57 protein-coding genes and 1 pseudogene (2 of these 58 running past the window's edge) are annotated in these 56,066 nt (G+C 74.8%); 13 read left to right on the forward strand and 45 right to left on the reverse strand.

Annotation, left to right across the window (positions count from 1 at the left end; genetic code table 11):
• Positions 1–1,315: the 5' portion of a glutamate synthase large subunit gene (gene gltB, locus OG989_RS29245; RefSeq protein WP_327029098.1), read on the reverse strand. 3,407 nt of this gene lie to the left of the window's left edge; the window shows 1,315 of its 4,722 coding nt (coding positions 1–1,315); the start codon lies at positions 1,313–1,315; its stop codon lies beyond the left edge, outside the window.
• Positions 1,316–1,461: 146 nt separating this feature from the next.
• On the opposite strand from gltB, the gene OG989_RS29250 reads away from it, so the two are divergent.
• Entirely contained in the window at positions 1,462–2,307 is an 846-nt protein-coding gene (locus tag OG989_RS29250; protein WP_327029099.1) for a GNAT family N-acetyltransferase, read from the forward strand.
• A 33-nt stretch (positions 2,308–2,340) separates the two neighbouring features.
• Here OG989_RS29250 and OG989_RS29255 read toward each other — a convergent pair whose 3' ends face one another.
• Together OG989_RS29255 and lgt are read right to left on the reverse strand one after the other, a co-directional pair.
• Complete coding sequence (locus tag OG989_RS29255; protein ID WP_151456314.1) at positions 2,341–3,528, reverse strand: FAD-dependent oxidoreductase; 1,188 nt, start codon at positions 3,526–3,528, stop codon at positions 2,341–2,343.
• Between the two features lie 13 nt (positions 3,529–3,541).
• Positions 3,542–4,729 (reverse strand): prolipoprotein diacylglyceryl transferase, encoded by a 1,188-nt coding sequence (gene lgt, locus OG989_RS29260; RefSeq protein WP_327029100.1) that lies wholly within the window; start codon positions 4,727–4,729, stop codon positions 3,542–3,544.
• 101 nt (positions 4,730–4,830) lie between these two features.
• Here lgt and OG989_RS29265 point away from each other — a divergent pair, with 101 nt between their 5' ends.
• Positions 4,831–5,370, forward strand: coding sequence for an NUDIX hydrolase (locus OG989_RS29265; protein ID WP_327029101.1), 540 nt, complete (start codon positions 4,831–4,833; stop codon positions 5,368–5,370).
• Between the two features lie 152 nt (positions 5,371–5,522).
• Here OG989_RS29265 and trpA read toward each other — a convergent pair whose 3' ends face one another.
• The 3 genes from trpA to trpC form a co-directional block, all read right to left on the reverse strand.
• Complete coding sequence (trpA, locus tag OG989_RS29270) at positions 5,523–6,326, reverse strand: tryptophan synthase subunit alpha (protein WP_327029102.1); 804 nt, start codon at positions 6,324–6,326, stop codon at positions 5,523–5,525.
• 4 nt (positions 6,327–6,330) lie between these two features.
• Positions 6,331–7,569 (reverse strand): tryptophan synthase subunit beta, encoded by a 1,239-nt coding sequence (gene trpB, locus OG989_RS29275; protein WP_151454262.1) that lies wholly within the window; start codon positions 7,567–7,569, stop codon positions 6,331–6,333.
• Between the two features lie 188 nt (positions 7,570–7,757).
• Entirely contained in the window at positions 7,758–8,561 is an 804-nt protein-coding gene (trpC, locus tag OG989_RS29280) for an indole-3-glycerol phosphate synthase TrpC (protein WP_192581374.1), read from the reverse strand.
• Positions 8,562–9,051: 490 nt separating this feature from the next.
• Between trpC and OG989_RS29285 the strand changes: the two genes are divergently transcribed.
• Positions 9,052–9,309, forward strand: a complete 258-nt coding sequence (locus OG989_RS29285; RefSeq protein ID WP_151454286.1) for a hypothetical protein — start codon at positions 9,052–9,054, stop codon at positions 9,307–9,309.
• Here the strand turns inward: OG989_RS29285 and OG989_RS29290 are convergent.
• From OG989_RS29290 to OG989_RS29305, 4 genes and pseudogenes are all read right to left on the reverse strand, one after another.
• Positions 9,302–9,916: a Trp biosynthesis-associated membrane protein gene (locus OG989_RS29290; RefSeq protein ID WP_327029103.1), complete on the reverse strand. Its 615-nt coding sequence runs from the start codon at positions 9,914–9,916 to the stop codon at positions 9,302–9,304. The two genes, OG989_RS29285 and OG989_RS29290, sit on opposite strands and share 8 nt — an antisense overlap.
• Positions 9,913–11,499 carry an anthranilate synthase component I gene (locus OG989_RS29295; protein ID WP_327029104.1) on the reverse strand — a complete coding sequence of 529 codons (1,587 nt, stop codon included), beginning with the start codon at positions 11,497–11,499 and terminating at the stop codon, positions 9,913–9,915. The genes OG989_RS29290 and OG989_RS29295 overlap by 4 nt, the downstream gene beginning before the upstream one ends.
• Complete coding sequence (gene hisI / locus OG989_RS29300; RefSeq protein WP_311411668.1) at positions 11,496–11,933, reverse strand: phosphoribosyl-AMP cyclohydrolase; 438 nt, start codon at positions 11,931–11,933, stop codon at positions 11,496–11,498. Before hisI ends, OG989_RS29295 begins: the two co-directional genes overlap by 4 nt.
• A 180-nt stretch (positions 11,934–12,113) precedes the next feature.
• A pseudogene (locus OG989_RS29305) lies at positions 12,114–12,710 on the reverse strand (phosphoribosyl-AMP cyclohydrolase); the annotation flags it as partial.
• Positions 12,711–13,019: 309 nt separating this feature from the next.
• On the opposite strand from OG989_RS29305, the gene OG989_RS29310 reads away from it, so the two are divergent.
• The 3 genes from OG989_RS29310 (at position 13,020) to OG989_RS29320 (ending at position 15,176) form a co-directional block, all read left to right on the forward strand.
• Positions 13,020–13,748, forward strand: a complete 729-nt coding sequence (locus tag OG989_RS29310) for an ABC transporter ATP-binding protein (RefSeq protein ID WP_151454265.1) — start codon at positions 13,020–13,022, stop codon at positions 13,746–13,748.
• Complete coding sequence (locus OG989_RS29315) at positions 13,745–14,500, forward strand: ABC transporter permease (protein ID WP_327029105.1); 756 nt, start codon at positions 13,745–13,747, stop codon at positions 14,498–14,500. Before OG989_RS29310 ends, OG989_RS29315 begins: the two co-directional genes overlap by 4 nt.
• A 67-nt stretch (positions 14,501–14,567) precedes the next feature.
• A complete protein-coding gene (locus OG989_RS29320) occupies positions 14,568–15,176 on the forward strand; it encodes a TetR/AcrR family transcriptional regulator (protein WP_151454267.1) in 609 nt (202 codons plus the stop codon).
• Between the two features lie 26 nt (positions 15,177–15,202).
• Here the strand turns inward: OG989_RS29320 and OG989_RS29325 are convergent, their stop codons facing one another.
• The gene (locus tag OG989_RS29325) at positions 15,203–15,961 is read right to left on the reverse strand and encodes a DUF2470 domain-containing protein (protein ID WP_327029106.1); all 759 of its coding nucleotides are present in this window, start codon (positions 15,959–15,961) and stop codon (positions 15,203–15,205) included.
• Between the two features lie 68 nt (positions 15,962–16,029).
• Between OG989_RS29325 and rpsD the strand changes: the two genes are divergently transcribed.
• Complete coding sequence (gene rpsD, locus OG989_RS29330) at positions 16,030–16,641, forward strand: 30S ribosomal protein S4 (protein ID WP_151454269.1); 612 nt, start codon at positions 16,030–16,032, stop codon at positions 16,639–16,641.
• A gap of 80 nt (positions 16,642–16,721) precedes the next feature.
• Here the strand turns inward: rpsD and OG989_RS29335 are convergent, their stop codons facing one another.
• Both OG989_RS29335 and OG989_RS29340 read right to left on the reverse strand, forming a co-directional pair.
• A complete protein-coding gene (locus OG989_RS29335; RefSeq protein ID WP_151454289.1) occupies positions 16,722–18,449 on the reverse strand; it encodes an ABC transporter ATP-binding protein in 1,728 nt (575 codons plus the stop codon).
• Between the two features lie 136 nt (positions 18,450–18,585).
• On the reverse strand, positions 18,586–20,466 hold the full coding sequence (locus OG989_RS29340) for an ABC transporter ATP-binding protein (RefSeq protein ID WP_327031256.1): 1,881 nt from the start codon (positions 20,464–20,466) through the stop codon (positions 18,586–18,588).
• 145 nt (positions 20,467–20,611) lie between these two features.
• Between OG989_RS29340 and OG989_RS29345 the strand changes: the two genes are divergently transcribed.
• From OG989_RS29345 to OG989_RS29355, 3 genes are all read left to right on the forward strand, one after another.
• On the forward strand, positions 20,612–21,241 hold the full coding sequence (locus OG989_RS29345; protein WP_327029107.1) for a TIGR03085 family metal-binding protein: 630 nt from the start codon (positions 20,612–20,614) through the stop codon (positions 21,239–21,241).
• Positions 21,242–21,365: 124 nt separating this feature from the next.
• Positions 21,366–22,331: a terpene synthase family protein gene (locus OG989_RS29350; protein WP_327029108.1), complete on the forward strand. Its 966-nt coding sequence runs from the start codon at positions 21,366–21,368 to the stop codon at positions 22,329–22,331.
• Between the two features lie 138 nt (positions 22,332–22,469).
• Positions 22,470–24,296, forward strand: coding sequence for an AMP-dependent synthetase/ligase (locus OG989_RS29355; RefSeq protein ID WP_327029109.1), 1,827 nt, complete (start codon positions 22,470–22,472; stop codon positions 24,294–24,296).
• 66 nt (positions 24,297–24,362) lie between these two features.
• Here OG989_RS29355 and OG989_RS29360 read toward each other — a convergent pair whose 3' ends face one another.
• Both OG989_RS29360 and yczR read right to left on the reverse strand, forming a co-directional pair.
• A complete protein-coding gene (locus OG989_RS29360) occupies positions 24,363–25,676 on the reverse strand; it encodes a low temperature requirement protein A (protein ID WP_225852150.1) in 1,314 nt (437 codons plus the stop codon).
• 86 nt (positions 25,677–25,762) lie between these two features.
• Complete coding sequence (gene yczR / locus OG989_RS29365; RefSeq protein ID WP_327029110.1) at positions 25,763–27,220, reverse strand: MocR-like transcription factor YczR; 1,458 nt, start codon at positions 27,218–27,220, stop codon at positions 25,763–25,765.
• Between the two features lie 58 nt (positions 27,221–27,278).
• Here yczR and yczE point away from each other — a divergent pair, with 58 nt between their 5' ends.
• Positions 27,279–27,932 (forward strand): membrane protein YczE, encoded by a 654-nt coding sequence (gene yczE / locus OG989_RS29370; RefSeq protein ID WP_132236350.1) that lies wholly within the window; start codon positions 27,279–27,281, stop codon positions 27,930–27,932.
• A gap of 55 nt (positions 27,933–27,987) precedes the next feature.
• Positions 27,988–28,449, forward strand: a complete 462-nt coding sequence (locus OG989_RS29375) for a hypothetical protein (RefSeq protein WP_327029111.1) — start codon at positions 27,988–27,990, stop codon at positions 28,447–28,449.
• 106 nt (positions 28,450–28,555) lie between these two features.
• Here the strand turns inward: OG989_RS29375 and hisF are convergent, their stop codons facing one another.
• From hisF to hisD, 12 genes are all read right to left on the reverse strand, one after another.
• Positions 28,556–29,323 carry an imidazole glycerol phosphate synthase subunit HisF gene (hisF, locus tag OG989_RS29380; protein WP_327029112.1) on the reverse strand — a complete coding sequence of 256 codons (768 nt, stop codon included), beginning with the start codon at positions 29,321–29,323 and terminating at the stop codon, positions 28,556–28,558.
• A 97-nt stretch (positions 29,324–29,420) separates the two neighbouring features.
• Positions 29,421–30,422, reverse strand: a complete 1,002-nt coding sequence (locus OG989_RS29385) for an NADP-dependent oxidoreductase (RefSeq protein WP_327029113.1) — start codon at positions 30,420–30,422, stop codon at positions 29,421–29,423.
• Positions 30,419–30,844 carry an organic hydroperoxide resistance protein gene (locus OG989_RS29390; RefSeq protein ID WP_311411665.1) on the reverse strand — a complete coding sequence of 142 codons (426 nt, stop codon included), beginning with the start codon at positions 30,842–30,844 and terminating at the stop codon, positions 30,419–30,421. The genes OG989_RS29385 and OG989_RS29390 overlap by 4 nt, the downstream gene beginning before the upstream one ends.
• 5 nt (positions 30,845–30,849) lie before the next feature.
• Positions 30,850–31,293, reverse strand: a complete 444-nt coding sequence (locus OG989_RS29395) for a MarR family winged helix-turn-helix transcriptional regulator (protein WP_151454278.1) — start codon at positions 31,291–31,293, stop codon at positions 30,850–30,852.
• 93 nt (positions 31,294–31,386) lie between these two features.
• On the reverse strand, positions 31,387–31,776 hold the full coding sequence (locus tag OG989_RS29400; protein WP_327029114.1) for a RidA family protein: 390 nt from the start codon (positions 31,774–31,776) through the stop codon (positions 31,387–31,389).
• On the reverse strand, positions 31,773–32,498 hold the full coding sequence (priA, locus tag OG989_RS29405; protein ID WP_151454280.1) for a bifunctional 1-(5-phosphoribosyl)-5-((5-phosphoribosylamino)methylideneamino)imidazole-4-carboxamide isomerase/phosphoribosylanthranilate isomerase PriA: 726 nt from the start codon (positions 32,496–32,498) through the stop codon (positions 31,773–31,775). Before priA ends, OG989_RS29400 begins: the two co-directional genes overlap by 4 nt.
• A 17-nt stretch (positions 32,499–32,515) precedes the next feature.
• Positions 32,516–32,839 (reverse strand): hypothetical protein, encoded by a 324-nt coding sequence (locus OG989_RS29410; RefSeq protein WP_327029115.1) that lies wholly within the window; start codon positions 32,837–32,839, stop codon positions 32,516–32,518.
• Positions 32,840–32,938: 99 nt separating this feature from the next.
• A complete protein-coding gene (hisH, locus tag OG989_RS29415) occupies positions 32,939–33,571 on the reverse strand; it encodes an imidazole glycerol phosphate synthase subunit HisH (RefSeq protein ID WP_327029116.1) in 633 nt (210 codons plus the stop codon).
• Positions 33,568–33,741, reverse strand: a complete 174-nt coding sequence (locus OG989_RS29420) for a hypothetical protein (protein ID WP_192581373.1) — start codon at positions 33,739–33,741, stop codon at positions 33,568–33,570. The genes hisH and OG989_RS29420 overlap by 4 nt, the downstream gene beginning before the upstream one ends.
• A complete protein-coding gene (gene hisB / locus OG989_RS29425) occupies positions 33,741–34,352 on the reverse strand; it encodes an imidazoleglycerol-phosphate dehydratase HisB (RefSeq protein WP_132236332.1) in 612 nt (203 codons plus the stop codon). The genes OG989_RS29420 and hisB overlap by 1 nt, the downstream gene beginning before the upstream one ends.
• A 38-nt stretch (positions 34,353–34,390) precedes the next feature.
• Positions 34,391–35,464, reverse strand: a complete 1,074-nt coding sequence (locus OG989_RS29430; RefSeq protein ID WP_327029117.1) for a histidinol-phosphate transaminase — start codon at positions 35,462–35,464, stop codon at positions 34,391–34,393.
• A gap of 58 nt (positions 35,465–35,522) precedes the next feature.
• Positions 35,523–36,845, reverse strand: coding sequence for a histidinol dehydrogenase (gene hisD, locus OG989_RS29435; RefSeq protein WP_327029118.1), 1,323 nt, complete (start codon positions 36,843–36,845; stop codon positions 35,523–35,525).
• A gap of 106 nt (positions 36,846–36,951) precedes the next feature.
• Between hisD and OG989_RS29440 the strand changes: the two genes are divergently transcribed.
• On the forward strand, positions 36,952–37,656 hold the full coding sequence (locus tag OG989_RS29440) for an LON peptidase substrate-binding domain-containing protein (protein WP_151454285.1): 705 nt from the start codon (positions 36,952–36,954) through the stop codon (positions 37,654–37,656).
• Here OG989_RS29440 and OG989_RS29445 read toward each other — a convergent pair.
• From OG989_RS29445 to mraY, 18 genes are all read right to left on the reverse strand, one after another.
• Positions 37,571–38,560, reverse strand: a complete 990-nt coding sequence (locus tag OG989_RS29445; RefSeq protein ID WP_442791892.1) for a DUF2567 domain-containing protein — start codon at positions 38,558–38,560, stop codon at positions 37,571–37,573. The genes OG989_RS29440 and OG989_RS29445 overlap by 86 nt on opposite strands.
• Before the next feature lie 56 nt (positions 38,561–38,616).
• Positions 38,617–40,425, reverse strand: a complete 1,809-nt coding sequence (locus OG989_RS29450) for an AAA family ATPase (protein ID WP_327029119.1) — start codon at positions 40,423–40,425, stop codon at positions 38,617–38,619.
• A gap of 310 nt (positions 40,426–40,735) precedes the next feature.
• Positions 40,736–41,680, reverse strand: a complete 945-nt coding sequence (locus OG989_RS29455; protein WP_151455897.1) for an RluA family pseudouridine synthase — start codon at positions 41,678–41,680, stop codon at positions 40,736–40,738.
• Positions 41,677–42,312 carry a signal peptidase II gene (gene lspA / locus OG989_RS29460; RefSeq protein WP_327029120.1) on the reverse strand — a complete coding sequence of 212 codons (636 nt, stop codon included), beginning with the start codon at positions 42,310–42,312 and terminating at the stop codon, positions 41,677–41,679. Before lspA ends, OG989_RS29455 begins: the two co-directional genes overlap by 4 nt.
• 66 nt (positions 42,313–42,378) lie before the next feature.
• Positions 42,379–42,798, reverse strand: coding sequence for a TraR/DksA family transcriptional regulator (locus tag OG989_RS29465; protein WP_121400566.1), 420 nt, complete (start codon positions 42,796–42,798; stop codon positions 42,379–42,381).
• A 222-nt stretch (positions 42,799–43,020) separates the two neighbouring features.
• Positions 43,021–44,520 (reverse strand): potassium/proton antiporter, encoded by a 1,500-nt coding sequence (locus OG989_RS29470; protein WP_151455899.1) that lies wholly within the window; start codon positions 44,518–44,520, stop codon positions 43,021–43,023.
• A gap of 22 nt (positions 44,521–44,542) precedes the next feature.
• On the reverse strand, positions 44,543–44,842 hold the full coding sequence (locus OG989_RS29475) for a DUF167 domain-containing protein (RefSeq protein ID WP_151455895.1): 300 nt from the start codon (positions 44,840–44,842) through the stop codon (positions 44,543–44,545).
• Between the two features lie 18 nt (positions 44,843–44,860).
• Entirely contained in the window at positions 44,861–45,484 is a 624-nt protein-coding gene (locus OG989_RS29480) for a hypothetical protein (RefSeq protein ID WP_327029121.1), read from the reverse strand.
• Positions 45,485–45,560: 76 nt separating this feature from the next.
• Positions 45,561–46,373 carry a DivIVA domain-containing protein gene (locus OG989_RS29485; protein ID WP_327029122.1) on the reverse strand — a complete coding sequence of 271 codons (813 nt, stop codon included), beginning with the start codon at positions 46,371–46,373 and terminating at the stop codon, positions 45,561–45,563.
• 44 nt (positions 46,374–46,417) lie between these two features.
• Complete coding sequence (locus OG989_RS29490; protein WP_088999245.1) at positions 46,418–46,723, reverse strand: YggT family protein; 306 nt, start codon at positions 46,721–46,723, stop codon at positions 46,418–46,420.
• A gap of 30 nt (positions 46,724–46,753) precedes the next feature.
• Positions 46,754–47,449, reverse strand: coding sequence for a cell division protein SepF (locus tag OG989_RS29495; RefSeq protein ID WP_151455892.1), 696 nt, complete (start codon positions 47,447–47,449; stop codon positions 46,754–46,756).
• Between the two features lie 191 nt (positions 47,450–47,640).
• Positions 47,641–48,387, reverse strand: a complete 747-nt coding sequence (locus OG989_RS29500) for a YggS family pyridoxal phosphate-dependent enzyme (protein WP_327029123.1) — start codon at positions 48,385–48,387, stop codon at positions 47,641–47,643.
• Positions 48,388–48,396: 9 nt separating this feature from the next.
• A complete protein-coding gene (gene ftsZ / locus OG989_RS29505) occupies positions 48,397–49,512 on the reverse strand; it encodes a cell division protein FtsZ (RefSeq protein ID WP_132236307.1) in 1,116 nt (371 codons plus the stop codon).
• A 246-nt stretch (positions 49,513–49,758) separates the two neighbouring features.
• Positions 49,759–50,574: a cell division protein FtsQ/DivIB gene (locus OG989_RS29510; RefSeq protein WP_327029124.1), complete on the reverse strand. Its 816-nt coding sequence runs from the start codon at positions 50,572–50,574 to the stop codon at positions 49,759–49,761.
• Entirely contained in the window at positions 50,571–52,124 is a 1,554-nt protein-coding gene (gene murC, locus OG989_RS29515; RefSeq protein WP_327029125.1) for a UDP-N-acetylmuramate--L-alanine ligase, read from the reverse strand. The genes OG989_RS29510 and murC overlap by 4 nt, the downstream gene beginning before the upstream one ends.
• Positions 52,125–52,266: 142 nt before the next feature.
• On the reverse strand, positions 52,267–53,373 hold the full coding sequence (gene murG / locus OG989_RS29520; RefSeq protein WP_327029126.1) for an undecaprenyldiphospho-muramoylpentapeptide beta-N-acetylglucosaminyltransferase: 1,107 nt from the start codon (positions 53,371–53,373) through the stop codon (positions 52,267–52,269).
• The gene (locus OG989_RS29525) at positions 53,373–54,785 is read right to left on the reverse strand and encodes an FtsW/RodA/SpoVE family cell cycle protein (protein WP_327031258.1); all 1,413 of its coding nucleotides are present in this window, start codon (positions 54,783–54,785) and stop codon (positions 53,373–53,375) included. Before OG989_RS29525 ends, murG begins: the two co-directional genes overlap by 1 nt.
• A gap of 307 nt (positions 54,786–55,092) precedes the next feature.
• A protein-coding gene (gene mraY / locus OG989_RS29530; protein WP_151457328.1) for a phospho-N-acetylmuramoyl-pentapeptide-transferase crosses the window boundary here: on the reverse strand, positions 55,093–56,066 show its 3' portion. It continues 154 nt past the right edge of the window; the window shows 974 of its 1,128 coding nt (coding positions 155–1,128); the start codon falls outside the window, past its right edge — the gene reads right to left on this strand; it ends in the stop codon at positions 55,093–55,095.

The raw sequence follows: 56,066 nt of genomic DNA on the forward strand, positions 1-56,066 counted from the left end.
CGGCGACGGTGTCGACCAGGAACATCTTGCCCGGCTGGAGGCGGCCCTTGGCGACCACCCGGGCCGGGTCGAGGTCGAGCACGCCCGCCTCGCTGCCGAGCACCACGAGCCCGTCGTCCGTACGCCACCAGCGCCCCGGGCGCAGCCCGTTGCGGTCCAGCACGGCGCCGACGACCTCGCCGTCGGTGAAGGCGACCGAGGCCGGCCCGTCCCACGGCTCCATCAGGCTCGCGTGGAAGCGGTAGAAGGCGCGCTTGTCGGCGGCCATGTCGGGGTCGTTCTCCCACGCCTCCGGGATCATCATCAGCACGGCGTGCGGCAGGCTCCGCCCGGCCAGGTGCAGCAGCTCGAGGACCTCGTCGAAGTTCGCCGAGTCGGAGGCGGCGGGGGTGCAGACCGGAAAGACCCGGCGGATGTTGCCGGGAAAGTTCGGGGTGCGCAGCAGTGCCTCGCGGGCCTGCATCCAGTTGCGGTTGCCCCGGATCGTGTTGATCTCGCCGTTGTGCGCGATGAGCCGGTACGGGTGCGCCAGCGGCCAGGACGGGAACGTGTTCGTGGAGAACCGGGAGTGCACCAGCGCGATCGCGCTCTCCACCCGCGCGTCGGACAGCTCCGGATAGAACGCCGGGAGCTGGTCGGGAGTGAGCATGCCCTTGAACACCATGGTCCGCCCGGACAGCGACGGGAAATAGGCCGGCACGCCCCGCTCGGCGCTCTCCCGCTCGGCCTGCTTGCGCACGCAGAACGCGACCCGCTCCAGCTCGACGCCGACCAGCGGCGACCCGGCCGGCCCGGCCGCCGAGCCCGTGAGCCGGCGCGCGGCGAGGAAGAGCTGCCGCACCCGGGGCATCGCCGCGAGGGCGGTCTCGCCGAGGCCGCTCGGGTCGACCGGCACGTCCCGCCAGCCGAGCACGTCGGCCCCCTCGACCAGCGCGTACTTCTCCACCACGCGGCGCGCGCGGGCCTCGGCGGCGTCGTCGTCGGGAAGGAAGACCAGGCCGGTGGCGTACTCGCCGGCGGGCGGCAGCGGGAAGTCCACCACCGCGCGCAGGAACGCGTCCGGAATCTGGATCATGATGCCCGCGCCGTCGCCGGTGTTGGGTTCCGCGCCTCGGGCTCCCCGGTGGTCCAGCCGGCAGAGCGCGTCGAGGCCGTTGACCACGACCGCGTGCGAGCGCCGCCCGTGCAGGTCCGCCACGAAGGCCACACCGCAGGCGTCGTGCTCCTGCGCGGGGTCGTAGAGCCCGGCCGCAGGCGCTCCCGGGCCGAGGTGCGGGGCCTGCTTCGGGCTGCTGTGAGGGTACGGAAAGGCCACCGGGCCTCCTGTCGTCGCTCAGGGTGGATCTCGATCGGGACGACGTCGGCCCTCAAGGGTCTATTGAGTCTACGTTAGGGTCCGGAGCGCAAGGCCAGTGCAGATTGATCACACCTTCCAGACTCTGGGACGTGTAGTCTCGCGCGGTGGATTTTCTTGACAGGGACCTGTTCGGCCGGTTGGAGCACTTCTACGACGCGGTGCCCCGGGACGCGGCGCGTACGGAGGAGTACGGCCCGCTCGTACTGTTCGTCAGGGAAGGCGCCGGCTGGCCGTTCTACGCCCGGCCCCGGCTCGACGCCACCGGTGCGCCGTCGCTGGCCGACATCACGGCCGTACGCGAGCGGCAGCGCGAACTCGGCCTGCCCGAGGCCCTCGAATGGGTGCACGAGACCACCCCCGACCTGCTGGCCGTGGCCCGCTCGGCGGGGCTGGCGGTGCTGGAGGCGCCGCTGATGGTGCTCGACCCGGCCGCCCTGCCCGACCCGGGCACCCTCACGGACGTACCGCTGCGGATGCTCGACGCGGCGGCGCCCGACTTCGCGGCGGACGTGGCGGCGCGGCGGGCGGTCGCCGCCGTCGGGTTCTCCGCGGCCGGCACCGAACCCGGCGACGCCGGCACCGCGCAGCGCGACGCCGCGATGGCCGAGCTGGACGAGGCCGCGCTCGACGAGGAGCGGACCCGCGTCGCGGACGGCCGGCGCCTGTCCGTGCTGGCGGAGACGCCCGCCGAGGGCGCGCTGGCCAGCGGAATGGCGATGCGCGTCGGCGACGTCGCCGAGATCGCCGGCGTGGCCACCCTGCCGGCCGCCCGCCGCCGTGGCCTGGGCGCGGCGGTCACCGCCACGCTCGCCCGCGAGCTGCTGGCCGCCGGCACCGACCTGGTCTTCCTCTCGGCGGGCAGCGAGGACATCGCCCGGGTCTACCTGCGCGTCGGCTTCCGCCGCATCGGCACCGCCTGCATCGCCGAACCCACCCCGGTCACCCCCTGACCAAGCCCTCGGGCGGCACATCGGCCCGGCGGGTCAGGTCGGGGGGCGCCACTGGGCGGCCGTGGTGGCGGCCGTGGAGAGGAGGCGAGGGCTCAGGGCGCCCAGGGCTACGTCGCGGGCGCGCAGCGCCAGCGGGCCCCGGGCCTTCAGCACCGCCGACATCCGGCGGGTCTGCCGGACCACCGTCGCCGCCCGGGGCCGGCGCACCCGGTCGTACGCGACCACCGCGTCGGGCAGGCGGGACTCGCGCAGCAGCGAGGCGAGGGTGGCGGCGTCCTCGAAGGCGAGGCAGGCGCCCTGACCGAGGTGCGGCGGCATGGCGTGGGCGGCGTCGCCGAGCAGCACCACCCCGCCCGGGCCGGTCGGGAAGCCGTACGACCTCGGCAGCGGCCGCAGCTCGCGGATCTCCTGCTGCACCAGGTCCGCCGGGTCGGTGGCGTCGAGCAGGTCGGCGATCGGCGCGGGCCAGCCCGCGTACCAGCGGCGGAGCAGGGCGAGCTGGGTCTCCGGCGGCTCCGGGCGGGGCGCGCCGACGGCGGTGGCGACCCAGTAGATGCCGCCCCGGCTGGAGCCGCCGGAGGAGCCGCGCTCGCCGAGCGAGGCCGACACGAAGCGGTAGCCGGCACCGAGCACCTCGCCGCCGACGGGCCGGTCGGCGGGCAGCTTCGGGGCCCGGTACCAGGGGATCACCGCCCGCCAGGCGGCGCAGCCGGAGCTGACCACGCCGGACTCGGGGGCGAGTTGCCGGCGCAGCGCGCTGTCGGTGCCGTCGGCGGCGACGACCAGGTCGGCCTCGATGGTGTGCCGGCCGTCGCCGACCGAGGGGCGCTCCCCGGAGACGGCGCGGACCGTCCGCACGGTCACCCCGGTGCGCAGCTCGACCTCGTCGCCCAGGCCGGCGATGAGCGCGTCGTGCAGGTCCTCCCGGTGCACCACCACCGGCATCCGGTCGGCCGGCGTGGGGCGGGGCTGCACCAGCCAGTGCCCGTCCGGGCGGCGCACCCCGCCGTCGGGCAGCCCCGTGGCGATCGCCTCCAGGCCGGCGCCGAGGCCGAGGGCGCGCAGCGCGCGTACGCCGTTGGGCCAGAGCGCCACGGCGGTCGGCTCGGGGCGGACGCGGTCGGCACGTTCCAGCAGGGTGACCCGCCAGCCGGAGCGGGCCAGCGCGCCGGCGACCGCGAGGCCGCCGATCCCGGCGCCGACCACGACCGCGCTACGCATCGGGTGCTCCTCCTCAGCTGTCGCGCTCGGCGGGCCGGGTGCCCGTGGCCCCGGCCCGGTCCTGCGGGATCTCCCCGGCGGGCGCGGCACCGTCACCGGCGGATCCCGGGGTGTCCTCCGCACCGGCCGTCCCGTCCGACGGCGCGTCCACCGAGCCGGGCGTGGCCGCCCCGTCCGGCTCGGCCGGCGTCTCGCCGGTCTCCTGCCAGTGCCGGTACTGCTCCTCGCTCACCACGCGGTAGCCCTCTGGGGCGGCCGGCCCCGCGCCGGCCTCCTGCGCGGACAGGTCGACCTGCGAGACGTCGGAGCCGACGGCCGGCTCCGCGGTCGCGGCAGCGCCGATGGGAATGACGTACTCCCGGGGGCCACGCACCCGCACGAAGTAGACCAGGGCGCCGAGGAAGACCAGGCCGGCGGTCCACACGTTCAGGCGTACGCCGAGGATGGTGTTCGCCTCGTCGGTGCGCATCAGCTCGATCCAGAACCGCCCGGCCGTGTAGCCCATGACGTAGAGCGCGAACGCCCGTCCCCGGCCGAGGCGCAGCTTGCGGTCGAGGACGAGGACGAGCGCGGCCACGCCGACGTTCCACAGCAGCTCGTAGGCGAACGTCGGGTGGTAGAGGCCCGGTTCGAGGATCGGCTTGCCGGCGTCGTCGCGCAGCGCGTGGCCCGGGTTGTCCGGGTCCATCCGGTGGATCTCCAGACCCCAGGGCAGGGTGGTCCGGCCGCCGTAGAGCTCGTTGTTGAACCAGTTGCCGAGCCGGCCGATCGCCTGGGCCAGCGGCAGGCCGGGGGCCAGCGCGTCGGCGACCACCCCGAACGGGATGCCGAGCTGCCGGGCCGCGAACCACGCGCCGACGGCCCCGCCGGCCACCGCGCCCCAGATGCCGAGACCGCCCTCCCAGATGGCGAACGCCTTCATCGGGTCGCCGCCGGTGCCGAAGTACTTCTCCGGAGAGGTGATCACGTGGTAGATGCGGGCGCCGACGATGCCGGCCGGCACCGCCCAGACCGCGATGTCGAGGACCGCACCGGGGGCGACGCCGCGCTGGCGCAACCGCCGCTCGGTGACCCAGCAGGCCACCACGATGCCGACGATGATGCACAGCGCGTACGCCCGGATCGGCACCGGTCCGAGCTGCCAGACGGCGGTGCTGGGGCTCGGCAGGGCCGCCTGGGGAGTCAGCGAGGCGAGAGTCACGGATGCACACGCTACCGCCGTGGCCCCCTCCGGTGGCACCCCGGTCCACCGTCCGCCGGTCCCGGTGACTTCTGGTTTGCGCCGCCGTAGGCTCTTTGTCCATGAGCGCGCTCACCTGGGCGGTCGCCGCGGTCGTCACCGACGACGCCGGCCGGGTGCTGCTGTGCCGGCAGGGCCGGGGTGAGCGCCACGGCCTGCCCGGTGGGCGGCTGCGCCCGGCCGAGAGCCCCGTGCACGCGGTCACGCGCGACATCCGGGCCGAGACCGGGTGGGAGGTCGAGGTCGTCGACCTCGTCGGCCTCTATCACCTCGCCGGGCGGTACGGGGCGGTGCTCGCCGGTCCGGCCCCGGCGGCCGGGCGTGCCGGGCCGCTGCCCGACGTCCTGGTGCACGTCTTCCGGGCGCGTACGCGGGGGTCTGGGCCGGCCGGCGACCCGGTGGGCGGCTGCCGGCCGTCCTGGCACCACCCCTCGGCGCTGCCCGAGGCGCTCACCCCGACCACCCGGGCGGCGCTCACCGACGCCCTGGCGGGCCGCTCCGGCGTGCTGCGTGACACCGCCCCGGGCGCCCCGGCGCCGACGGCGGGCCACCCACCGGGGCAGCGGAGCACCCCGCCGGCCGACCGGGCACCGCACCCCTGACCCGGGCGGGACAGGAGGCCGGGCACCGCACCCCTGACCCGGGCGGCACGGGAAGCCGGGCACCGCGCCACCGACCCGGGCGGGACAGGAGGCCGGGCACGCACGGCTGACCCGGGGCGAGCGGGCGGGAGGGCGGCTGGGGGCGGGTCGGGTCAGCGGGTCGGGTTGCGGACGCCCTCGGCGAGTTCCGCGCTCAGCGCGCGCAGGGCGGCCAGCCCGGACTTCTCGTCGGGCGCGTCGAGCAGGCACCGGATCAGCGCGCTGCCGACGATGACGCCGTCGGCGTAGCCGGCGACCGTGCCGGCCTGCGCGCCCGTGCCGACGCCCAGCCCGACGCCGATCGGCAGGTCGGTGACCTCCCGCGTGCGGGAGACCAGGATCGGGGCCGCGTCGGAGGTCTTCGCCCGGGCGCCGGTGACGCCCATGATCGCGGTGGCGTAGACGAAGCCCCGGCAGTGCTCGACGGTCATCGCCAGCCGCGCGTCGGTCGAGGACGGCGAGACCAGGAAGGTGCGGTCCAGCCCGTACGCGTCCGAGGCGGCGAGCCACTCGCCGGCCTCCTCCGGGATCAGGTCCGGGGTGACCAGCCCGGTGCCCCCGGCCGAGGCGAGGTCCCGGGCGAAGGCGTCGACGCCGTAGCGCTCGACCGGGTTCCAGTAGGTCATGGTGACCACGGGCGCCCCGGTGGCCGCGACGGCCTCGATGACGCGCAGCGTGTCGCGGGTGCGTACGCCGCCGGCGAGGGCGATGTCGCTGGCCTTCTGGATCACCGGGCCGTCCATCACCGGATCCGAGTACGGGATCTCCACCTCGATGACGTCGACGCCGGCCTCGACCATCGCGGTCATCGCGGCGATGCTGCCCTCGACGGTCGGGAAGCCGGCCGGCATGCAGCCGACCAGCACGGCCCGCCCGTCGGCGCGGGCCTTGTCGAAGGCCACCCCGATCCGGCTCACGTTCTCACTGCTCCTTGTCGAGGATGCCGAAGTAGTCGCCGGCGGTGTGCACGTCCTTGTCGCCCCGGCCGGAGAGGTTGACCACGATCGTCGGCTCCCGACCCAGCTCGGCGGTGAGCTTCGGCGCGATCTTGAGGGTGCCGGCGAGCGCGTGCGCGCTCTCGATCGCCGGGATGATGCCCTCGGTGCGGCAGAGCAACTCGAACGCCGCCATCGCCTCCTCGTCGGTGACCGGCAGGTACGTCGCCCGGCCGCTGTCGTGCAGCCAGGCGTGCTCCGGCCCGACGCCCGGGTAGTCCAGCCCGGCGGAGATCGAGTGCGACTCGCACGTCTGCCCGTCGGCGTCCTGGAGCACGTACGTCCGGGTGCCGTGCAGCACCCCGGCGGACCCGCCGGTGATGCTGGCCGCGTGCCGGCCGGTCTCCACCCCGTCGCCGCCGGCCTCGAAGCCGTAGAGCCGCACGTCGGGGTCGCCGACGAAGGCGTGGAAGATGCCCAGCGCGTTGGAGCCGCCGCCGACGCAGGCGGTGACGGCGTCCGGCAGCGCGCCAGTCAGGTCCAGGCACTGCTGGCGCGCCTCGTCGCCGATGCCCCGGACGAAGTCGCGGACCATCGCCGGGAAGGGGTGCGGCCCGGCGGCGGTGCCGATCAGGTAGTGGGTGTCGTCGACGTTGGCGACCCAGTCGCGCATCGCCTCGTTCATCGCGTCCTTGAGGGTGCGCGAGCCGTTGGTGACGGGGACGACGGTGGCACCGAGCATCCGCATCCGGGCCACGTTGAGCGCCTGCCGCTCGGTGTCGACCTCGCCCATGTAGACCACGCAGTCGAGATCGAACAGGGCGGCGGCGGTGGCGGTGGCGACGCCGTGCTGGCCGGCCCCGGTCTCCGCGATCACCCGGCGCTTGCCCATCCGCCTGGTCAGCAGGGCCTGGCCGAGCACGTTGCGCACCTTGTGCGCCCCCGTGTGGTTGAGGTCCTCCCGCTTGAGCAGCACCCGCGCGCCCAGCTTGGCGGAGAACCGCTCCGCCGCGTAGAGCAGCGAGGGAGTGCCGGCGTAGTCGCGCAGCAGGGCGCCGAACTCGGCCCGGAACGACTCGTCGGCCATCGCCGCGCGGTGCGCCGCGTCCAGCTCGTCGAGCGCCGCGACCAGTGCCTCCGGTACGAACCGGCCGCCGAACCGGCCGAAGTGACCGGCGGAGTCAGGCAGCGGACCGGCCGCGGCGGCCGTCACGTCGGCGCTCATGCCGGCACTCCGCTTCGCTCCGTGCCGCCATGAGGCAACTCCGCACTGAGCCTGATGACTCGCTCGCTCCGCTCGCTCATGCCGGCACTCCGCTTCGCTCCGTGCCGCCATGAGGCAACTCCGCACTGAGCCTGAAGATTCGCTCGCTCATGGGATCGTCCTCTCGGTGCTGACGAACCGGCGCGGGGTCAGCGCACCGGGCGGGGCGTGGCCGGGTGGTTGCCGGCGTTGACCAGCTCGGCCACCGCCTCGCGGGGGCTCTTCTGGGTGACCAGACCCTCGCCGACCAGGACCGCGTCGGCGCCGGCCGAGGCGTACCGGATGAGGTCGTGCGGGCCGCGCACCCCCGACTCGGCGATCTTGACGACGCTGCTGGGCAGGCCGGGCGCGATCCGCTCGAACACCGAGCGGTCGACCTCAAGGGTACGCAGGTTGCGGGCGTTGACCCCGATGACCTGGGCGCCGGCCTCCAGGGCGCGGTCGGCCTCCTCCTCGTCGTGGACCTCGACCAGCGCGGTCATGCCCAGCGACTCGATCCGCTCCAGCAGGCCGACGAGGGCGTTCTGCTCCAGCGCGGCGACGATCAGCAGCACCAGGTCGGCACCGTGCGCGCGGGCCTCGTGCACCTGGTAGCTGGAGACGACGAAGTCCTTGCGCAGCACCGGGATGCGGACGGCGGCGCGGACGGCGGCCAGGTCGTCGAGCGAGCCGCCGAACCAGCGGCCCTCGGTGAGCACGCTGATCGCCCGCGCCCCGCCGGCGGCGTAGTCGCCGGCCAGGTCGGCCGGGTCGGCGATCTCGGCCAGCCGCCCCTTGGACGGCGACGAGCGCTTCACCTCGGCGATCACCGCGACGCCCGGCTTGCGCAGGGCCGCGTACGCGTCGAGCGGCGGCGGCGCGGCGGCGGCCAGTTCGCGGATCCGCTCCAGCGGAACCTGCTCCTGGCGCCGGGCGACGTCCTCGCGCACGCCGGCCAGGATCTCGTCGAGCACGCCTACGGACGCTGCCGTACCGGCGTCGTCCCCCTCCGCGTGCGCATGCTCAGCAGTCACCAACGGACTCCCCTCTCCGGGTGTCATGGGCCGATGCTAGGGGGCGCCACCTGGCGACGGCCGCCGGGGGTATGGCGTGCCTCACGAGATGGGCTGGGGCATAATGGCCGACCTCCGGTGAACGGGATGTCACGCAGGGCGACCGCACCCAGCGACGAAAGACACCCGACCATTCCCGCCCCCACCCCCCGGGTCATCGACGTGATCCTATCTGAGGGCGCGGCCGGCCGCCCGGCCCGGCGACCGCCGCGGACGCCGGTCGATGGTGTGACCTACCTCAAGGTCGAACGGCCCTTTGCCTGGTGGCGGCCCTGCGAGCAGTGTTGACGTGTCGGTCACCACGGCGAAACGTGAACCAGCCAGCATCGTCCTCGGGCAGACTCGATGACGCGCCTGCCCCACCGTCACCAACGATCCTCGCGGGGTGATCATGAGCACTGTCGAGCCGCACCAGCCCATCGGACTGACGACCGTCTCGCGCACGGTCGCATCGCTCGCCGTCGGCGTGGTCCACACCCTCGAGCGCGCCGTGGTGGGCGAGGCCCGCATGCGGACCGCGCGGGGCAACGCCTGGGAGGCGGTCTGCGCCGACCGGGCCCGGGCCGAGCAGCGGGCCGAGCTGGACCGCCTGGTGGCGGAGCTGGCGGCGGCCCGGGCCGCCGCCCGCGAGCACCAGCCGGTCAGCTGACCGTCGGGTCCTCGCCCCGGTCCAGCGCGTCCCACGCCTCGGTGGTGTGCCGACCGGTGACCCGGTCGCCCTCGCCCCGGGCGGCGGGCACGGCGTCGCCCGCGGGCCGCCGCTCGTAGCGGGCGCCCATCGCCGGCCAGCGCCGCCCCCGCAGCGCCGTCAGCAGCCCGCCCGCCGTGGCGAGCACCCCGCCGAGCAGGCAGAGTGCCGGCCACTGGCGGGCGACCTCGCCGTCGAACGCCGCGACCAGGCCGTAGCCGCCGCCGGTCGCCACGGCCGCGCCGAGCACGCACAGCAGCCCGCCCAGCAGCCGCCGCGCCCGTCCCCGGGTGGCGAGCACGGCCCCGCCGCCGGCCAGCCCGACCAGGGCCAGCGCCGGCAGCCAGGGCAGCAGGCCGGCGCCCGTGCGGGCGTCGCGTACCGGCGGCAGCGGGGTGGGCCGGGTGGTCAGCTCGACCGCCCAGGTGCGGGTCGACGCCCACAGCGCCAGGCCCGCGCCGGCCACGCAGAGCAGCACGGCGTACGTCAGCTCGCGCCGCTGCGTGCCGGACCGCGCGCCCCCGCCCGCGTCGGCGGCCGGAGTCGTCCCCGGCTCGGCGGCCGTCATCGGGCGGGCCGGAGGGTCTCGGCGGCGGCGATGGCGGCGAGCACGGCGGCGGCCTTGTTCCGGGTCTCCTGGTCCTCGGCTGCCGGGTCGGAGTCGGCCACCACCCCCGCCCCGGCCTGCACGTACGCCCTGCCGTCGCGCATCAGCGCGGTGCGGATCGCGATCGCCATGTCCAGGTCACCGCCGAAGCCGAAGTAGCCCACGGTGCCGCCGTAGATGCCGCGCCGGACCGGTTCCAGCTCCTCGATGATCTCCATGGCCCGCACCTTGGGCGCGCCGGAGAGGGTGCCGGCGGGGAAGGTCGCGGCCAGCGCGTCGAAGGCCGTACGGTCCTCGCGCAGCGTGCCGACCACGGTCGAGACGATGTGCATGACGTGGCTGTAGCGCTCGATGGTGGCGAACTCCGGCACCTCCACCGTGCCCGGGCGGCAGACCCGGCCAAGGTCGTTGCGCCCCAGGTCGACCAGCATCACGTGCTCGGCGCGCTCCTTCGGGTCGGCGAGCAGCTCCGCGGCGAGGCGGGCGTCGGCCTCGGGGGTGCCGCCGCGCGGCCGGGTGCCGGCGATCGGGTGCAGCAGCGCCCGCTGCCGCCCCTCGGCGTCGCTGGTCACCTTCAGGTGCGCCTCCGGCGAGGAGCCGACGATGTCGAAGCCGTCGAAGCGCAGCAGGTACATGTACGGGCTGGGGTTCGTCGTGCGCAGCACGCGGTAGACGTCCAGCGGGTCGGCGTGCGTGTCCCGCTCGAACCGCTGGGCCAGCACGATCTGGAAGCACTCGCCGGCCCGGATCGCCTCCTTGGCCGCCTCGACGGCCTTCGGGTAGCCGCCCTCGGGCGTACGGCTGCGCACCTCGCCCGCCGGGGGCCGCCCGACGGTCGAGACCATCGGCGGGATCGGCCGGGACAGCGCGGTGGTCATCGCGTCGAGCCGCCCGACCGCGTGGTGGTAGGCCGCCGTGACCTGGGCGTCCCGGTCCGGCTCGGCCAGCGGCGGCAGGATCGCGTTGGCGACGAGGATCGCCGAGCCGTCGTAGTGGTCGAGGACCACCAGGTCGGTGGCGAGCATCATGCCCAGCTCGGGCACGCCCAGGTCGTCCTCGGTCAGCTCGGGCAGCCGCTCGAAGCGCCGGATCAGCTCGTAGCCCAGGTAGCCGACCATGCCGCCGGTCAGCGGAGGCATGCCGCTGGCCGCGTCGAACGCCGGGCCGGCGAGCGCCTCGACGGTCTCGCGCAGCACCCGGACCGGGTCGCCGGAGGTGGGCAGGCCGGCCGGTGGGTGGCCCGTCCACACCGCCGCGCCGTCCCGCTCGGTCAGCGTGGCGCTGCTGCGTACGCCGATGAACGAGTAGCGCGACCAGGCCAGGCCGGCCGAGCCGACGCCCTGCTCGGCCGACTCCAGCAGGAACGTCCCCGGGCCGCCGGCGAGCTTGCGGTAGACGCCGACGGGGGTCTCCGCGTCGGCGAGCAGCCGGCGGGTGACCGGCACGACCCGCCAGCGGGCGGCCAGCTCGGCGAAGGTGGCGAGGTCGGGGCTGACCGCGCCGTCGGTGCGGGAGCCGCCGGGCGTGATCCGCTGCGCGCTCACCGGGCACCCGCCCCGTCCCCGCCGACCGGCAGCTCGGTGAAGAAGCAGGTGCGGTGCCCCGTGTGGCAGGCCGCGCCGACCTGGTCGACGTCGACCAGCAGCGCGTCGCCGTCGCAGTCCAGCGCCACCGCGCGGACGTACTGGTGGTGCCCCGAGGTGGCGCCCTTGACCCAGTACTCCCGGCGGCTGCGCGACCAGTAGGTGGCCCGGCCGGTGGTCAGGGTGCGGTGCAGCGCCTCGTCGTCCATCCAGGCGACCATCAGCACCTCACCCGAGTCGTGCTGGCGCACCACGGCGGCCACCAGGCCGTCGGGGGTGCGGCGCAGCCGGGCGGCGATGGCCGGGTCGAGCCGGGACGGACGGACCGCGCCGTCGGCCGCGGGCTCCTGCGGACTGGGGTGGGCGCCGGTCACGGGCGCGTCAGGTACGGGCACAGTGACCCATTGTCCCGCACGCGGGGCGGGCACGGGTGACGGCTCCCGCCGGGGCCGCGGCGGCCGGTGGGCGGGCCGGGTCAGCTGGTCGACGTAGCGGTCCAGCCGGCCGTCGGTCAGGGCGTCGGCCAGGTCCCCGCCGGCGGCCCGCGCGACCTCGGCGGCGTACGGGCGGACCAGCGGCAGGACGCCGGTGACGAGGCGGGCCGCGGCGGCGCAGAGCTGGCCGACGGAGCCGGGCCGCAGGCCGAGGCAGAGCAGCAGGTCCTCCCGGTAGTGCGGGGGCGCCACCGGCAGGTCGAGGGCGGCGGCGAAGGCCGCCCGCCGGGACGTCACCCGGACCGTGGGGTTGGCCAGCCGCAGGACCGACGGGCAGAGCCGGGCCAGATCGGCGGCGGCCAGCCGGACGCCGAGGTGGTCGTCGGCGTCCCGCGCGCCGGCCACCTTACCGAGCGTCGCGATCAGCTCCTCCAGCTGCGGCTCGCCGGCGGGGTGGCAGAGCACCGGCAGGTCGATCCGGGGCCGCCAGTGCGGGTCCGCCCACAGCAGCCGGACCGGCGCCGTCACCGGCAGCCCGAACGCCCATTCGGCGGGCTCGCCGAGGCGGGTCAGCCAGGAGTTCACGTCGCGGGCGGCCACCGAGACGTGGGTCAGCCGACCCCCGTGCTCGGCCAGGAACGCCCGGCGGGCGGCGTACGGGGCGCCGTCGAGCAGCACGTCGACGTCGACGTCGCTGTGTGCGGTGGCGGCCCGCCGGGCGTGGCTGCCGCGCAGCATGATGCCCACCACGGGCTGCTCGGCACCGGCCCGCAACCGGGCCGCCCATTCGCCGAGGAACCTCTCGTCCGGTGACGCAGCGTGACCCACGGCGCCATCGTGCCGTACGTCCGATCAGGGCGCAATGCCCGATGGTACGCCTGATGCCCGTTGGCGGACCCGCTGTCCGGGTCCGAAGGCTAATGCCCGACCGATCTCCCCGCCGCGCCGGGGGTCCGTGCGGGTGGACCGGGGTCGACCGTTGCGGCCCGGCGGGCGTCTCCGTTAGCGTCGAGTTCAACGGATGATGAGTTTCCCCGGGAGGCGCCGGTGGACGAGGCGATCGCCGTACGCGACCTGGTCGTCGAGCGGGGCGGGCGGCGGGTGCTGCACGGCGTCAGCGCGGACGTGCCGCGCGGTTCGGTCACCGGGCTGCTCGGCCCGAGCGGCAGCGGCAAGACCACACTGCTGCGGGCGGTGGTCGGCGTGCAGGTGGTCGGCGCCGGCTCGGTGACCGTGCTGGGGCGCCCCGCCGGGTCGCCGGAGCTGCGCCGCCGCGTCGGCTACCTCACCCAGGCGCCCAGCGTCTACGCCGACCTGACGGTGCGCGAGAACGCGCGCTACTTCGCCGCCCTGCACGGCCGGGGGCGGGCCGAAGCCGACCGGGCGGTCGCCGAGGTCGGGCTCGCCTCGGCCGCCGGCCAACTGGTCGGCACCCTCTCCGGCGGGCAGCGCAGCCGGGCGTCGCTGGCCTGCGCCCTGGTCGGGGAGCCGGAACTGCTCGTCCTCGACGAACCGACCGTCGGCCAGGACCCGGTGCTGCGGGCCGACCTGTGGGCCCGGTTCCACGCCATGGCCGCCGCCGGCACCACCCTGCTGGTCTCCAGCCACGTCATGGACGAGGCGGCCCGCTGCGACCGGCTGCTGCTGATCCGCGAGGGGCGGCTGATCGCCGACGACACCCCCGACGCGGTCCGCGCCGCCGCCGGCACCGACGACCTGGACGAGGCGTTCCTGCGGTTGATCAGGGCAGGCGCCGCCGGACGGGAGGCGTCGTGAACCCCCGGATCCTGGCCGCCACCACCGGCCGCATCCTGCGCCAACTGCGGCACGACCGGCGCACCGTGGCGCTGCTGCTGGTGGTCCCGTCGGTGCTGCTCGCCCTGGTCCACTCCATGTACGTCGACCAGCCCGCCCCGCCGGGGCAGCCGTCGACCTTCGACCGGGTCGCCCTGGTGATGCTCGGCTTCTTCCCCTTCGTGATCATGTTCCTGGTGACCAGCATCGCGATGCTGCGCGAGCGCACCACGGGCACGCTGGAGCGGCTGCTCACCACCCCGCTGGGCAAGCTCGACCTGCTCTTCGGCTACGGCATCGCGTTCGGGCTGGCCGCGGTGGTCCAGGCGGTCGTCGCGTCCGTGGTCGCGTACGGCGTCTTCGGGCTGGAGACCGCCGGGCACAGCGGGCTGGTGGTGCTGGTCGCCGCGCTGAACGCCGTGCTCGCCGTCGCGCTCGGGCTGTTCTGCAGCGCCTTCGCCCGCACCGAGTTCCAGGCCGTACAGTTCATGCCGGTCGTGGTCGTGCCCCAGTTGCTGCTCTGCGGGCTCTTCGTGCCCCGGGGCGAGATGGCGGGCTGGTTGCAGGCGGTCAGCGACGTGCTGCCCCTGTCGTACGCCGTCGAGGCGCTCCAGGAGGTCGGCGCCCACGCGGAGCCGACCGGCACGATGTGGCGGGACGTGGCGGTGGTCGCCGGCGCGGCGGCGCTGGCGCTGGTGCTCGCCGCGGCCACCCTCCGGCGGCGCAGCGGCTGAGCCGCCGCCTCGACCGGCGGGCCGCGACGCGGCCGGCGGCGGGACGACGGTGGAGCGAAGGGCGACGATGGCGCGGCGGACCGGACGACGACCCGGCAACCCGGACACCCGGCAGGCCATCCTCGACGCGGCCCGCGCCGCCTTCGCCGAGCGGGGCTTCGACGGGGCCTCGATCCGGGCCGTCGCCGCCGCCGCGCAGGTGGACCCGGCGCTGGTGCACCACTACTTCGGCAGCAAGGACCGGCTCTTCCTGGCCGCGATGCACGCGCCGGTCGACCCGGCCGAGCTGCTGCCGAGGGTGCTCGCGGGCGACCGCGCGGGTCTCGGGGAGCGGCTGGTGCGCACCTTCCTCGGCGTCTGGGACTCCCCGGCCGGCACCGCCGGCGTGGCCCTGCTGCGCTCGGCGGTGAGCAACGAGTGGACCGCCCGGCTGCTGCGGGAGTTCCTGGTCACCCAGGTGCTGCGCAGGATCCTCGACCAGCTCGACGTCGACCCGGCCGAGCTGCCGCTGCGCGGCTCACTGGTGGCCAGCCAGCTGATCGGGCTGGCCGTGATGCGGCACGTGGTCCGGCTGGAACCGGTCGCCTCGGCCGCCCCGGAGACCCTCGTCGCGGCGGTCGGCCCCACCGTGCAGCGCTACCTGACGGGCGATCTCGCCGAGGTCTTCGCCGGCTGACCGGACGGCCGGGCGACGTCGCCCGGTCAGGCGTGGTCGGCGTGCCGGGACGGGGCGTGCCGGTAGACCAACGGATGCAGGAGCCGGGTCAGCTCCGCCTGGCAGTCCAGCGGACGCGGGAACGCCAGCCGGACGCGGCGGCGGGCGCCGGGCCGGCCGTGGACGACCAGCAGGCCGTACCGGTCGATCCGGACCACCCGGGGCGCGGTGTCGATGCCGCCGTCGGCGAGGCCGAGCTGGCGGCGCAGGTACCCGGCCACCTCGGCGGCGTGGTGGTCGGCGAGGTCGGCCAGCAGCTCGGCCTCGACGGCGTGCAGCGGGTCGGGCTCCGCCTCGGCGTACGCCTCGGGGTCGATGCGGCGGACGGTGTCGCCGCGTTCCCAGCGGGCCTCGACCACCTCGAAGCGGTGCAGCCGGAACCGGGTGCCGACATCGAGCAGGTCACCGGCCGGCTCCACGGCCGCGAAGTCCAGCGCGGCGCGGCGCTCCTCGTCGCCGTCCAGCCGGGCCGCCCAGCCGGAGACCCAGGCCCGGCCGAGGCTCGGCGCGCCGGCGGCGGGCGGCAGGTCCAGCACGTCCAGCACCAGCGCGACCTCGGAGTCGCCGTCGGCGGGGCGCAGCGCGGCGGCGAGGTCGCTGACGACCGGCACCAGCAGTAGCACCCGACCGTCCGGATCGGTCACGTGCCGGACCTGGTGCGGGCCGGGCCGGTGCGCGACGTGGGCGATGCCGGGCAGCCGGCCCGCGACGAGGGTGCGGACGATCTCCGCCGGGCTGGGCCGCATGAACGACTCCTTCGTAGGTTAGCCTTACCTAACTCGGAGACTAGAGCACCGGATCGGAGACGTCCAGCGTGAACCAACCCAGGCCCAAGGCCCGCCTCTCCCGCGCCCTCGGCATCCCCCTCACCCGCAAGTGCGTGCGGTACTTCGAGCGGCGCCCATTCCCGCCCGGAGTGCACGGCCGGCAGCGCCGCAAGACCTCGGACTACCAGGTGCGACTGCTGGAGAAGCAGCGCCTGCGCCACCAGTACAACGTCAGCGAGACCCAGCTACGGCGCGCCTTCGACGAGGCCGCCCGGAGCGCGGGCAAGACCGGCGAGAGCCTGGTCGCGCTCCTGGAGCGACGGCTCGACGCGGTGGTGCACCGGGCCGGCCTGACCCGCAGCATCTACCAGGCCCGGCAGCTCGTCGCGCACGGCCACTTCACCGTCGACGGGCGCAAGGTCGACCGGCCGTCGTACCGGCTGCGTCCGGGACAGGTGGTGGCCGTCCGCGAACGCAGCCGCACGACCCTGCCGTTCCAGCTCGCCGCCGCGGGCGCCAACGCCACCGAGGGACCCGGCCAGCCGTACCTGTCGGTGGAGCTGGCCGAGCTGCGGACCACGTTGCTGCGCGAGCCCGCCCGGCACGAGGTGCCGGTGATCTGCGACGAGCAGCTGGTGGTGGAGTTCTACTCCCGCTGACCACCGCGCGGCCCGGTACACCGCCGGGCCGCGCGCCGCACGGGACCGACGCCCGCGCCGGGTCTGCTCAGCGGGACGGCTCAGCGGGTCTGCTCCAGCCAGGAGGCGTAGAGCAGGCCGTAGACCGACTCCGGGTCGCGGACCAGCTCGTCGTGCGGACCGCGCTGCACGATCCGGCCCTTGTCCACCACGATCACCTCGTCGGCGGCCTGCGCCGTGGAGAGCCGGTGCGCGATCGCGAGGGTGGTGCGCCCCCGGGTCACCGCGTCCAGGGTGCGTTGCAGCCGCACCTCCGTGGCCGGGTCGACCGCGCTGGTCGCCTCATCCAGCACCAGCAGGTCCGGGTCGGCCACGTACGCGCGGGCCAGCGCCACCAGCTGGCGCTCCCCCACGCTCAGCGCCTCGCCGCGCTCCCCCACCGGCGTGTGCAGGCCCGACGGAAGCCCGTCCAGCCAGTCCGCCAGCCCCAGCTCGGTGAAGGCCGCCGAGAGCTGCGCGTCCGTCAGCTCCGGGCGGGCGAAGCGGACGTTCTCCGCCACCGTGGCGTCGAAGAGGAAGCCGTCCTGCGGCACCATCACCACCCGCGAGCGCAGCGAGCCGAACCGGACCCGCTCCAGCGGCACGCCGGAGAGCAGCACCTGGCCGGCGGTCGGGTCCATCAGGCGGGTGAGCAGCTTGGCGAAGGTGGTCTTGCCGCTGCCCGTCTCCCCCACCACCGCCACCCGGCTCTTCGCCGGGATCTCCAGGCTGACGTCGTGCAGCACGGGCGGACCCCCCGGGTACGCGAAGCGCACCCCCGCGAAGCGGATGTCCAGCGGGCCGGACGGCAGCTCGCGCCCCTGCTCGCCCGGGTCGGCGACGTCCGGCTCGACGTCCAGCACGTCCAGCACCCGGCGCCAGCCCGCGATGGCGTTCTGCGCCTCGTTGAGCACCTCGGTGGCGATCTGCACCGGCTGGATGAAGAGCGTGACCAGGAAGAGGAAGGCGGTCACCTCGCCGATGCTCAGGGTGCGGTCGGCGCCGAGGGTCACCCCGAGCACCACCACGCCGGCCAGCGCCAGGCCGGCCGCCAGCTCCCCGACCGAGCTGCCCATGATGCTGATCCTGATCGCCCGCTGCTGGGCCCGACGCTGGCCGTCGATCGCCTCGTCGAGCCGGCGGGCCGTCCGGCCGGCGATCCCGTAGGCCCGGATCACCGGCGCGCCGACCACGCTCTCCCCGATCGCGCCGAGCAGCGTGCCTGTCCGCTGCCGGACCACCCCGTACGCCCCGGCGAGGCGGCGCTGGAGCCGCCGGATCACGAACACCGCGGGCAGGAAGGCGGCGAAGACCACCAGGGTCAGCTGCCAGGAGTACGCGAACATGACAAGCGTGGTGACCGCCAGCTGACCGAGGTTGATCACCAGGATCACGCCGCCCCACTGGAGGAACTGGGTGATCTGGTCGACGTCGCTGGTCACCCGGGAGACAAGCGAACCGCGCCGCTCCGACTGCTGGTGCAGCATCGACAGGTCGTGCACGTGCCGGAACGCCCGGATCCGCACGTTGGCCAGCGCGGTCTCGCTGACCGTGAAGAGCCGGCGCATCATCAGGTAGCCGCAGATCGTGGTCACCACCAGCACCGCGACGGTGGCGGCGACCACCGTCCAGACCACGCCCAGGTCCAGGCCGCCGACGATGCCGTTGTCGATGCCCTGCTGCACCGCCACCGGGACGGCCGCCCGGCCGACCATGTAGACCAGGGCCAGGCCGAGCGTGCCGGCCAGGCCGACCCGCAGCTCCGGGGAGAGCGCCAGACCGCGGCGCAGCGTCTGCCACGTCGTCTCGGTCGTCTCCGGAACGTCGACGGCCTCGGCCTCGGCCTTCCGCGTGTCCGTGGCAGTGGTCACCGGGCTTGCCTTTCGTTCGCGACTGCGGGGCTCCGCTGCGCTGCACTCCTCGCGCTCACCGGTCCACCTCGATTTCCAGGCCCGACGTCAGCGGGGCGACCTCGTCGTACGTCTCGTCCTTCGCGTGGTCGACCTCGGCCTGCTCGTAGGCGGTGACCAGGTCGGCGTAGCCCGGCACCGTGGCCAGCAGCTCGGTGTGCGGGCCGCGGGCGAGCACCCGGCCCTGTTCCAGGTAGACCACCTCGTCGGCCAGCGCGATGGTGGCCCGCCGGTAGGCGACCACCAGGATCGACGCGGCCGGCGCCCCGGCCTGCCCCGCCGAGGAGCGCAGCCCGGCCAGGATGGCCGCCTCCACGCGGGGGTCGACGGCGCTGGTCGCGTCGTCGAGGACCAGCAGGCGCGGCCGGCCGGCGAGCGCGCGGGCCAGGGTGAGCCGCTGCCGCTGGCCGCCGGAGAGCGAGGTGCCCCGCTCGCCGACCCTCGTGTCGAGACCGTCGGGCAGGGCCGCGACGAAGCCGTCCGCCTCGGCCAGCCGCAGCGCGGCCCAGACGTCGTCGTCGCCGATGCCCGGCCGGTCCAGGGTCACGTTGGCCCGCACCGTGTCGTCGAAGACGAACGGCACCTGGGCGACCAGCGCGGCGGTGCCCGCCAGCGAGGCGGCGGTGAGCCGGCGGACGTCCACCCCGTCCACGCACACCGTGCCGGCCAGCGGGTCGACCAGCCGCACGGCCAGCGCGGCGATCGTCGACTTGCCGGAGCCGGTCGGCCCGACCAGGGCGACGGTCTTCCCGGCGGGCACGGTGAAGGAGACGTCGCCGAGCACCTCCGTGCCGGGCAGGTGCGCCTCGGCGGGCTCGTAGCCGAACCGGACGCCCGCGAACGCGAGGGTGGCCGGGCGGGGGTCCGTCACGTCGAGCGCCGTGTCGCCGTACGCCATCTCGCCGGTCGCGTCGAGCACCCGGCGGACCCGGTCCCAGCCGGCGACGCTGCGCGGCAGCTCGGCCAGCACCCAGCCGATGGCCCGGACGGGGAACGCCAGCACCGTGAAGAGGAAGGCGACGCTGATCAGCTCGGCGACGCTGATCGCGCCCTGTTGCAGCCGGATCGCGCCGACCACCAGCACGGCGAGGGTGCCGAGGCTCGGCAGGGCCTCCAGCAGCGGGTCGAAGACGCCGCGCAGCCGCCCGACCGCCACCAGCGAGTCGCGCAGCTCTCCCGCGCGGGCGGCGAACCGGTCGGTCTCCTGCGCCTCCCGGCCCATCGTCTTGACGACCAGGGCGCCGTCGAAGCTCTCGTGCGCGATGCCGCTGACCTCGGCGCGCAGCCGCTGGGCCCGGGCCTGGCGGGGGGCCATCCGGCGCGAGTAGGCGACGTTGAGCGCGAAGAGCGCCGGGAAGACCGCGACGCCGACCAGGGCCAGCGCCCAGTCGGTGGCGAAGAGCGACGCCACCGCGCCGACCAGCATCACCAGGGTGCCGACCGCGAACGGCAGCGGGGCGATCGGGTACCAGGCGGCCTCGACGTCGGAGTTGGCGTTGGACAGCAACGTGCCGGTGGCGTTGCGGTGGTGCCACGACAGCGGCAGCTCCAGGTAGCGGCGGGTGACCCGGCGCCGGTAGGCGGCCTGGAGGCGGTACTGCATGTAACCCGCGCCGAGCCGGCGGCCGAAGATGCCGGCCACCCGCAGCACGCTGATGCCGAACAGCGCGACGGCCGCCAGGGCCAGCCCGCCGACCCCGACCTCGCCACGCTCGATCGCCGGCACCACCACGTCGCCGACCACGGCACCCACCACGTAGGCGCTGGCCACCGTCATGGCGCCGAAGAGCACACTGCCGCTCACCGCGACCGCGAAGATGCGCGGCTGCTCCCGGATCGCCCGCCCGAGGACGGCCAGCCCCCGCACCAGCACGTCCCGACTTGTCCTGCTCGCCACGCTCTCCCCCGCCGTAAGCCGCACCTATCCTCCTCATCCTTACCGGTCCGAGCCAGCTCCGCCGCCCCGGACCGCTATGTCCACCGTCACGGCCGCCCGGCCCGCTCAGCGCGCCGAGTGGGCCGGGCGCGCCTACGATCGGGGCATGCCGCGGTACGCCCGAACGGAGCGCGAGGCGCTCGTCGACCTGATGCAGACGCTCGGACCGGACGCGCCGACGGTCAACGAGGGATGGACCACCCGCGACCTCGCCGCCCACCTGGTGCTGCGCGAACGCCGACCCGACGCCGCCGGCGGCATCCTGCTCCCGCCGCTGCGCGGCTACGCCGAGCGGGTGCGCCTGCGCGTCGCCGCGCGCCCCTGGCCACGCCTCCTCGAAGAGGTGCGCCGGCCGCCGGTGTGGAGCCCGGTCAGCAACCCGCTCACCGACGAGCTGGCCAACACGCTGGAGTTCTTCATCCACCACGAGGACGTGCGCCGGGCCCGGCCGGGCTGGCTCCCCCGCGACCTGGGGGCGGGGCTGAACGCGGCGCTCTGGAAGCGGTGCACCGGGCTGGCCCGGCTGGCGCTGCGCCGGTTCCCCGCGGACGTCTTCGTCCAGGCGCCCGGCTACGGGGAGCTTTCCGTCGGCCGGGGCGGCGAACCCGTTCGGGTGGTGGGGGCGCCGGGCGAGCTGGCCCTGTTCCTCAGCGGCCGGCAGCGGGTGTCCCGGGTGCAGATCGACGGGCCGGCGGCACCGGCCGAGCGGCTCCGGGGCGCCAACCTGGGCATGTGACGCACTGCGCGTTAACGGTCACAGCACAATCCGGAAAAGCGGTTACCCAACGATAGCGACCGATCCCTGCTCCCGTACGCTGTCCCGCGCCGTCCCGCCGTGGGGCGGCGCGACAGGGGGCACCATGCGGACCTTCGCGGTCTCGGCGCTACGGGAACCCCCCTTTCCCGCGCGCCAGCACGACGCCACCGCACGGGTGGCGCGGGAGAGCACCGAGTGGGCGCTCGGCCACGGGCTGATCGCTAACGGGCACCGGCTGCACCGGCTGCGCCGGGCCGACGCCGCCGGGCTGGCCGGGCGGGCCTGCCCGGAGGGCCCGGTGGAGGGGCTGCGGCTGCTGACCGACCTGGTCTCCTGGCTGTTCGTGATGGACGACGCCTGCGACGAGGACGGCCTCGGCGACTCCCCCACCCGGCTGGCGCCGACCGTCGCCGCCCTGCTGGACGTGCTGGACGGCCACGGGGGACGGGCCGACGCCCCGGCGACCGAGACGGAGACCGTGGCCGGGCCGCTCGGCGAGGCGCTGGGCGACCTGTGCCGGCGGGCCCACGCCGCTGGCGGGCCCGTGGCGCTGCTGCGCTTCGTCGGCGAGGTGCGGGAGTATCTGCTGGCCCTGCTCTGGGAGGCGGCGAACCGGGAGCACGGGCGGGCGCCGGGGCTGGCCGAGTACGTCCAGATGCGCCGGCACACCGGAGGGGTCCACCCCAGCTTCACCCTCACGGAGCTGGCCGCCGGGGCGCTGCCGGACGCGACCCACCGCGCCGAGCCGTCGCTGGTCGCGCTCGACCTGCTCGCCGCCGACCTGGTCTGCTGGTGCAACGACGTCTTCTCGTACGGCAAGGAGCACCTCGCGCAGCCGGACGTGCACAATCTGGTCGCGGTGATCGCCGCGGGGCGGGCGACCGGCGACGAGTCGTCGGCCCTGCGGGCGGCGGCCGACCGGTTCAACGAGGGCCTCTCGGCGTACCTGACGACGGAGGCGGCGCTGCTCGCCACCGGTGACGACGGCCTGCGGCCGGCCCTCACCGCGCGGCGCAACTGGATCCGGGCCACCTACGACTGGTCGCTGGAGGCGGCCCGGTACGCCTGAGCCGGGCGTCCATCCTCCGAGACGTGGCCCAGCCGTGATCCACAGGGCTAGCCGATGCCCGGGCGCAGGCAATACCCTTCGGTAACGAACGCCGACGTGACCGTGGTCACGTCTCCACCCCCGAAGGCGGCTACAGCGATGGCTCTCGATGTACCGTACCGTTCCATCCCCGACATGTTCCTCAAGCGCGTGGCGGCGTCCCCCGACCGCGACGCCTTCGCCCACCCGGCCCCCGACGACTCCGGGCCGGTGTGGCTGACCTGGGAGCAGATGGCCCGTCGCGCCAAGGCGGTCGCCGCCGGGCTGCACGGCCTCGGTGTCGGCCTGGAGGATCCGGTCGCGATCCTGGCGAACACCCGGCTCGACTGGGTGATCGCCGACCTCGGCATCATGTGCGCCGGCGGCGCGACCACCACCGTCTACCCCACCACGGAGCCCGACGACGCGACCTACATCATCGCCGACTCCGGCTCGCGGGTGCTGTTCGCCGAGAACCCGGCACAGGCCGCCAAGATCGCCGGTGCCGAGCTGCCGGCGCTGACCCACGTCGTGCTCTTCGACGGCGCCGCCGACCCGGCCGCCGCCGTCCCCCAGCTCACCCTCGCCGAGTTGGAGGAGCAGGGCACCCAGGCGCTGGCCGCCGAGCCCGACCTGATCGACATGCTGGTCGCCGGGATCGGTCCCGAGCACCTGGCCACGCTGATCTACACCTCCGGCACCACCGGGCGCCCGAAGGGCGTCGAGCTGCTGCACGGCGGCTGGTGCTGGGAGGGCGTGGCGCAGGTCGAGGTGGGGCTGCTCCGCGACGACGACCTGCAGTACCTCTGGCTCCCGCTGTCCCACTCGTTCGGCAAGACCCTGCTCTGCGGGGCGATCCACGTGGGCCTGCCGACGTACGTCGACGGCCGGGTCGACAAGCTGGTCGAGCTGCTCTCGGTGATCCGGCCGACGCTGATGTGCGGCGCGCCCCGGGTCTTCGAGAAGGTCTACAACAAGGCGGTGACCACCGCGCAGGCCGGCGGCGGCGCGAAGGCGAAGATCTTCGGCTGGGGCGTCCGGGTCGGCAAGGAGAAGGTCGCCCTGGAGCAGGCCGGCCGGCCGCTGCCGACGGGGCTGAAGCTGAAGTACACGGTGGCCGAGAAGCTGGTGTTCAGCAAGCTCCAGGCCCGCCTCGGCGGCCGGATCCGGGTGCTCGTCTCCGGCGCCGCCCCGCTCAGCCCGGAGATCGCCACCTTCTTCGCCGCGGCGAACCTGCCGATCTCCGAGGGCTACGGCCTCACCGAGACCAGCGCCGGCAACTTCGTCAACCCGCCGGACGGGCTGCGGATCGGCACCGTCGGCAAGGCGATGGGCGACCTGGAGTGCCGGATCGACACCGACGGCGAGATCCTGGTGCGCGGCCGGCCGGTGATGCGCGGCTACCACAACCTGCCCGAGGAGACCGCCGCCGCGTTCACCGAGGACGGTTTCTTCCGCACCGGTGACATCGGCACCCTGGACTCCGACGGCTACCTGAAGATCACCGACCGGAAGAAGGACCTGGTCAAGACCTCGGGCGGCAAGTACATCGCGCCCTCGCACATCGAGGGGATGTTCAAGGCGACCTGCCCGTACACCTCCCAGGCGGTGGTGATCGGCCAGGCCCGCAACTACTGCACGATGCTGGTCACGCTGGACCCGGAGGCGATCAAGGGCTGGGCCGCCGGCACTCCCCTGGAGGGCCGCGACTACACCGAGATCGTCACCTCGCCGGAGGCGAAGGCCATGGTCGAGGGGTACGTGGCCGAGCTCAACGCCAAGCTCAACCGCTGGGAGACGATCAAGAAGGTCGCCATCCTGCCGCGCGACCTGACCATCGAGGACGGCGAGATCACCCCGTCGCTCAAGATCAAGCGCCGCGGCGTGGAGAGCAACTTCGCCGGCGAGATCGAGAAGATGTACGCGGGCACGCTGGCCGAGCTCTGAGCCCGCGACGTCGGCGGCCCCACGTTCCGTACGGGGTCGCCGACGTCGGACGGGCGGGGCGCCGTCTCACAGGTGGTGGCCCCGCCACCGCGTCTGCTCGGCCTCGGAGGCGAGCTGTTCCTCCAGCGCCACCTGCCGCACGCGCCGCCGCCGCGGGGCGTCGACGACCGTCTGCACCGCGACCGTCAGCACGGCGGCCACCGCCAGCATGGCCAGGGCGACCAGTTCCGGCAGTTGCCCGGCCACCGGGGTCAGCGCGACGAGCAGCAGGACCCCGCAGATCGACGGCCAGCGCGCCGCGCCCAGCATCCGGCTGCCGAGCAGGATCAGCGTGAGCAGGTAGAGCGCGACCCCGCCGAAGAGGGCCAGCATGTCGAAGCCGGGCAGCGGCACCCCCCAGCTCGGGGTCGTCGGGTCGGCGCCCTCGTGGATCAGCCCCTTGAGGCCCAGGGCGAACAGGATCACGCCCGTGATCAACGGCAGGTGCAGGTAGGTGTACACGTCCCGGGCCAGCCCGGCGCGGGTACGCCGTTCCCGGGTGCGGTGCAGCACCTGCTCCATGGCCAGGGCGAGGGTGTCGAAGTACGCCCACCACAGTGCCGCGACCACCGCGATGCCGAGCAGCGCCGCGATGATCACCGGCCAGGTCAGCGGCAGGGCGGGGGTGGGGCCGGGCCCGATCCCCAACGCGATGATCGACTCGCCGAGCGCCACCATGATGATCAGCGCGTGCCGTTCGGCCCAGTGCCCCGCCGAGAGCACCGTCCAGCCCGCGCGGTGCTGGGCCAGGCCGGAGCCGTACTCGACGCCGAGCGCGGCGAGCCACAGCACCAGCCGCAGCATCATCTCGGCGCGGCCGTCGAGGAGGCGCTGCGGCACCAGCGCGGCGGTCAGGATGAGGCCCGTCGCCAGCAGGAACGGCAGGGCCAGCACGGGCATCCGCCGGCGCACCTCCCGGTCGGAGCGGACGGCCCAGAGGAAGACCGTCACCTGGGTCGCGCGGACCAGGAAGTAGCAGACGGCGAAGACCACCGGGCCGGGCAGCCCGCCGGGGCGGTCGACGAACGCCTTCGGCAGGCTCAGCGCGAGCACGAAGACGGCGGCGGAGACGACGAACCCGACCAGCGGCGCGAACCCCTGGTCGGTGCGGACCACGTTGCCCAGCGCGGCGAAGCCGCTCCAGCACCACCACAGCAGGGCGAGCACCACCAGGAGCTGGACCAGTCCGCGCGGGGTCGGGTTGTTGGCCGTCACCGTGGTGACGTTGAGGAAGGCGAAGACGAAGACGAGGTCGTAGAAGAGTTCGAGCCGGGTGGTGCGGGAGCCCGGTGCGCTCGGCAGGATCCCGCGCGGCCACCGCGCCCCCCGAACGTCCTCCACCTGCGCAGTCTCCCAGCCCCGCGGCGGGGCGCAGGCGCGATTGACCGACCCGGCGGCCCGTTCCGGCCGGCACGCCGGCCCGGCCCTCAGGCGATGACCGCCGGTTCCCGCCACTGCGTCCGGCCGCCCCGGTCCAGGTCGTACCGGACGGCGGCGATGCGGCCGACCGCCTCGACCAGGTCGGCGGCCGGCAGGGTGAACGGCAGCCGCAGGAAGCGCTCCAACGTGCCGTCCAGGCCGAACCGGGGACCGGGCGCCAGGCGTACGCCGACCTCCTCGGCGGCCCGGGCCAGCGCGCTGGAGATCGGCCCGTCGAGTTCGGCCCAGAGGGTCACCCCGCCGTGCGGGACGGTGACCCGCCACTCGGGCAGGCGCTGCGCGAGCGCGGCGAGCAGCGCGTCGCGCTGGACGGTGAGCTGGGCCTGCCGGGCGGCGACGATGCCCGGCGCGTCGGCGAGCAGGTGGACCGCGACCAGCTGGTCCAGGACCGGGCTGGCCATGTCGACGCCGACGCGGGCGGCGGCGAGCCGCTGCACCTGCGGGGCGGAGGCGCGGACCCAGCCGATCCGCAGGCCGCCCCAGAACGGCTTGCTCATGCCGCCGATGGTGATCACCCGGGAGTGCCGGTCGAAGCTGGCGGTGGGCGGGGGCAGCACCGTCCCGTCCAGCGGCAGGTCCACGAAGGACTCGTCGACGATCAGGTCGGTGCCGACGGCGTGCGCGGTGGCCACCACCCGCTCGCGCAGCGCGGCCGACATCAGGTGACCGGTCGGGTTCTGGAAGTCCGGGATCAGGTACGCCAGCTTGGGCCTTGCCTGCCGGAGGGCGCCGAGCAGCAGGTCGGCGTCCCACCCGGGCTCCTCGACGGCCAGGCCGTGGGTGGTGATCCGGGCCCGGCGCGCGGCCAGCGCGGCCAGCGCGTTCGGATAGCTGGGCGCCTCGACCAGCACGTTGCCGCCGGGGGCGAGGGCCAGCCGGAGCACCAGGTCGAGGGCGTGCTGGGTGCCGTTGGTGACCATGATCTGGTCAGGTGAGGTGGGCAGGCCCCGGTCGGTGTACGCGCGGGCCACCGCCTCGCGCAGCTCGATGATCCCGGTCGGGTGGTAGCCGGCGCCGCCCAGGTAGCGGGGCAGGTCCTCGGCCGCCGCGCGGGCGGCCGGCAGCAGCTCGGGCGGCGCGGCGAGCGCGGCGACCCCGAGGTCGATCATGTCGCGGTCGTCCAGCGGGGTCCAGAGCCCGGTGCTCGCCACCCGGTGGGTGCCCGGGAGCATCGTCCAGCTGCCCGCACCCCGCCGGCTGGCGAGGTGCCCGCTCTCCCGCAGCTCCCGGTACGCCGCCGTGACCGTGGTCCGGCTGATCTTCAGCGCCTCGGCCAGCTCCCGCTCGGCGGGCAGCCGCACGCCCAGCGGCAGCCGGCCGTCGGCGAGCAGGCCGCGTACGGCACCGGCGAGGGCGGCGTAGTCGGGGCTGCGCCGGCGGCCGGGAAGCGCATGCCACTGACCGAGGAGCCGGGCCAATTGGACACCCCGAACCTGACTCGTCATGGCCACTCCTCCCGGATTGGCTCTTACGCTGCGCCAATTGGCCTTTAGCGTGGCATGGGTGACACCGATTGGCAATCTCCGACATCGTCCCGCGCGGCGGCTGAGCCAGCTCTACGCGGGCCTCGTCCTCTACGGCGTCAGCATGGCTCTGATGATCAACTCGGAGCTGGGCCTGGACCCGTGGAACGTGTTCCACCAGGGCCTGTCCGAGCTGACCGGCCTCTCCATCGGCACCGTCACCATCGCGGTGGGCGTGCTGGTGCTGCTGCTCTGGATACCGCTGCGCCAGCGCCCCGGCCTCGGCACGGTCAGCAACGCGCTGGTGGTCGGGCTGGTGGTCGACGCGACACTCGCGCTGATGCCGGCCGGCGGGTCGCTGGGCGTACGGGCCGGGATGCTGGTCGCCGGCATCGTGGCCAACGGGGCGGCGACGGGGCTCTACCTCGGCGCCCGCCTCGGACCCGGCCCTCGGGACGGCCTGATGACCGGCTACGTCGCCCGCCGGCCCGGCCGCTCGATCCGGCTCGTCCGCACCGTCATCGAGGTCACGGTGCTGGCGCTGGGCTGGCTGCTCGGCGGGACGGTGGGCGTCGGCACGATCGCGTACGCGCTGGGCATCGGCCCGCTGACCCAGGTCTTCCTGCCGCTGTTCACGGTCCCCGGGCCGCAGGACCCCGCCCCGGGCCCGGTCGCGCCGCTCCCCGCCACCTGACGCGACCCGGATGCCGGGTGTTCCCTTCGGACGCCACGCCCGGCAGAATCCTCGCATGGGGGAGAACGGATGGCGCTGGACCGATGCCTGGATCTTCGTCTCGGTGGTGATCGCCAGCGGTGCGGGACGGCACCGCCGCGCGGCGGCCAGCCGCCGCCCCGAGGGCGTACGCCTCGCCGACGTGATCTCCACCGCCGACCATCTCAACCAGGCGATCCCCGAGCGGCACGAGGTGGAGGCTGCGGTCCGTCGCCTCGTCGGGGCCGGGCTGGTCAGCGTCACCGACGGCTGGTTCCGGATCACCACCGACGGTGAGCGCCTCTGGCGCACCAGGCCGAACGCCGGGCTGGCCACCACGGTGGACACCGTGCAGGGCGTCCTGGTCCGGCGGCACGCCCCCGTCAGCGCCGACTGGCACCTGGACGAGGCCGACCACGCCGCCGCCGTGCAGGAGTACGTGGTGCGTTCGATCCCGGCGCCCCGGCGCTCCCCCGAGAACCGGTCCCGCCGCGACTGAGCGGGCACCGACGGGCCGGGCAGGCCGGAGGGACCGGGCGGATCACGCGGCCGGAGGGACCGGCCGGATCACGCGGCCGGGCGGACCGGGCGGATTGCGCGGGCGGTCAGCGGACGGGGTGCCCGGCCCCGCGCAGCGCGTCCTTGACCTCGGCGACGGACAGCTCGCCGAAGTGGAAGACGCTGGCGGCGAGCACCGCGTCGGCGCCGGCGCCGATCGCCGGCGCGAAGTGCGCCACCTCGCCCGCGCCGCCGCTGGCCACCACCGGCACGTCCACCACCCGGCGCACCGCGCCGATGAGTTCGAGGTCGAAGCCGGTCTTGGTGCCGTCGGCGTCCATCGAGTTCAGCAGGATCTCGCCCGCGCCCAGCTCGGCGCCGCGCCGGGCCCACTCGACCGCGTCCAGCCCGGTGCCGCGCCGACCGCCGTGGGTGGTCACCTCGAAACCGCTGGGCGTGCCGCTGCCGGGCGCCCGCCGCACGTCGAGCGAGAGCACCAGCACCTGCCGGCCGAAGCGGTCGGCGATCTCGGCGATCAGCTCGGGGCGGGCGATGGCGGCGGTGTTCACCCCGACCTTGTCCGCGCCGGCGCGCAGCAGGGTGTCGACGTCGGCGACCTGCCGGACGCCACCGCCGACGGTCAGCGGGATGAAGACCGACTCCGCCGTGCGGCGGACCACGTCGAGCATCGTGCCCCGGTCGCTGGAGGAGGCGGTGACGTCGAGGAAGGTCAGCTCGTCCGCGCCGGCCCGGTCGTACGCCGCCGCCAGTTCCACCGGGTCGCCGGCGTCGCGCAGGTCGAGGAAGTTGACCCCCTTGACCACCCGACCGGCGTCCACGTCGAGACACGGGATGACCCGCACCGCCACCGTCATGCCGCGAGCCTATCCCTCCCGGCACCGGCGGTGACCGGCCGGTACGGCCGGTCACCGCGGTCGACGGGGGTCCCCCACGCCGGAGAAGTGGCCTCGCTCACACCCGGACGAGCATCTTGCCCAGGTTCTCGCCGCGCAGCAGGCCGAGGAACGCCTCCGGGGCGTTCTCGATGCCGTCGACGACCGTCTCGTCGTACGAGACCCTGCCGTCGCGCAGCCAGCCGGCCATCTCGCGCACGAACTCGTCGCGCAGGTGGCCGTGGTCGCCGACCAGGAACCCGCGCAGGGTGAGCCGCTTGCCGATGACCAGCGCCAGGTTGCGCGGCGCGGCCGGGGGCTCGGTGTCGTTGTACTGCGCGATCATGCCGCAGATCGCGGCCCGGCCGTGCACCTTCATCGCGGAGATCGCCGCCTCCAGGTGGTCGCCGCCGACGTTGTCGAAGTAGACGTCGACGCCGTCCGGGGCGGCGGCCTTCAGCGAGTCGCGCACCGGCCCGTCGTGGTAGTCGAACGCGGCGTCGAAGCCCAGCGCGCGCAGCCGCTCGACCTTGGCCGCCGAGCCCGCGCTGCCGATTACGCGCGCCGCGCCCCGCAGCTTGGCGATCTGGCCGACCAGGCTGCCCACCGCGCCGGCGGCGGCGGAGACGAAGACGGTCTCCCCCGCCTTCATCCCGGCGACGTCCAGCAGCCCGGCGTACGCGGTCAGGCCGGTCATGCCGAGCACGCTCAGGTAGGCGCTGACCGGGGCGAGGTCGGGGTCGACCTTCCGGGCGGCCCGCGCGTCGAGCAGCGCGTACTCGCGCCAGCCGAGGCCGTGCAGCACGGTGTCGCCGGGCTGGAGACCCTCGACCTCGCTGGCCACCACCTCGCCGACCGCCCCACCGTCCAGCGGGGCGTCGAGCGCGAACGGCGGCACGTACGACCTGACGTCGTTCATCCGCCCCCGCATGTACGGGTCGACCGACACGTACCGGTTGCGGACCACGACCTGACCCGGGCCGGGGGTGGGCACCTCGGTCTCGACGAGCCGGAAGTTGTCCGCGGTCGGCCAGCCCTGCGGGCGGGCGGCCAGGTGGATCTCCCGGTTGCGGGTGCTCACAGCGCCTCGCGCACGGTGAGGGTGACCTCGACGTTGCCGCGGGTGGCGTTCGAGTACGGGCAGACCTGGTGGGCCTGCTCGACGACCTGCTCGGCGGCGGCCCGCTCGACGGCCGGGAGGTCGACCAGAAGGGTGACGGCCAGCCCGAAGCCGCCGCTGCCGTTGGCGCCGATGCCGACCTCGGCCTCGACGACCGAGCCGGAGACGTCGACCTTCGCCTTGCGGGCGACCAGGCGCAGCGCCGAGTGGAAGCAGGCGGCGTAGCCGGCCGCGAAGAGCTGCTCGGGGTTGGCGGCGCCGCCGGCGCCACCCATCTCCTTCGGCACGGCCAGGTCGAGCTCGACGGTGCCGTCGGAGGTGCGGACGTGGCCGTCCCGACCGTCCCCGGTGGCCCGGGCGGACGCGGTGTAGAGCACCTGCATGGTGGTCACTGCTCCTTCTGTCGGTGGATCGTCTCGGTGACCCGGGTGAGGGTGTCGCGCAGGGCGACCAGCTCCGCCTCGGTGAGGCCCGTGGCACGGGCGACCCGCAGCGGCACCTCGTCCATCCGGTGCCGCAGGGCCCGCCCGTCGCCGGTCAGGCCCACCTCCACCCGCCGCTCGTCGCGCGCCGACCGGGTCCGGACGACCAGCCCCGCCCCCTCCAGCCGCTTGAGCAGCGGGGAGAGCGTGCCGGAGTCCAGTCGCAGGGCGGCGCCGAGCTCGGAGACCGTGGGGGCGTCGTCGCGCTCCCAGAGCACCAGCAGCACCAGGTACTGCGGGTAGGTCAGGCCGAACTCGTCGAGGACGGGCCGGTAGACGTCGGTGAGGGCGCGCGACGCGGCGTAGAGCGCGAAGCACACCTGCCGGCGCAGTACCAGATGGTCGGTCACCGGGGAACCGTAGCGCGCGATTAGATTGTGCGCAACCGATCAGGTCGCGACGCGGCGCGTCGGGCGGCACCGTCTCGGCGCGCTTCCCGGGGCTCAGCGGTCGCCGAGGTACGCCTCCAACTCCACCTCGACCAGATGGTCCGGGTCGAGCAGGCCGGCCACCACCACCATGGTGGCCGCCGGACGGACCGCGCCGAAGACCACGTTGTGCGCCCGGCCCACCTCGTCGGCGTACGTCCGGTCGGTGACGTACATCCGGGTCCGCACCACGTCCCCGGGCTCCGCGCCCACCTCGGCGAGCGCGTCCAGGCCGATCCGCAGGGCCTGCGCGGTCTGCGCCGCCGCGTCCCCGACGTGGGTGACCACGCCGTCCACCGTCGAGGTGCAGCCGGCCGTCCAGGCCAGGTCGCCGGCCCGGACGACCCGGCAGTAGCCGTACACCGACTCCCAGGGGCCGCCCGAGCCGAGCCGCGTGACGGTCACGCCGCCGCCAGGGTTTCCAGCGCCTGCGCCACGGTGAAGGCGCCCGCGTACAGGGCCTTGCCGGCGATCACGCCCTCCACCCCGATCGGCTCCAGGGTGGCCAGCGCCCGCAGGTCGTCCAGGGTGGAGACGCCGCCCGAGGCGATCACCGGGGCGTCGGTGCGGGCGCAGACCTCGCGCAGCAGGTCCAGGTTCGGCCCGCGCATGGTGCCGTCCTTGGTGATGTCGGTGACGACGTACCGCGCCGCGCCCGCCTTGTCGAGCCGCTCCAGCACCTCGAAGAGGTCGCCGCCGTCACGCGTCCAGCCCCGGGCGGAGAGGGTACGGCCCCGCACGTCGAGCCCGATCGCCACCCGGTCGCCGTACTCCCCGCACACCCGGTCGCACCAGACCGGATCCTCCAGGGCGGCGGTGCCGATGTTCACCCGGGCGGCGCCCGTGCCGAGCGCGGCGTGCAGCGACTCGTCGTCGCGGATGCCGCCGGACAGCTCCACCTTCACGTCGAGCTGCCGCACCACCTCGGCCAGCAGGTGCGCGTTGGAGCCCCGGCCGAACGCGGCGTCGAGATCGACCAGGTGGATCCACTCGGCGCCGTCCCGCTGCCACGCGAGGGCGGCCTCCAACGGGTCGCCGTACGTCGTCTCGCTGCCGGCGGCTCCCTGCACGAGTCGGACGGCCTGGCCGTCGGCGACGTCCACGGCGGGCAACAGGGTGAGGCTCACGGTATTTCTCCTCGAAGTCAGGTGCGACGGTCCAGGGCGATCACCACGATCGCCGGCAGTACGAGCAGCAACAGCACGACCAGCGCGATGCGCAGCGCCAGATCGTCGACGAGCGACCAGATCAGGACCATCGCCACCAGGGTCAGCAGCACGATGGCGGCCCGCTCGCCGCGACTGTGCCGGGGCAGCCGGCCCGTCCGCCCCCGGCACAGCGACGGCGTCAACCGGCGGACCAGTGCCCGCCGCCGCGACCGCCGGGCGGTCCGCCGCTCACGGACGGCCCGCTCCCGGGCGACCTCGGCCTCCCGGGCCGCCCGGCGCCGGGCCCGCTCCTTGCTCACGGCGTGTCCCGCCGGGGGCGCGGTCGTCCGGGTAGCTGTCGACGCGCGACAGGGCGGCCGGCGGCGGGCCGGAGCGGGCCCGCCGCACCGGGCAGGCGCTCAGTCACCGGTGGGAAGCGTGGCGAGCCAGTTGCGCAGCAGCGCGGCACCGGTGTCGGCGGACTTCTCCGGGTGGAACTGCGCGGCGCAGAGCGGACCCTGCTCCACGGCCGCCACGAAGTCCGTCCCGTGGTGGGCGGTGGTGACCGTGGCGCCGGCCTCCGCCAGCGCGCCCGGGTCCCCGACCCCGTACGAGTGCACGAAGTAGAACCGGCTGTCGGCGGGCAGGCCGGCGAAGAGCACCGAACCGGCCGGCGCCGCGACCGTGTTCCAGCCCATGTGCGGCAGCCGGGGGGCGGCCAGCCTGGTCACCCCGCCGGGCAGCAGCCCGAGCCCCTTGGTCACCACCCCGTGCTCGTCGCCGTGTTCGAAGAGCACCTGCATGCCCACGCAGATGCCCAGCACCGGACGGCCGGCGGCGACGCGCTCGGCGATCACCGGGCCGGCGCCGAGGGCCTCGATCCCGGCCATGCAGGCGGCGTACGCGCCCACACCGGGCACCACCAGGCCGTCCGCCTCGGCGGCGGCGGTCAGGTCGTCGGTCACCGTCACGTCCGCGCCGGCGTGGGCCAGGGCCCGCTCGGCCGAGCGCAGGTTGCCCGACCCGTGGTCGAGCACCACCACTCGGCTCACGCGCCCTCCCCCGGCAGCAGCCACAGCACGCCGCCGACCGTGGCCAGCGCGGCGAGCAGCGCCGTGAGGACCACCGCCTTACGCGGAGCGCCCTGCTTGTGCAGCGACAACGCCCCGCCGACCAGCACACCGGCCAGGATCAGCAGCAACGTCGGCAGCACCCCACCCATCAGAGCGCCCCCTTCGTGCTGGGGATCGCGCCCGCCGCGCGCGGGTCGACGGCCGTGGCCTCGCGCAGCGCGCGGGAGACCGCCTTGAACTGGGCCTCCACCACGTGGTGGGCGTCCGGGTGACCGCCGGGGCGGGCCGCCCGCAGCACGTCCACGTGCAGCGTGATCCGGGCCGCCTGGCCGAAGGACTCCCAGATGTGCCGGGTCATGCTGGTCGGGTAGACCGGCCCGATGTAGGGCGCCAGCACCGGCTCGTCGTGCACCACGTACGGGCGGCCGGAGAGGTCGACCGCGGCCCGGACGAGGACCTCGTCCATCGGGACGGTGGCCGAGCCGTACCGCCGGATGCCGGCCTTGTCCCCCAGCGCCTGGTCGAACGCGGCGCCCAGGGCGAGCGCGGTGTCCTCCATCGTGTGGTGGGCGTCGATCTCCAGGTCACCCACGGTGCGCACGGTCAGGTCGAAGCCGCCGTGCCGGGCGATCTGGTGCAGCATGTGGTCGTAGAAGCCGACGCCGGTGCCGATCTCGGCCCGGCCGGTACCGTCGAGGTCGATCTCGACGAGAACCTTCGTCTCCTTGGTGATCCGCTCCACGCGGGCGGTCCGGCTCATTGCTTGCCTTTCGGTCGCGACTGCGGGGGCTCGCACGCTCACTGGATCTTCTCCGCGGCGGCGAGGAAGGCGTCGGTCTCGGCGGGGGTGCCGGCGGTGACCCGCAGCCAGCCCGGCAGGCCGACGTCACGGACCAGCACGCCGGCGTCGAGCAGGGTGCGCCAGGCGGCGGCCTGGTCGCCCCCGACCTCGAACAGCACGAAGTTGGCGTCGCTGTCGGCCACCCGCACCCCCCGCTCGCGCAGCCGCGCCACGATCCGGTCCCGCTGCGCGCAGATCGCGGCCACCGTGTCGAGGAGGGCGTCGCGGTGCGCCAGCGCCGCCCGGGCCGCGGCCTGGGTGAGCGCCGAGAGGTGGTACGGCAGCCGGACCAGCTGCACCGCCGCCACCACCGCCGGGTCGGCCGCCAGGTAGCCCAGCCGGCCGCCCGCGAACCCGAAGGCCTTGCTCATCGTCCGGGTCACCACCAGCCGCGGGTGCCCGGGCAGCACCGCCAGGGCGCTGACCGTGCCGGGGCGGGCGAACTCGGCGTACGCCTCGTCGACGACCACCATGCCGGGCGCGGCGTCCAGCACCGCGGCGACCACCGCCGGGTCGAGGGCGGTGCCGGTCGGGTTGTTCGGCGAGCAGAGGAAGACCACGTCCGGGGCGTGCTCGCGGACCTGGGCGACCGCCTCGTCGGCGCTCAGCCCGAAGTCGACGCCACGGCGGGCCGGCACCCACCGGGTGCCGGTGCCGAGGGCCAGCAGCGGGTGCATCGAGTACGCGGGGACGAAGCCGAGCGCGCTGCGCCCCGGGCCGCCGAACGCCTGGAGCAGCTGCTGCTGGATCTCGTTGGAGCCGTTGGCCGCCCACACCTGCTCGACGGTGAGCCCGTGGCCCAGGTAGCCGGCCAGGTCGGCGCGCAGCGCCACGGCGTCGCGGTCCGGGTAGCGGTTGAGGTCGCGCAGCTCCGCCGCGAGGGCCTTGCCGATCGCGTCCACCACCGGCTCGGGCACCGGGTAGGAGTTCTCGTTGGTGTTCAGCCGCACGGGCACATCGAGCTGCGGCGCCCCGTACGGCGACAGCCCGCGCAGGTCGTCGCGGATCGGCAGGTCGTCGAGCCCGCTCATGCCGCCACCTCGCTTCGCTCGGCGACGGCATCGGGGCTGAGCCTACTGGTTCGCTCGCTCACGCCAGCTCCCCCGGGAAGCGCACCTGGACGGCCCGGCCGTGCGCCGGCAGGTCCTCGACGCCGGCCAGGGTGACCACGTGCGGGGCCACCTCGCGCAGCGCCTGCTCGGAGTAGTCGATCAGGTGGATGCCGCGCAGGAAGGACTGCACCGACAGCCCGGAGGAGTGCCGGGCGCAGCCGCCGGTGGGCAGCACGTGGTTGGATCCGGCGCAGTAGTCGCCGAGCGACACCGGCGACCAGGCGCCGACGAAGATCGCCCCGGCGTTGCGCACCCGCAGCGCCCACTCGCGGGCGTCCCGGGTCTGGATCTCCAGGTGCTCGGCCGCGTACGCGTCGACCACCCGCAGCCCGGCGTCGAGGTCGTCGACCAGGACGACGCCGCTCTGCTCGCCGGTGAGCGCGGTGGTGACCCGCTCGGCGTGCTTGGTGGCCGGCACTTGCCGGGCCAGCTCCCGCTCCACGGCCTCCACCAGCTCGACCGAGGGGGTCACCAGCACGCTGGCCGCGAGGGGGTCGTGCTCGGCCTGGCTGACCAGGTCGGCGGCGACGTGCGCCGGGTCGGCTGTGTCGTCGGCCAGGATGGCGATCTCGGTCGGGCCGGCCTCGGCGTCGATGCCGACGACGCCGCGCAGCAGCCGCTTGGCGGCGGTGACCCAGATGTTGCCCGGCCCGGTGATCATGTCGACCGGGTCGCAGTGCGCGGCGCCCTCGGCGTCGACCGCCGCGCCGTACGCCAGCATCGCGACGGCCTGGGCGCCGCCGACGGCGTAGACCTCGTCGACACCCAGCAGGGCGCAGGCGGCGAGCACCCGGGCGTCGGGCAGGCCGCCGTTCTCCTTCTGCGGCGGGCTCGCCACCACCAGCGAGCGCACCCCGGCCGCCTGGGCCGGCACCACGTTCATCACCACGGTCGACGGATACATCGCCAGGCCGCCGGGGACGTAGAGGCCGACCCGGTCGACCGGCACCCAGCGCTCGGTCACCGTGCCGCCCGGCACCACCTGGGTGGTGTGGTCGGTGCGGCGCTGGTCGGCGTGCACCTTGCGGGCCCGCGCGATCGACTCCAGCAGCGCGGCGCGCACCTCGGGAGCGAGGGTGCCCTCCGCCTCGGCGATCGCCTCGGCGGGCACCCGCAGCACCTCGGGCGAGATCCCGTCGAAGCGCTCACTGGCCTCCCGGATCGCCGGGTAACCATGCTCCCGGACCGCCTCCACGAGGGGGCGGATCCGCTCGACGGCCACGGAGACGTCGAGTTGGGCACGGGGCAGCAGGCGGCGCGGGTCACGGACGCCGCCGCGCAGGTCGATCCGGTTCAACACCCTTGCGAGTCTAGGCGGCCCGCCCGGACGGCGACCGGCGCCGCCCGTACGCCGGGACGGTGAGCCGGGCCACGCCGCCGCGCCGGGATCGGGCTACGCTCGACGCGTGACTGCGCGGCTGCCGGTGTTTCCGCTCGGAATGGTCCTCTTCCCCGGTCTGGTGCTGCCGCTGCACATATTCGAGGAGCGCTACCGCGCCCTGGTCCGGCACCTGGTCGCGCTGCCCGAGGACGCCCCGCGCGAGTTCGGCGTGGTGGCCATCCGGGCCGGCTGGGAGGTCGCCCCCACCGGGCCGGACGGCAAGCCGCTGCCCGGTGGCGGCGACGTCACCCTGCACGAGGTGGGCTGCACCGCTGAGCTGCGGCAGGTCACCGAGCGCCCCGACGGTGGCTTCGACATCGTCACGGTGGGCAAGCGCAGGTTCCGCGTCGCCGACGTCGACCGGGACACCGAGCCCTACCTGACCGCCGACGTGGAGTGGCTGCCCGAGCCGGGCGGGCCCGACGAGGTCGCCGACCTGCTCGCCGCCCGGGTGATCTCGGTCTTCCGGCAGTACCTGGGCCTGATCCGGGCCGATCCCGAGGAGCTGTCCGAGCAGTTGCCGGAGGATCCGACGGTGCTGTCGCACCTGGTCGCCGCGACGGCCGTGCTGACCGTGGCCGACCGGCAGCGGCTGCTCGCCATCGACGACACCGCCGCCCGGCTCCGCGCCGAGCTGCGCCTGCTCAACCGTGAGGCGGCGTTGCTGCGCCAGGTGCGGGCGGTTCCGGTGCCGTTGACGGAGCTGGCGTCCCCGCCGACCCCCAACTGAGCTCGGGCAGGCCGGGCTCGCGCTCCGGGCGCAACGACGGCCAGCGGGACCAGCCGGCCAGCAGGGTGTACGTCACGGCCGCGCCGAACGCCGGCAGCAGCAGGTTGCCGTGCGGCACCGGCAGCACGCCGAACACCCACTCGATCCCGCCGGCCCGCAGGTCGGCCGGCTTCTCGAAGGCCTGCCCGACGGGCGCGCTCTCCAGCAGCCGTTCGTAGCCGGCCAGCCCCGTGCGCCGACCCACCTGCCAGGCGACCAGCGCCGCGCCGAAGGCGCCGAGCACGATGGCGAACAGCCCGACCGGTCCCCGGAGCCGGCGCAGCAGGATCCACAGCACGAGGGCGGCGAGCACCCCGAAGCCCAGCCCCAGCAGGCTGAACCAGCCGTCGGCGGCGATCGGCTGCTCCGGCTGCGGCTCGGCGTAGATCGCCCCCTCGGCGACCTTGATCACCGGCGTGTCCGGCGCGAGGGCGGCCCAGAGCAGCCCGAGCGGCACCCCGAGCACGCTCGACGCGAGCACCGTCAGCAGGGCGAGCCGCACCGCCCGCCCGCGCGGCAGGTCCGGCTCCACGGGCACGGGCGAATAGCCCGCGGCGTACCCGAGGTCGGTGTTGCCGGGGACGTACCCCGGCGGCCCGTCGTGCGGCGACGCGCCGGCCGGTGCCCGCCACGCGTCGCCGGTCGGGGCGTACGCCGGTGCGCCGGTCGTGGTGTGCCACGGGTCGCCGGTCGGGGCGTGCGGCGGTGTCGTCCCCGCGTCGTACGGCGGGGCGGGTTCCCGGGCGTCGTGCGGGTCGGCGGGGCCGACGCGGGCCGGCGGGTCGGGTTCCGCCCGGGCGGCCGGTGCCCCCGGCTCGTCGGGCCGGGGGCCGGGCCGGTCGGGTTCGGGGGTGTCCGCGCTCACCCGGTGATCCTCTCAGGCCCGTGGGCGCCGTGGGCGGTCGGTGGCGGCACACCCGCTCACCGGGCGAACGGCTCCAGCATCACCGAGGCGGCCTTGAGCCACGCCTGCCGGGTCTCCTGCTGGAGCTGGTGGTACTCGATCGAGGAGCCGGTCTCCAGCGCCGGGTCGTACGGAACCACGGCGACGGCCCGGGTACGGGTGGCGAAGTGCCGCTCCAGGTCGTCCTGCAACGGCGAGCGGCCCGGGGTGGGGCAGGAGATCAGGGTGACGGCGTTGTCGGCCAGCTCCCCCATCCCGACCTCGTGCAGCAGGTCCAGCATCCAGTCGGCGCTGAACGCGGCGTCCTCGCGGGGCACGGTGGTCACCACGAGCTGGTCCGCCGCCTGCATGACGGTGCGCCAGTTGGCGCTCTCCACGTTGTTGCCCGTGTCCACGCAGACCACGTCGTGGGTGCGCCGCAGCAACTCCAGCACCCGCCGGACGGTGAACTGGTCGAGGCGCTGGGCGAAGCGGGGGCTCTCCTCGCCGGCCAGCACGTCGTACGAGCCGTCGGAGGCGTGCCGCAGGTAGTCGTCCAGGTGCGCCAGCAGCTCCGGGCCCTCCTTGATCTCGACGTGCGCGAGATCGCCGACCAGGTGCCGGATGGTCCGGGCGTGCCGGGCGCTGCCGGCGCGCAGCCCGAGCGTGCCGCGCAGCTCGTTGTCGTCCCAGGCCAGCACGCCCCGCCCGCGTACGCTGCCGACGGTCGCCGCGGCCAGCACGGTGGCGGTGGTCTTGTGCACCCCGCCCTTCGGGTTGGCGAACGCGAGCACCCGGGGGGTGCCCAGGTCGCGGCGGAGCACCCCGACGGCGCGCTCCACCTCGTTCTCCGTGCCGCGTGGGCGCCACTCGACGCGCGCCGGGTAGCCCCGCTCGGCGGGCGGCGGCGCGAGTGGCGGTGCGGTGGGCGGTGGAGCGGCGACCGGCGGCACAACGGGCGGCGGCGCGGCGGGCGGCGGTACCGCCGGCGGTGGCACGGCCGGCGGTGGTGCGGCGGGCGGCGGCACGGCGGGCGGGGCCTGGTGGGCGCGTCGGGAGCGATAGCCGTTGTCGAGCACCGCGTAGCGCGACTCGACCGGGGGCGGCTCGTGCCGGTAGCCGTTGTCCAGCACCGCGTAGCGCGACTCGACCGGCCCCGGGCCCCGGTGCGGCTCGGTCTCGATGCGGGGCGGCGGGGGCTGGGCCGGCACGCGGTACGCCGGCTCGGCCGGATACCCCGGGTCCGCCCGGTAGGTCGGCTCGATCGGGTCCGCCCGGTAGGACGGCTCGATGGAGCTCGACCGGTAGCTCGGCTCGATGGGATCCGACCGGTAGGACGGCTCGACCGGATCCGACCGGTAGGACGGCTCGACCGGGTCCGACCGGTAGGACGGCTCGACCGGGTCCGCCCGGTAGGACGGCTCCACCGGATCCGACCGGTAGCTCGGCTCGGGCGGCTGTTCCGGCTCCACCCGGTAGGCGGGCTCCAGCGGGTCCACCCGGTAGGCCGGCTCCACCCGGTAGGTGGCCTCGGCCCGGTAGCCCGCGTCGACCGGGCGGCCGTACTCCGCGCCGTACGGCGGTGGGCCGTCCGCGCCGTACGGCGGTGGGCCGGGCTCCGGCGCGTACGGCTCGGGGGCCCGCCCGATGGCCGGCACCCGCGCGGCATAGCCGTTGCCCGACGAGCGGCGGGGCAGCGGCTCCGGCGGGAGGGGCGGGGGATCGGCGTGTCGGTCGGCCTCGGCCTGCTCGGCCGTGCGGCTGCCGTGCCGGGCCCGGTCGAGCAGCGCCCGCCACCGCGGTGCTGGTTCGGCCGGCCGCCCCCAGCCGGTCTCGCTGCCCTCCAAGGCTCGCCCTCCCAGCGCCATCGATGCCCGTCTGACAGGCTACGAACGAAACCCTATTCGGACCACACCCGTCTACGCACCTTCGGTTCTTCCTCCCGTCACGGCACGGGCCCCCGTACGCCGTCGGCGCCGGCGTACGGGGAGGTCGACGGGACCGCCGGTGGCGACCCGCCGCCGGCCGGTCCGGCCGGTGTCGGTGATGGTTGCGTCACGCCCGGCGCGGGTTCCGACGTTTCGCCCACTGTCGGGTCGGGGGTACCGGCACACACGGCGGGATCCCCTCGTCGGATCGTCACGGGCGGGACGACGCTCAGTCGCGGAGGATCTCGAGCGCGCGGTCCAGGTCGTCAGGGTAGTCGCTGACGAAGCGGACCTCGTCCCCCGTGCGGGGGTGCAGGAAGCTCAGCGACCGGGCGTGCAGCCACTGCCTGGACAGGCCGAGCCGGGCGGACAGGGTCGGGTCGGCGCCGTACGTGAGGTCGCCCACGCACGGGTGCCGCAGCGTGGAGAAGTGCACCCGGATCTGGTGGGTGCGCCCGGTCTCCAGCCGGACGTCGACCAGGCTCGCCGCCGGGAACGCCTCCACCGTGTCGTAGTGGGTGATGCTCGGTTTGCCGCCGGAGACCACCGCCCAGCGGTAGTCGTGGGTGGGGTGCCGGTCGATCGGGGCGTCGACGGTGCCGCGCAGCGGGTCCAGGTGCCCCTGCACCACCGCGTGGTAGCGCTTCTCCACCTCGCGGTACTTGAACGCCCGCTTCAACGCGGTGTACGCCTGCTCGCTCTTGGCCACCGCCATGATGCCCGTGGTGCCGACGTCGAGCCGGTGCACGACGCCTTGCCGCTCGGCGGCGCCGCTGGTCGAGATGCGGTGCCCGATGGCGGCCAGCGCCCCGATCACCGTCGGGCCGGTCCAGCCGGGGCTCGGGTGGGCCGCGACGCCGACCGGCTTGTCCACCACCACGATGTCGTCGTCGGCGTACACCACCCGCAGCCCGGGCACCGCCTGCGGCACCACGGTGGGCGGGGCGACCGGCGCGGGCAGGGTCACCTCCAGCCAGGAGCCGGCCTTCACCCGGTAGGAGTTCGGCCGGGCGGCCCCGTCGACAAGCGCGTCGCCGGCGTCGACCAGGGCCGCGGCGGCGGTGCGGGACAGCCCGAACAGCCGCGACACGGCCTGGTCGAGCCGCGTGCCGTCGAGGCCGTCGGGGACGGGCAGGGAACGGTGGTCGCCACCGGCGGCGAAGGCGGCGGTCATGCCCGCTCCCGCTGTCCGGCGTCGGCCTGGGCCGCCGCCTCGTCGGTGGACTCGCCGTGGCCGATCCGGCTGCCGTCACGCTGCCGGCCGGTCAACTCCAGCAGGAGGGCGAGCAACACACCGCAGACGAGGGCGCTGTCGGCCAGGTTGAACACCGGGAACACCCGGCCGTACGGGGCGAAGACGCTGACCATGTCCACCACGTGCCCCACGAACCAGCCCGGGGCGCGGAAGACCCGGTCGGCGAAGTTGCCCAGCGCCCCGCCCAGCACCAGGCCCAGCGAGATCGCCCAGGGCAGCGAGCGCAGGCGCAGCGCCATCCAGACGATCCAACCGACCACCCCGAGGGTGATCAGCGGGAAGACCCAGGTGTAGTCGGCGCCGATGCTCCACGCCGCGCCGCTGTTGCGGGTCAGGCTGAGGTAGACCGCGCCGCCGAGCAGCCTGACCGGCTCGCGGTCCTCGAGCGCGCCCAGGGCGAGGTGCTTGGTCACCGCGTCGGCGGCGAGCACCGTGAGCGCGAGGCCGAACAGGGTGGCGGCGGCCCGGCGGTGGGGCGTGCCGGACCTCGGCTCGGCGCTGTCGGCACCCGGCTCAGCGCTGCCGGGCCCGGCGGGCGGTGCTTCGGACATCTGCTCCCCATCGACGCTCGCGGCGACGCGTCCGCGCCGCCTCCCATGGCCGCCGGGGAGCGGGCCTCAGCGCCGCTCCTCCAGCTGCTTGCACGTCACGCAGAGGGTGGCCGACGGGAAGGCGGCGAGCCGCTCCACCGGAATGGGGTTGCCGCACCGCTCGCACCAGCCGTAGCCACCCTCGTCGAGCCGCTCCAGCGCCCGCTCGACCTGCGTGATCCGTTCCAGGATGCTGTTGGCGAGTGAGATCTCCTGCTCACGCTCGAACGTCTTGGTCCCGGTGTCGGCCTGGTCGTCCCCGGCCGAGTCCGTCAGCCGGTCGCGCTGCAGCTCGGTGATCTCGCTCAGCGTCCGATCGTACTCGGCGCGCAACTCGTCACGCCGCGCCGCCAGGGCCGCCCGGATCTTCTCGGTCTCCGCAGCGCTGCGGGTGGCCTTCGCCACCGGCTTCCGACCGGCGGTCCTGGTGTCGGCTGGCTTCGCCATCGTCGCTCCCTCGGCCGCGGAACCGCGGCGTTCCGCGGCACCTGGACAGGGGCCGCCGGCATCGGCGCCCCCAGGTACAAAAGGGGCGCGCGGCGACGGGGCCGCGCACTCCGGAGATTCGCAAGAATACGGAACGTACAGGCGCACGACAACGTGCCGCTCCGACGTACCGGCGTTCGGCCCCTGGTCATCCCTAACCGGGGCAAAAGGAACGCTAGCAGATCACGTGTCGGGACCCCGGCCGTACTCGCCAAACCAGCGGGCCAGCCGGCCCCGCCGACTGACCGCCCGCAGCCGCCGCTCCGCCTCGTCGCGCACCCCGGCCGTGGCCACGATCAACATGCTGTCGCCGGTCTTCAGCCGGAAGTCCGGGCCCGGCACGACGCCCGCCCCGTCGCGCAGCACCAGGGTCACCGAGGCGCCCAGCGGCAACCGCAACTCGTCGACGTGCACCCCGGCCAGCCGGGAACCGGGCGGCACCTCCAACTGGAGCAGGTCCGCGCCCATCCGCTCCAGCGGCGCCGTCTCCACCCGGATCTCGGTCGCCTCGGCCGGCGCGGTGACCCGCAGCCGGCGGGCCACCGGAGCCAGCGTCCCCGTCTGCAACAGCGTGAAGATCACCACCAGTACGAAGACGGAGTCGAAGAGCCGGTCGGCGCCCGGCACCCGCTCCGACAGCGGAATGGTGGCGAGCACGATCGGCACCGCCCCGCGCAGCCCCGCCCAGGACAGGAACGCCTGCTCGCGCAGGCCGAACCGGAACGGCAGTGCGGACGCCGCCACCGACAGCGGCCGGGCCAGCAGCACGAGCGCCAGCCCGGCGACCACCGCCGGCAGCACCGCCGAGCCCAGCCGGCCCGGCGAGACGAGCAGCCCGAGCAGCACGAAGAGCCCGATCTGGGCCAGCCACGCCAGGCCGTCGGCGAAGCCGAGGATCGCCTGCCGGTGCGGCAGCCGGGCGTTGCCGAGGATCACCCCCGCCACGTAGACGGCGAGGAAACCCGAGGCGTGCAGCACCGCGCCGGCGGCGTAGGCGAACACGGTCAGTCCGACCGCCGCGATCGGGTAGAGCCCCGCCGACGGCAGCGCCGCCCGGCGCAGCGCCCACCGCCCGCCCACGCCGGCCGCGAGGCCGACCGCCGCGCCGGCGCCCAGCTCGTAGCTGACCAGGGAGATCTCGTACCACCACGGGTGGGTGACGCCCTCCCGGGACAGCAGCACCACCAACAGCACGACCGGGGCGTCGTTCATCCCCGACTCCGCCTCCAGGGTGGCCACCAGGCGGGGCGGCAGCCGCAGCCGGCGCAGCGTGGCGAAGACCGCCGCCGCGTCGGTGGAGGAGAGCACCGCGCCGTAGAGCAGGGCCAGCCGCCAGTCCAGTCCCAGCAGCAGGTGCACGACGAGGCCGACGACCAGGATGCTGACCACCACGCCGACCGTGGAGAGCAGCGCGGCCAGCCCGAGCACCGGGCGCAGGGTGCTCCACCGGGCGGTCAGCCCGCCCTCGGCGATGATCACGATGAGCGCGCAGAAGCCCAGGGTCCGGGTCAGCTCGACGTCGTCGAAGCGGATGCCCAGCCCCGTCTCCCCGATCGCCACCCCGAGTGCCAGGTACGCCAGGAGGCTGGGCACGCCGAGCCGGGTGGAGAGACGGACCGCGCCGACCGCGACCAGCAGGACACCCGCACCGAGCAGGAGCGCGAGATCCAGCCCCGGCGTCACCGCCGCCCGGCCCCGGCGTCCGTCACCCGGCGGCCCCGTCACGCAGCCGGCGCAGCGCCTCCGTCAACTCCGGAGCGGGCCCCTCGACCAGGAAGAGCTTGTCGCGGCTGGCCGCGCCGGCCCGCAACGACACCACGGCCGGCCGTACGCCCAGCGCCCCGGCCAGCGCCCGCCGGGCCGCCTCCGTGGCCCGCCCGTCCACGGCGGGGGCGTGCACCGCGATCACCAGGGCCGGCCCGTGCGGCCCGTCGAAGCGGCCGCCGACGCGGGCCCGGGCCGAGCCGGGCTTCACCCGGACCGCGACGGTCAGCGTGGCGTCCATCAGGAAGCGTCCCGCCGCTCAGATCCGACCGGCGTCGGCGAGCAGGGCGGTGTCGGGCGCGCAGCGGCCGCACGGGGTGAAGCCGAGGTCGACGGCCTCCGCGACCGGAAGCGGCTCGTGCTCCCGCCCCACGAGGTACGCGCAGTCAACCAGGTGGTAGCGGGGCCGCCCGTCGACCACCCGCACCTCGGCGGCGAGGCGGGCCACCCGGGCGGCCTCGCCCGGCGTGACGTCCTGCGCGGGCGGCTCGTCGTCGTACGGCGCGGCGGGGCCGGCACCGGACGTGGCGGCGGCCGGGACGGTGCCGTCGGTTACCGGCGGCTCGGGCGGTTGCCGCCACCCGGTGCCGTCGGCGTCGACCGTGGAAGGAACGTGCTGGACGGGGATCTCCGGCCCCGCCAGCGGCCCACCGGCGAAGGCCGGTCCGGCCGGGCGGGTCGCCCGACGGGGTCGCCACCCCGGTCGGCCCGGGTCCGCCGCCGCCCGGTCCGCAGCCGCCTGGCGGGCGCCCGCGACCAGCGCGACGGCGGCCAGCAGGCTGGCCGCGATGGAGATGGTCAGGAGAACGCTGGAGCCACCGGCCAGGCCGAGCACCAGCAGCACCACCGCGACGAGGATGAGCAGGAGACTGGCGACTATCACGGCTCACCCCCGCCGCGTCGTGCTGATGAGGCGAGGTCGGCGACCGTCATCGTGACGACGGTCGCCGACCGATGGTTCAGCGCCCGGTCTCGAGAGCGCCGGAGCGACCGCCGCCGCCGTAGGAGCCGGCGAGCCCTGCGGTGGCCAGCCCGTTGCCGCCGCCGGCGGCCCGGTTGCCCTCACCACCGCGGGTCATCTCGACCTCCAGGCCCTGGCCGCGGCCGTCGAGGTCGCGCAGCTGGCTCTCCAGGTAGGCCTTGAGCCGGGTGCGGTACTCGCGCTCGAACTGCTTGAGCTCCTCGATGTGCTTCTGCAGGGCCGTGCGCTTGGCGTCCAGGCCGCCCATGGCCTCCTGGTGCCGCTGGCGGGCGTCGCGCTCCAGGGCGTCGGCCTTGGCGCGGGCCTCGCGGGTGACCTCCTCGGCCTTGGAACGGGCCTCGGAGAGCAGCTGGTCGGCCTCGCGGCGGGCGTCGGAGACGTGGTCGTCGGCGGTTCGCTGGGCCATCATCAGCACCCGCAGCGCCTGCTGCTCACCGTCGGCGCCGCCGACGGCCGGGCCACCGGCGGAACGGACCTGCTCCAGCTCGGCCTGCATCGCGCGGGCGGCCTGCTCGGCCGCCGCCTTGTCGCGCTGCACCCGGTCGAGCTGGGCCTTGACGTCGTTGAGCTCCGCCGCGAGACGGGCGTCGCCACCGGGGCCGGCGGGGGCGCCACCACGGCCGCCGCGCTCCACCTGGGCGCGCAGCTCGTTGTTCTCCTCGATGAGACGGGCGAGCTCGCGCTCGACCTCGTCCAGGAAAGCGTCGACCTCCTCCTCGTCGTAGCCCCGCTTGCCGATCGGCGGCTTTTTGAAGGCGACGTTGTGGACGTCGGCCGGGGTCAGCGGCATCGAAACTCCTCGGGTCAGTTGCGGCCGCGAAAGCGCGTCGGTCATCAGACGGTGCCGATGATCGACCGCCTCAACACGAACTCCATCAGCACGAACAGGATAACCAGGAGCACAAGTGAGGCCAGGTCGATGCTCACGGTACCAATTCGCAACGGAGGGATCACACGCCTCAACGCGTTGAGAGGGGGATCAGTGACGCTCCACACGATTTCCAGCCCCACCGATGCCCCACGCCCCGGCTGCCAGCGTCGGCCGTACTGGAGGACGGCGCTCAGGACGAACCGGGCCAGCAGGACGAGCAGGAAGAAGTAGAGCACCAGATACAGCACTTGCAGCACGATCGACAACACGGCAGGCGACGTCCCTCGGGTCGGGCGGGGCTAGCTCAGGCTGAAGAAGCCGCCCTCGGCGATCTTGGCCTTGTCCTCCGCGGTGACCTGGACATTGGCCGGTGAGAGCAGGAACACCCGATTGGTCACGCGCTCGATCGTACCCCGCAGCCCGAACGCGAGGCCGGCGGCGAAGTCCACAAGTCGGCGCGCGTCGGCCTCGTCCATCTCGGTGAGGTTGATGATCACCGGAACGTTGTCGCGGAAGTGCTCACCGATGGTGCGCGCCTCCCGGTACGTGGTGGGGTGCAGCGTAGTGATCTGGTAGCGCTGCTCCTCCTCGGCGACCACCGCACGCTCCCGGGGCTGCGCCTGCGGCGCCAGAGCCAGGTTGTCGCGGGTGTGGTAGGTCAGCGCGCCCGACGTGTCGCCGGCCGACGGCCGGGTGATGGAGCGGACGCTGGACCGCTCGGCCCGCTCCGCCCGGTCGGTGTCGCCCCGCTCGGCGTCGGCCGCCCGACCGGCGGCGCGCTCGGAGAGCCGGCCACGGTCGCTCAGCCGGGACCGGGGCGCCGGCGGCTCCTCGGAGTCGTCCTCGTCGTCGTCGGCGAACTCCTCCGAGTACCGGCTCTGCCGGTAACGCGAATCGCGGTAGCCGCCCTTGTCGTAGCCACCGTCGTCGTAGGCCCGCTCGTCGTCCTCTTCGACCAGACCGAGCCAGACCCCCGCCTTGCGCAGTGCACCCATCCCGCGCCCTTCCCGTCCGCCGTGCGGCACGCGCCCCCGTACCGTGTCGCTTGTCGCGAGTGGACCACTTCTGCCCACCGGGGCGGATCGGCAATCCCCTGGCACGCGATTCGCGTCGCGTGCCACGACCCCCGACAACGGGATGCCGCTCCCCCAAACAACACAGATGTAATTTGCTTCCCGCGGTCAGGCTACCGCAGCGTGGGACGCATTCCGAGCAACGCGCTGCCGACGCGGACATGTGTCGCGCCGTACCGGATCGCGATTTCCAGGTCGCCGCTCATCCCGGCGGAGAGCGCGGCGGCTCCCGGGTGGACCGTCCGGAACCCGGCGGCCACCTCGGCCAGCCGGGCGAACGCCCGCTCCGGCTCCCAGCCCAGCGGCGCCACCGCCATCAGGCCGGCCAGTCGCAGCGCCTCCGCGCCGGCCACCGCCTCGGCCACCGCGCCGAGCCCGGCGCCCGGATCGGCCGAGCCGGGCAGCGCCCCGCCCCGGGCCGCGTCGCCGTCGATGCTCACCTGGACCAGCACGTCCAGCGGCCGGTCCCGCGCCGTCGCCGACGCCGCGTCCAGTGCCCGCGCCAGCCGGACACTGTCGACCGAGTGCACGACGTCGGCGTAGCGGACCACCGACCGGGCCTTGTTGCGCTGCAACTGCCCGATGAAGTGCCACCGGGGCGTCACCCCCGCCGCGGCCACCTCGGCCGACTTGGCGGACGCCTCCTGGTCGCGGTTCTCCCCCATGTCGACGACGCCGAGCCCGGCCAGGGCCACCACGTCCCCGGCCGGGTAGGTCTTGGTCACCGCGATCATGGTGACCTCGGAGTCGTCCCGACCCGCGGCGGCACAGGCGTCCGCGATCCGGGACCGTACGCGGCCCAGGCCGGCCGCGATCTCGGCGCGCCGGTCCGGGCGCACCGTGGCTGGACTGTCGGTCATCGGCGGTACTCAGGAACCGTTCTTGAGGAAGTCGGGCACGTCGACGTCGTCGAAGAGCACCCGGCGGGGCGACTGCTGCGGGGCCGGCATGGTGGCCGGCGGCGCGACCGGGGCGCTCGGCTGCGCCGGCTGGTTCTGGTTGCTCTTGCGGGGCGGCTCGGCCGCCTTGTACGCCGGCGTGCCGCCGTCGAAGCCCGCCGCGATGACGGTGACCCGCACCTCGTCGCCGAGGGCGTCGTCGATGACGGCGCCGAAGATGATGTTGGCGTCGGGGTGGGCCGCGTCGGTGACGAGCTGGGCCGCGTCGTTGATCTCGAACAGGCCCAGGTCCGACCCACCGGCGATGGAGAGCAGCACGCCGCGCGCGCCGTCCATGCTCTGCTCCAGCAGCGGGCTGGAGATGGCCGCCTCGGCCGCCTCGACGGCACGGTTCTCGCCCCGCGCGCTGCCGATGCCCATGAGGGCGCTGCCCGCGCCGCTCATGACGCTCTTCACGTCGGCGAAGTCCAGGTTGATCAGACCCGGCGTGGTGATCAGGTCGGTGATGCCCTGGACACCGGAGAGCAGCACCTGGTCGGCGGTGCGGAACGCGTCCATCATGCTGATGTTGCGGTCGCCGAGCGCCAGCAGCCGGTCGTTGGGGATGACGATCAGCGTGTCGCACTGGTTGCGCAGTTCGTCTATTCCGGACTCTGCCTGCACCTGGCGACGCTTGCCCTCGAACGAGAACGGCCGGGTGACCACGCCGATGGTCAGCGCGCCGAGCTTGCGGGCGATGTTCGCCACCACGGGCGCGCCGCCGGTGCCGGTGCCGCCGCCCTCGCCGCAGGTCACGAAGACCATGTCGGCGCCCTTGAGCACCTCCTCGATCTCGTCGCGGTGGTCCTCGGCGGCGTTCTTGCCGACGTCGGGGTTGGCGCCGGCGCCGAGCCCGCGGGTCAGCTCACGGCCGACGTCGAGCTTCACGTCGGCGTCGCTCATGAGCAGCGCCTGCGCGTCGGTGTTGATCGCGATGAACTCGACGCCCTTGAGCCCAACCTCGATCATCCGGTTGACGGCGTTGACGCCGCCGCCACCGATGCCGACGACCTTGATGACCGCCAGGTAGTTGTGCGGAGGTGTCATCTCCGGTCCTTTCCCTTCGAGATTGGCATGGGCCGACCGGGTAGGGCCTGGCCAGACCAGCGGCCGACGACAGCTGTCACCAGCGAGGATCAGGGTTGAACCCTCACCCTCTACTAGAGGCTTACTGCTATGTCAACCACTGATCCCCTTCGGGGCAACGTAAGCGCCCTCACGCGATGAGCCAAGGACCCGCTCGGCGTGTCGCCGCCGGAGCGGGGCGGGTCACGTCGCCGGTTGCGCGGCCGGTCACCGCAGGGTAACCACGTCGGGCGCGCTGACGTCGATGGTGTCGGCCTTCCGGTCGAGCAGGGCGCCGGCCACCCGGGCCTTGTCCGCGCCCCGGGTCGCGTCCCCCCAGACCACCACCCGGTCGCCGCGCAGCCGCAGCGTGATCCGGGCCAGGCCCTCGACGGTCACGTCCACCAGCTCGGCGCGCAGCTGCGGGGTGAGCGCGCCGAGCACCTCCAGCGCCGCCCGGGTCGACCCGTCGTCCGGGCCCGGCTCGGCGAGCCGGACCACCGGCAGGCCGTCCGGCGGCCGCGGCACACTCCGGAAGACCACGCCCGCGCGGTCGATCACCACGAACTGCTCCCCGCGCGGCACCGCCGCCACGCCGGTGCGCTCCGTCACCCGGACGACCAGCGTGTCCGGCCAGTCCCGGGTCACCACCGCCCGCTGGACCGCCGGCAGCTCGCCGACCCGCCGCGCGGTGGCGGCCAGGTCCACCCGGGCCAGCGGGGCGTCGTCGGGCACCGCGGCCGCATCGCGGACCTGCACCGTCGTGACCAGCTCGGCGCCCTCGACGCGGACCTCGCGCACCCCGAACAGGCCGGTGCCCAGCAGGGTCCAGGCGACCAGCCCGGCCACCGCGAGCACGCCCACGGCGACCGCCCACGGCAGGGCCGCGCGCATCCGACGCTGCCGGGCCCGGGCCATGAACCGGCGGGTCGAGGCGGGGACCGCGTCGCTGCCGGCCCGGACCAGCTGCCACCGCCGCTGCGGCCCGCGCCGTCCGCCGCCGTCCGCGCCGGTGGTGCGCCCCCGCGCCGGACCGGGACTCATCCGGCCGCGGGCGCCGCGCCGTCCGCGACCGCGCCGCCGGCACCGCCGACGCCGGGGACGGTGCCGCCGATGGTCGTCGTCCCGCCGGCGCCGCCGCCGGGCGTCGTGCCCGCCGGCGCCGCCGGATCGGTGGTACGCGCCGAGAGCACGGCCAGCAGCTGGTCCCCCATCAGCGAGATCGGCGGGGCGCCCATGGTCACCACCACGTCGCCGGGGCGGGCCCGCCGGGCCACCTCCACCGGCGCGGCCTCCCACGAGTCCACGAAGACCTTCCGCTCCGCCGGCAACGCCACCGCCTCGATCAGCGCCGCCGATCCCTCCCCCGGCTCGCGCAGCTCGCCCGGGCCGAAGACCTCCAGCAGCACCAGCTCGTCGGCGATGGCCAGCGACTCGGCGATCTCCGCCTGGAGGTCGCGGGTGCGGTAGAGCCGGTAGGGCTGGAAGACCACGACCAGCCGGCCGTCGCCGGCCACCTCGCGCAGCGTCTGCAACGCCAGCGTCATCGAGGTCGGGTGGTAGGCGTACTCGTCGTAGACCAGCACGTCGTCCGCGACGCCCTTGCGCTCGAAGCGCCGCCGCACGCCGGGGAACGCCGCGAGCGCGCCCTCCGCCGCCTCCAGCGGCAGCCCCAGCAGGTACGCGGTCAGCACGGCCGAGGCGCTGTTGAGCCCCATGTGCCGCCCGGGCACCGGCAGCCGGAACTCGCCGAGCGACCGCCCGTCGATGCTCGCCAGGTAGCGCACGCCCCGGGCCGACGAGGCGATGTCGGTCAGCCGCAGGTCGGCGTCCGCCGCCTCGCCGTAGGTGTGCACCCGGCGGCCCTCCGCGCGCAGCGTCTCGGCCAGCCGCCGCCCGCCCGGGTCGTCGGCGCAGGTGATGATGAAGCCGTCCGGGTCGGTGAGCCGGGCGAACTCGGCGAAGGCCGCCTCCAGCGTGGCGAGGTCGCCGTAGGTGTTCAGGTGGTCGGCCTCGACGTTGGTGATGATCGACACGTACGGGCGGTAGATGAGGAAGGAGCGGTCGCTCTCGTCCGCCTCGACCACGAAGTGCTCGCCCGTGCCGTGGTGGGCGCCCGAGCCGACCTCGGAGATCTCCCCGCCGATCACGAAGGACGGGTCCTGCCCGGCCTGCTGGAGCACCATGGTGACCATCGAGGTGGTGGTGGTCTTGCCGTGGGTGCCCGCGACCGCCACCGTCCGGCGGCCCGTCATCGCGGCGGCCAGCGCCTCGGAGCGGTGCAGCACGCGCAGGCCGCGCTGGCGTGCCTCCACCATCTCCAGGTGGTCCTGGGGGATCGCCGAGGAGTAGACGACCGTGTCGACGCCGTCGAGGTTGGACGCCTCGTGGCTCATGTGGATCGTGCCGCCGAGGGCGCGCATGCCGGCCAGGGAGGGCCACTCCCGCAGCTCACTGCCGGAGACCCGGATGCCCCGGGTCAGGAAGAGCCGGGCCAGCCCGCTCATGCCGACCCCGCCCACCCCGATCAGGTGGATCGTGCCCAGGTCCTCGGCGGTGAGCGTGCCGGCCGGGGTGAACTGTGCGGTGTTCATGCCGAGTACCTTCCCGTCGCGGTGCACCCAGTCACGGGGCCACCGTCGTTCGCGACTGCGGGGCTCGCAAGCTCACTCCTCGCGCTCACGGGCGCCTGCCTTTCGTTCGCGACTGCGGGGCTCGCAAGCTCACTCCTCGCGCTCACGGGGCCACCGCCTCCAGGACGAAGTTGAGCAGTGCCTCGTCGCCGTCGCGGCGGCCGTACGCGGCGGCGGCGGAGCCCATCGCGTGCAGCCGGTGCGGGTCGCGGATCAGTGGGATGATCGTCCGCTCGACCCAGTCCGGCGTCAGCTCGGCGTCGTCGACGAGCAGCCCGCCGCCGGCCTCCACCACGGGCAGCGCGTTGCGCTTCTGCTCCTGGTTGCTGTGCGGGTACGGCACGTAGATGGTGGGCAGCCCGATGGCCGCCACCTCCGCGCAGGTCATCGCCCCGCCCCGGCCGAGCATCAGGTCCGCCGCGGCGTAGCCGGCCTCCATCTCGGACAGGTACGGCAGCGTCACGTACGGCACCGGCAGGTCGGTGGGGACCGGCACCGGCTCGTTGCGGGCGCCGATCACGTGCAGCACCTGCACCCCGTTGCGGGCGAGTTCCTTCGCCGCGCCGGCGACCGCGAGGTTGATCGAGCGGGCGCCCTGCGAGCCACCGGCGACGAAGAGCACCGGCAGGTCGGGACGGAGTCCGAAGTGGGCCCTGGCGGCGTTGCGCATGGCGAAGCGGTCCAGCCCGGCGATGCCCCGGCGCAGCGGCACGCCGACGACCCGCGCGTCGCGCAGGGCCTCGGCCTGGGCGGGCTGGTGCGGGAAGCCGGCCGCCACGTGGCGGGTGAACCTCATCCCCAGCCGGTTCGCCACCCCCGGCGGCACGTTGACCTCGTGGATCACGATCGGCAGCTCGCGCCGCCAGGCGGCGAGGTAGGCCGGCACCGAGACGTACCCGCCGAAGCCGACCACCACGTCGGCGCGCACCTCGTCGATGACCTTGCCCGCGGCGCGGGCCGCGGTCCACATCCGGCCGGGGGTCTTGACCAGGTTCATGTTCACCGACCGGGGCAGCTGGTAGGCCGGGATCTGCCGCAGGTCGTAGCCCTGCGGCGGGATCAGCTCGTTCTCCAGGCCCTTCGGTGTCCCCAGGCAGGTGATCCGGACGCCGGGGTCGTGTCGGCGCAGGCAGTCGGCGAAGGCGAGCAGCGGGTAGATGTGCCCCCCGGTGCCACCTCCCGCGAGCACCACCGAACGCAGCGGACCCATCAACGTCTCCTCTCGTCCGCCGACCCGCGGTGGGTCCGGGCCAGCCGGACACCGCGCGGTGCGGCCACATCGTCCGGCCGCCGCTCCCGCGACCGGGGCACGGACCCTCGGGCAGCCGGGGGCGCCGCCGGACGGCGGCGCCGCCCGGGAAGCGGCGGCAACGGGGCCCAGAGTAGTCGGACCCATCGGGCCGGCGGACGGGCATGCAGTGCTCTGGCGGCGTCGGGTTCGGCGCGGGCGAAGGAGGCGAGCATCCCGATGGCGGCGAGGGTGACGACCAGGGCGCTGCCGCCGTCGGAGATGAACGGCAGCGGCACACCGGTCAGCGGCAGCAGGCCGACCACCCCGCCGATGTTGATCACCGCCTGGCCGACCAGCCAGGTGGTCGCCGCCGCGGCGGCGAGCCGGCGGAACGGGTCCTCGACCCGGCGGGCGATCCGCAGCCCGGTGTACGCCAGCACGGCGAAGAGCGCCACCACCACGACGCACCCGACGACGCCCAGTTCCTCGGCGACCACGGCGAAGATGAAGTCGTTCTCCGCCGCCGGCAGCCACTGCCACTTGGCGATGCTCTTGCCGAGGCCGACGCCGAACCACCCGCCGTTCTCGATCGCGTACCGGGCCTGGGCGATCTGGTAGCAGTCCTCCAGCTTGCACAGGTCCGGCGGCGGCGGGTTGATGAAGGCGGTCAACCGGGCCAGCCGGTAGTTCTTCTCGCCCGTCTCGCCGGAGCCGGCGCCGAGCGAGGCCACCGCGACCAGCACGCCGATGCCGAGCAGGCCCACCGCGGAGAGCGCGGCGAAGACCCGCATCCGCACCCCGGCCGCCCAGAGCAGCCCCACCACCAGGGCCAGCAGGCAGAGCATGGTGCCCAGGTCGTTGTAGCCGACGAGGACGAAGAGCAGGCCGACCACGGGGAAGAGCGGGGTGGCCAGCTCGCGCCACCAGCCCAGCGCGGCGCCCTTGCGGGCGATCACGTGGGCCCCCCAGAGCACCAGGGCGAACTTCGCGAACTCGGAGGGCTGCACCTGGATGCCGCCGACGAAGAGCCAGAGCAGCCGGGCCTCGAGCGGGCCGATCCGGGCGGAGTCCTGGTTCGTCAGCCGGGCGTACGCGAGCAGCAGGTTGAGCAGCAGCAGCAGGCCGATGGCGGTGAACAGCAGCGGCCGGCCCAGCGTCCGGTAGGTCGTCGCCGGCAGCCGCTGGCACGCCCAGAACGCGACGATGCCGATCACCGCGAAGATCGCCTGCTTGACCAGGGACGTCGAGGCGTTGCCGTTCTCCGCGTAGTCCCGGACGCTGGTCGCGGAGAAGACCATGGTCAGGCCGATCAGCAGCAGCAGGCCGGCGCTGGACAGCAGCAGGTAGTAGGAGGCCAGCGGCCGGTCCAGCAGCCCGCGCAGCGCGGCCAGCCCGCCCACCGGGTCCAGCCCGCGCGGCACCTGGGGACCGGGATCGTCCGGCCCCCGCGTCGCGGCGGGCGCGTCGCGCGTACGCCTGCCTCCCGCCGACCGCCCGGACGTCCCCTCCGCCGTGACCTCTGTGCCTCGTCCCTCCCCCACCCGACCATCATGGCGGTTCCGCCGGGCCGCCACCGGCGCAACCGCCCGGTCGGCGTGTCGGGCTTGCGCCGCGGCGCGAACGCCGTCGCGGCGATGGACACGCCGCGGGGCCCGGGCGACGCGCGCCCGGGCCCCGCGGCGGGAGTTGCCGGCCGGCTCAGGTCATGTTGGCGAGGAACTCGCTGTAGAACAGGCCCAGCGCGATGGCCACGCCGATGCCGGCGATGATCCAGAACCGGACCACAATGTTGACCTCGCTCCACCCCGCGAGCTCGAAGTGGTGCTGCAACGGCGACATCCGGAACACCCGCTTGCCGGTGGTACGGAAGGAGATGATCTGGATCACCACGGACATCGTGATGATCACGAAGAGGCCACCGATGATCGGCAGCAGCAGGATCGTCCGGGTGGACATCGCCATGCCGGCGATCAGGCCGCCCAGGCCCAGCGCGCCCGTGTCGCCCATGAAGATCCGCGCCGGCGAGGTGTTCCACCACAGGAAGCCCACGCAGGCCCCGGCCGCCGCGCCGGCGATCAGCGCGATCTCCAGCGGGTCCCGCACGGCGTAGCAGTAGTCCTGGGTGTAGTTCGGGTCGGCGCACCAGTGCCGGTACTGCCAGAAGGCGATCAGCGCGTACGCGGCGAGGACCATCACCGAGGCGCCGGTGGCCAGGCCGTCGAGGCCGTCGGTGAGGTTGACGCCGTTGGTCGTGGCCATCACCACGAAGATGAAGAGGACCACCGCGCCGATCTTGGTGATGTCGAGCGCCGGGATGTCCCGGATGAAGCTGAGCGTCGTGCTGCCCACGGTCTCGGTGTTGGTCACCGCGCCCGAGGCGTCGGTCATGGTGCTCGGGAAGTAGAGCGCCACGACGCCGAAGACCGCGCCGACCAGGATCTGCCCGAGCAGCTTGCCGCGCTTGTTGAGCCCGCCGCTGTGCCGCTTGCGCACCTTGAGGAAGTCGTCGATGAAGCCGACCGCGCCGGAGAAGACCATCAGCCCCAGCAGCACCAGCGCGGTGATGGTCGGCTCGACCTGGGCGATCTGCGCGTCCGGCAGGGTCGTCAGCGCCAGGTGGCCGGCCACGTACGCGATGACCGTGGCCAGGATGAACACCACGCCGCCCATCG

The sequence above is a fragment of the Micromonospora sp. NBC_01740 genome, assembly GCF_035920365.1.
GTDB classification, from domain to species: Bacteria; Actinomycetota; Actinomycetes; order Mycobacteriales; family Micromonosporaceae; genus Micromonospora; species Micromonospora reichwaldensis.

What these genes read in the sequence shown, in the direction of transcription:
- OG989_RS29255 (WP_151456314.1), bottom strand. Translation starts at nt 3,528, where the DNA reads ATGCGTAGCGCGGTCGTGGTCGGCGCCGGGATCGGCGGCCTCGCGGTC.
- OG989_RS29265 (WP_327029101.1), top strand. Translation starts at nt 4,831, where the DNA reads ATGAGCGCGCTCACCTGGGCGGTCGCCGCGGTCGTCACCGACGACGCC.
- trpB (WP_151454262.1), bottom strand. Translation starts at nt 7,569, where the DNA reads ATGAGCGCCGACGTGACGGCCGCCGCGGCCGGTCCGCTGCCTGACTCC.
- OG989_RS29285 (WP_151454286.1), top strand. Translation starts at nt 9,052, where the DNA reads ATGAGCACTGTCGAGCCGCACCAGCCCATCGGACTGACGACCGTCTCG.
- OG989_RS29290 (WP_327029103.1), bottom strand. Translation starts at nt 9,916, where the DNA reads ATGACGGCCGCCGAGCCGGGGACGACTCCGGCCGCCGACGCGGGCGGG.
- OG989_RS29320 (WP_151454267.1), top strand. Translation starts at nt 14,568, where the DNA reads ATGGCGCGGCGGACCGGACGACGACCCGGCAACCCGGACACCCGGCAG.
- OG989_RS29325 (WP_327029106.1), bottom strand. Translation starts at nt 15,961, where the DNA reads ATGCGGCCCAGCCCGGCGGAGATCGTCCGCACCCTCGTCGCGGGCCGG.
- OG989_RS29345 (WP_327029107.1), top strand. Translation starts at nt 20,612, where the DNA reads ATGCCGCGGTACGCCCGAACGGAGCGCGAGGCGCTCGTCGACCTGATG.
- OG989_RS29350 (WP_327029108.1), top strand. Translation starts at nt 21,366, where the DNA reads ATGCGGACCTTCGCGGTCTCGGCGCTACGGGAACCCCCCTTTCCCGCG.
- OG989_RS29355 (WP_327029109.1), top strand. Translation starts at nt 22,470, where the DNA reads ATGGCTCTCGATGTACCGTACCGTTCCATCCCCGACATGTTCCTCAAG.
- yczR (WP_327029110.1), bottom strand. Translation starts at nt 27,220, where the DNA reads ATGACGAGTCAGGTTCGGGGTGTCCAATTGGCCCGGCTCCTCGGTCAG.
- OG989_RS29375 (WP_327029111.1), top strand. Translation starts at nt 27,988, where the DNA reads ATGGGGGAGAACGGATGGCGCTGGACCGATGCCTGGATCTTCGTCTCG.
- hisF (WP_327029112.1), bottom strand. Translation starts at nt 29,323, where the DNA reads ATGACGGTGGCGGTGCGGGTCATCCCGTGTCTCGACGTGGACGCCGGT.
- OG989_RS29390 (WP_311411665.1), bottom strand. Translation starts at nt 30,844, where the DNA reads ATGCAGGTGCTCTACACCGCGTCCGCCCGGGCCACCGGGGACGGTCGG.
- OG989_RS29420 (WP_192581373.1), bottom strand. Translation starts at nt 33,741, where the DNA reads ATGGGTGGGGTGCTGCCGACGTTGCTGCTGATCCTGGCCGGTGTGCTG.
- hisB (WP_132236332.1), bottom strand. Translation starts at nt 34,352, where the DNA reads ATGAGCCGGACCGCCCGCGTGGAGCGGATCACCAAGGAGACGAAGGTT.
- OG989_RS29430 (WP_327029117.1), bottom strand. Translation starts at nt 35,464, where the DNA reads ATGAGCGGGCTCGACGACCTGCCGATCCGCGACGACCTGCGCGGGCTG.
- OG989_RS29455 (WP_151455897.1), bottom strand. Translation starts at nt 41,680, where the DNA reads ATGACCGCCGCCTTCGCCGCCGGTGGCGACCACCGTTCCCTGCCCGTC.
- lspA (WP_327029120.1), bottom strand. Translation starts at nt 42,312, where the DNA reads ATGTCCGAAGCACCGCCCGCCGGGCCCGGCAGCGCTGAGCCGGGTGCC.
- OG989_RS29465 (WP_121400566.1), bottom strand. Translation starts at nt 42,798, where the DNA reads ATGGCGAAGCCAGCCGACACCAGGACCGCCGGTCGGAAGCCGGTGGCG.
- OG989_RS29475 (WP_151455895.1), bottom strand. Translation starts at nt 44,842, where the DNA reads ATGGACGCCACGCTGACCGTCGCGGTCCGGGTGAAGCCCGGCTCGGCC.
- OG989_RS29485 (WP_327029122.1), bottom strand. Translation starts at nt 46,373, where the DNA reads ATGCCGCTGACCCCGGCCGACGTCCACAACGTCGCCTTCAAAAAGCCG.
- OG989_RS29495 (WP_151455892.1), bottom strand. Translation starts at nt 47,449, where the DNA reads ATGGGTGCACTGCGCAAGGCGGGGGTCTGGCTCGGTCTGGTCGAAGAG.
- OG989_RS29500 (WP_327029123.1), bottom strand. Translation starts at nt 48,387, where the DNA reads ATGACCGACAGTCCAGCCACGGTGCGCCCGGACCGGCGCGCCGAGATC.
- ftsZ (WP_132236307.1), bottom strand. Translation starts at nt 49,512, where the DNA reads ATGACACCTCCGCACAACTACCTGGCGGTCATCAAGGTCGTCGGCATC.
- OG989_RS29510 (WP_327029124.1), bottom strand. Translation starts at nt 50,574, where the DNA reads ATGAGTCCCGGTCCGGCGCGGGGGCGCACCACCGGCGCGGACGGCGGC.
- murC (WP_327029125.1), bottom strand. Translation starts at nt 52,124, where the DNA reads ATGAACACCGCACAGTTCACCCCGGCCGGCACGCTCACCGCCGAGGAC.
- murG (WP_327029126.1), bottom strand. Translation starts at nt 53,373, where the DNA reads ATGGGTCCGCTGCGTTCGGTGGTGCTCGCGGGAGGTGGCACCGGGGGG.